Raw genomic sequence first — 54,357 nt, forward strand, 5'->3', positions numbered from 1 at the left:
GCTCGTCGGTGTAGCCGGGGCTGTCCGCCTTGGCGGGCCGGTAGCTGCTGTGGACCTGCTTCTCCGCCTCCCAGCCGGGCATCGGCTCCGCCGACCACGGCAGCGTGCGTGCGTAGGCCTCACACTCGGCGCGGGTCTGGTGGAGAGCGAGCTGGGCGTCGCGGAGGTCCTGGGGAAAGTCGTACTGAGACACACACTAATAATACGTGCGTTCGAATAGAGCGTTCAGCCACCGCGCCGAAACCGGGCCGCCGCATCACCCGACCGCCCTGCAACGAAGACGAAGCCGGGCACGACGCCCCGCTCAGGGCGTGTCGCCGGACCAGTCCCAGCGGATCCGCTCGCCAGGCCGCGGCTCATACAGAGCGCGGCCGTCGGCGCCGAACTGCCCGAGATCGGTCATCAGCGCGACGCCGGTCTGGATCTCGTCCGCTGTCCAGCCGGTGATGTCGAGCAGCAGCCCATCGAGCGGGCCGCCGACCAGTTCGGCGTAGTCGCGGTGCGGCAGCGGCCCCGGGTGGTCGTGGTCGGCGCCGTAGACCCGGCCGCGCAGCAACTCCTCATCCCTGTCCATGCGCACCAGCCTCCCAGCCACCACTGACAGCCGGGGCCTGGTACTTATGCCCGTTGTCCCGCCGCCGCCGAGGGCGAGGCTTGCCCAGGGTGACCTTGGGGCCGAGCATCGTCGGTGCGCGCCACGGCATCGGACGCGCGCCATCGGGTGCACTCAGTGGCCGGCCTCCCGGCCGCGGTGCGGTCCGGGCTCCGGCGGGCGGTGCGCCTGCTGGTCGTCCGGGCGCACCGGGCGCACCGCGTCGGCGTCGTCCTGTTCGTTGTAGCGGGTCGCGCGGGTGCGGGAGTCGTCGGCCGCCTTGGTGAACGCATCCTTGAGGTGGCGCAGCCGTTCGGCAGTGAGGCCGAGAGCTTCCATGTCAGTGCGGGACTCCCGTAGGGCCCGCAGCGCCGTCATGTCGATCGCCTCCCGGCGTCCGGTGCCCGGCTCCTGGTCGTCGTTCTCGGGATCGGCAGTCGCGGGCGCGAGCAGCTGCTCGGGCATCGCCGCCTGCTGGTGCCGGACGATGTCGTACGCCCGGCCCCGCACAGCGGCGGCGGTGATGGTGATGCGCAGCTCCTCCCGCACCACCGCACCAGCAAGGACGGCCCGGTCGTAGCGCAACGGGATGCGGGGGATCTCCCACTCCCCCGCGTCCTGCCCCAAGTGCTGGGGTGCGGCCGGCTCGCCGGGATCGGCCGGGGGTCGCCGGTCCAGGTCGGGCCCGGGAGTGGGTGGGCGGCGGCGGGCGGGGAGGTCGGACAGGGACCACCGGGCGGTGTAGAGGCGGTAGCCGGCCTCCAGGCCCCGTACGGTCTTCGGCTCGCTGATGTCCAGGCAGTGGGTGGAGATGGCGGCGGCCACGACCTGGTCGTCGAGGCCGGGGTCGCGGCGGCGGCCGCGCAGGACGAGGGCGAGGTGGCGTCGGGCTTCGGCGAGCAGGTGGCGGCGGTGGAAGCGGCCGCCGTCGTTCATCACGAACACCGTCGCGGCGACGTCGACGGCCGCCAGCGCTATGTCGACCACGGCGGCGACCCGGGACCGGATCGCCACAGCCGCGGCACGGGCGTACTCGAGAAGGGAGTTGATGACGTCGACGGCCACGTTGGAGGTGCGGATCGCGCTTTCCTTCCACTCCTTGCACAGCTGCGCGAGGGGCCGGGCCTTCGGTTTCGGCGGGCGCGTCATCTTCGCGGCGATCCCGTTCAGCTTGGCGCGGGTCCGCTCGGAGACCACGGGCAGGAACTTCGGCTCGCCGTCGTCGTCGACGGCGGTGACGTACTCGTGCTCCAGCTCTGCCAGGCATGCGGCGATCTGGTCGCTGCGCCGGGCGGTCCAGCGGATCAGCTCGTGCGGCACCCCGGCAATCTCCATGACCGGCCGGCGCCCCGGGGTGACGGTGCGCGGCTCGGTGGCCAGTCCCAGCTCTTCGCAGACCTCTGCGGCCACGAGCTCGTTGTAGAGCGCGGAGGCGGCGACGGTGTTCTCGTGCAGGGCCAGAGTGTGGATCGAACCCCACTTCCCGTCCAGGCGCTGCCCCTTCACGGACAGCAGCAGATGGTCATGGAGCAACGGCATACCCGATCTCGCCTCGTAGTGGCGGAAGCGGGCGGCGACCAGACCGCCGGGCGGCCGCACCCGGTAGATGCCGTCCTTGCCGTACCGGATCACCGCGACCTCGTCCTCGATCCACTCCAGCACCCGTACGATCGCGCGCTCGTGCGCGGCCTCGATCACCCGCCGGGTCTCCTCATCCCCCAGCGCCCACAACAGGTAGATCGTCGGCTGCGGCCGAAAGGCGAAGTCGACACCGGTGACCATCACCCGGCGTCCCAGGGCGCCGGCCTTGAACGCCTTCTTCGGGGATTCGCCCTTGGCGAGCCGGTCGGCCTCGATCCGGTCCGCGTCGGGATGGCGGCCCCGCTCGCCGAACAAGTTCCTCAGCTGCGCCTCGGTCACCTCCTCCCCCGGCGTCAGCCCTAGCGCGGCCAGGCCGCGGCCCATCCAACGCCCGACCGGGACACCGGCCTGCTCCTGGGCGGCGCGCAGCGGCGTGCGGGCCGGGCGGCGGCCGTCGCCGACGACTGTCTGGCGCAGGTAATAGCGATACATCTGACTGGCCCGGATGACCCTGATATCCACTGTCATGGAGACCACGTCACACGGCTCTGGCCTGCAAGGAAAGGCAGATCGGCGGGACGGCCCGCCAGGCGGGAGCAGCGGCCGAACTTTCTTCACCGGCGCCCGTCAGGCGGGAAGCAGCCCCGGGCCGGACAGCGAATGTCATCGCTCTCCGGCAGTCCCTACGTGCTCTCCGGCAGTCCCTACGTGCTCTCCGGCAGTCCCTACGTGCTCTCCGGCAGTCCCCACGTGCTCCGCCGTATCGCAGCGCGTCGACGGGTTCAACGGAAGACTGATGACTGAACTTCAGGAAGGCGTGCCATCAAGCTGCGGCCAGCGGCGAACTGCGTGGTGGTCCGTGCGCCGAGGACACCGGGCAGGGCGGGCCCGCTCGCAGCGGGGCTTCAACTGGACAGGGCAGAGGACGCACCGCCGAAACTCATTGTCGAATAGATGCAAGGCGTTGAGGTCGGCGGTGACGACGCACTCACCTGGGCGCCAGACGGCCAGGAGTTGGTCGCGGGCCCTGTCACGACGGCGCTCGGGCCCACAGCATCCTGGACCGGCCCAAGGCCGAAGGCCACCTTGCAGACTCGGGGCACCCGGGCTGCAAGGGCCACTCTCGTCACTCTGCCGGTTTACCGCGGTAAACCGGCACCTGAGTCAACGGGCTGCACGAGTGGTCGAATCATGAGCGTCCGGGTCAAACCCACCCACGTCTATCTGCAATGATGCCCACTGCCCGAAGTACCGGAACCTACGGGAAGCAAACGGAGCATCACATGCCAGCAAGCGTCTACGTCGTATCCATTGACCCCCAGGCATCCACTGTCTGGTGGGCGAACAGGATCACGGATCTGCCGTTCGACTTCTCCCAGGAGCACGACACTCCGGAGAACTTGGCGATCCTCAAGAACACGGGAGCGAAGGTCCATGTCATCGCCAACCAGAAGGGTGGCGTCGGTAAGACCACGACCACTCTGAACCTCGGAGCTGTCGTCGCTGATGTCCTCAGGGCCAGCAAGAGCGGCCTTCAGCACGTCTTCATCGACACTCCAGGCAGCCTTCAGGACGAGAACCTCCTGCTTGAGGCACTGAAGTACGCCCACGACGTAATAGTGCCCATGCCTCCTGAAGGCCTCGCCTTCGACCCCACCGCGCGGACCATCCAGAACGTAATCGTGCCCAGCGGGCTCCCTTTCAAGGTTGTGATCAACAATTGGGACCCGAGGGACGGGGTGGCCGACCTTGAAGACACCAAGGCATACATTGACGCCGAAGAGTGGCCCCGCACGGAGACAGTGATCCGTCGCTACAAGGTCCACACGCGAGCATCCGTCGAAGGCCGCGTGGTCACCCAGTACCCCAAGAATCGCGTGGCCATGGAAGCACGCGAGGACTTCTTCCGTCTGGCTCTGGAGCTCGGCTATGGCGGTGGGGCGTGATGGCTGCAGGACGACGCACGAGCCTCGCCTCGCTCGCTGGCCAGAAGGTCGACGAAGTACCCGGCAAGAGTGACCCGCTCCTCCTTACCCTCCCCTTGGAGAAGCTCGTACCGACGCGCTTCAACCCGCGTCGGAACTTCGGCACGGACAAGGAGCTCAAGGAGTTCGGGCTGAAGCTGAAGAAGCGCCAGCTCCAGCCCGCCGTGGTCGTTTCCCGCGCCGGGTACCTCAAGCTCTGGCCAGTGGAGGAAGAGCACGTCGGTGCCGCACCGTATGTGATCGCCAATGGCGAGCGTCGATACCGCGGTTCGCGCCTGGCCGGGCTGTCGACGCTCAACGTCGTACACAACGAAGACGTAGCCAAGACCCGGGCCGACTTCCTGGACGCAGTCCTCTCGGAGAACAACGACCGCGAGGATCTCGACCCGATCGAGCGAGCCATCGGCATCGAGATCATGGTGGCAGAGCTCGGGGGAGCCGACAGGGTCGCCGATCACTACGCCAAGACGAAGGGCTGGGTCAGCCAGCAGCGCAAGCTGCTCAAGCTGACGCCAGAGCTACAGATTCTGGTGAGCAGTGGCGAGATGCCTGTACGCGTCGCAAGAGACATCGCCGGGCTGCCGGCTGCGGAACAGGCACAAGCATGGTCCGACGAAGAGAATCGCCGCTTGGCAGCGCAGAGCATGCCCCGTGCACCAAGAGGGCGTCGGGCATCTCAACCGGTCAGCTCGAAGCCTGTTCCATCGACTCCAGTCACAGCGCCAGAGCTCGTTGAGCCCAAGAAGCGGTTTACCGCGGTAAACCAACACCCTGATGCTGACACTGAGGAATCGCACGATCGCACCCCAAGGCTCGCCGCTGGGCAAGATCGGTCTGTGCCTGAGCCTCGGTCGACGTTCTCGGATGATGGCCCGAGCGGGCCGCTCCTGCCGACGCTGGAGCCTGCCGCGCTGGCTGAGTTGGTCATTGATCAGCTGGCTCCGGCTGACCGGAAGAAGCTGACGACTCTACTGATCACATACAACAGCTCCCAGATCGCCAGGAGTCCGGAGAACCAAGCCCCGAAGGCCGAGAGCGGCTCCACTGCGCGAGAAACGACGGTCTGACTTCCGCACAACGCAAAAAGCGGCCCTCCGCCCAGGTGTACCTGGGCTTCAGTTCTAGCGGCAACGCCGTTCAGTTAGGCGCGGTGGCTGTTCGTCAAGGTTGGTGAACGAGGCAGCGGAGCTGCTGTAGAAGAGGTCTGTCCTCCAAGACATCCTCACCACAGGAGCTCCGCTGTTGGAACAGGCTGCCATAACCAGGACGGCGCGGGTAGCGGCCGGGGTGTTCGCGCCGGGGCATATCGGTGAGCTGACCCGGATCGTCCCGTTCGAGATGGTCGACGAGGTGCTGGCGGAGACCCGTGCGGTGCAGCGCAGGGTCCGGCTGGTGCCGGCGCGGGTCACGGTGTACCTCCTACTGGCCGCGGCCCTCTTCAGCGGGCTGGGCTACCAGCAGGTCTTCGACCGATTGTGTGCCGGGCTTTCGGGCCTGCCGCTGCTCCGGCCCAGCGGCAGCGCTCTTCGCCAGGCCCGCCAGCGGCTGGGGCCGGCACCGATGAAAGCGCTGTTCCATCTGGTGAGCGGCCCTGCGGCCACGACCGCTGCCGCCGGGCGCTGGCGGGGCCTGAGAATCGTCGCGGTCGACGGCACCCTGCTGCCGGTCCCGGACTGCCCGTCCAACCTCACGGTTTTCACCCGGCAGCGGCTCGGCAACGGGACCTCGGGCTACCCGCAACTGCGCCTGACCGCGCTGGTGGCCTGCGGAACCAGGTCGGTGATCGGGGCCGTGTTCGGTCCGGCCACGACCGGTGAGCTGGAGTACGCCCGCCGCCTGACGGTGGACCTTCGGGCCGGGATGCTGCTGCTGGGCGACCGGAACTTCTCCGCCGCCGCGCTGCTGAACCAGCTCGCCGCCACCGGCGCCGATCTACTGGTCCGCTGCAAGGCCAACCGGAAACTGCCAACAGTGGCCCGCTGCCGCGACGGCTCAGTACTGACCCGCATCGGAGCGCTGACCGTGCGGGTCATCGACGCCGAGATCACCATCCGCACCGCCCAGGGCACCCGCACCGGCCACTACCGGCTGCTGACCACCCTCACCGACCCTGCCACCCACCCGGCCGGTGAACTCGTCCGGCTCTACCACGAGCGCTGGGAGATCGAGACCGCCTACGCGGAACTGAAGTCCACGATCCTGGGCGGACGCGTCCTGCGGGCCCGCACCCCGGACGGCATCGAGCAGGAAGTCTGGGCCCTGCTGACCGCCTACCAGGCACTACGCACTGCGATGACCGACGCCACCGACAGCATCCCGGGCACCGACCCGGACCGGGCCGGCTTCACGACCGCGCTCGTCGCCGCCCGAGACCAGCTCGTCCTGGCCGCCGGCGTCATCACCGGCACCGACATCGACCTCGTCGGCACGATCGGCCGCCACATTCTGGCCCACCTCTTGCCCACCCGGCGGGTCCGCACCAAAGACCGCATCGTCAAACGCGCGATCTCCAAATACAACGCACGCGGACCCGCCATCGACCGCACCACCTACAAAGCCACCATCAGCATCACCATGCCCACGAGCCGCCCTTGACACCCCCAGCCCCGCCCTAACTGAACGGCGTTGGTTCTAGCGGTCGTTGCAACACTGCTCGCCTCAGGTGGTGAGTAGATCACGTAGACGCTCGGCTGGTGTATCCCAGCCGAGCGTCTTGCGTGGGCGGCCGTTGAGCTCCTGGGCGACGTGTTCGAGGTCCTCGGGACTGTGCAGGCTCAGGTCGGTGCCCTTGGGGACGTACTGGCGCAACAAGCCGTTGGTGTTCTCGTTCGAGCTGCGCTGCCAGGGCGAGGCGGGATCGCAGAAGTAGACCGGCATCCCGGTGGCCATGGTGAACTGCTTGTGCCGCGCCATCTCGGTCCCCTGGTCCCAGGTGAGAGAGCCCCGCAGGTGCGGGGGCAGGGTCTGGACGGTGCGGACCAGGCCGTCGCGGACGGCTGCGGCGTCGTGGGAGCTGGCGGGCAGGTGGACCAGCATGGTGTAGCGGGTGGTCCGCTCGACCAGGGTTGCGATGGCGGACCGGCCGTGCGCGCCGACGGCCTGGCGGCGGTCGTGGTCGTCCTTGATCCGGGCGGCCCCCTGGCCGTACGGATCGGCGGCGAGGCGCTGGACACCGATGTCGAACTGCGCCCGCTGCGCCGGTGTCATGTCCCGCCCGGGTGCAGCGCGGCGGCGGAGGAGGTTACTACCCCTCGAAGGGGCGATGAGGACCGGCAGGACCGGCCGCAGTAGATGCGCGGCTTCGTGCGTTGCTACCCCTCGAAGGGGCGATGAGGACTAGTGACCGGCCCTTCCAGGACGTACTGGGTGCCGTGTTGCTACCCGTCGAAGGGCCGATGAGGACCCGACCTCGCCCGGCAGTGGGCCGAAGAGTGGGCCGCGTTGCTACCCCTCGAAGGGGCGATGAGGACCTGGATGCGGTGGACCGGGAAGGTCTGGGCTACCACGTTGCTACCCCTCGAAGGGGCGATGAGGACCGGGTCGCTCTACAAGCTCACCACCAACGCGAAGAAGTTGCTACCCCTCGAAGGGGCGATGAGGACCTGCGCCGGACCCGCATGGGTCCCCACACACACCGCGTTGCTACCCCTCGAAGGGCGATGAGGACACCTCCGCAAGTGCGAGCCCGCCCCGAAATGGTTCGAGTTGCTACCCCTCGAAGGGGCGATGAGGACCGCTGCCGGACAGCGCGGATGCCTACTGGGGTGTGCTGTTGCTACCCCTCGAAGGGGCGATGAGGACCCGGCGCTCACGGGCACCGGGGCGGCCTTGCGCACATGTTGCTACCCCTCGAAGGGGCGATGAGGACCCGTCACCGCGTGTACCGATGCCGTGGCGATCGATATGTTGCTACCCCTCGAAGGGGCGATGAGGACCGGCTCCGATCGTGATCAGGTCCGGCTTCTCCGCCTGTTGCTACCCCTCGAAGGGGCGATGAGGACATACCTCTACCAGTGCAGCAAGTGCGGCGGCTGGACGTTGCTACCCCTCGAAGGGGCGATGAGGACCGCCTTGAGCAACGCGAGGGCGCGGCCCTTGTGGCGGGGTTGCTACCCCTCGAAGGGGCGATGAGGACCGCTCAGGCCCGGTTCGACGGCCGGGCCAGGTCTGAGTTGCTACCCCTCGAAGGGGCGATGAGGACGCCACCGCCCGATCATCCTCGGCCGGGACGTCGTGGAGTTGCTACCCCTCGAAGGGGCGATGAGGACGCCGCAGACGTCCTGCTGCTGCCGTGCGAGGCGGAGTAGTTGCTACCCATCGAAGGGGCGATGAGGACTCGCGGAGCTGGACGACCTGGACGGCGGCGCGTCGGTGTTGCTACCCCTCGAAGGGGCGATGAGGACTAGCCGCGGAGCCGGAGGTTCTGGGTGATCCCCTGCTTGTTGCTACCCCTCGAAGGGGCGATGAGGACACCGCGCCCTGCGCACCGGAAAGATCTACCCGGAGGGGTTGCTACCCCTCGAAGGGGCGATGAGGACGGGCGCCATCCCGGCGGCCGGTCCCTCTACGAGCCGTTGCTACCCCTCGAAGGGGCGATGAGGACGACATGCGGGACGGCGAGATCGTCTCCTCCATGCTGTTGCTACCCCTCGAAGGGGCGATGAGGACGCGCGCGGCGCGCGCGTTGTAGGCGAGGACGGCATAGTGTTGCTACCCCTCGAAGGGGCGATGAGGACGACCCCGATCATGGCACTCCGCAAGAGCATCAGCATGTTGCTACCCCTCGAAGGGGCGATGAGGACATCAAGGTCCCCCGAGCAGCAACGGTGAGTGCTACCCGTTGCTACCCCTCGAAGGGGCGATGAGGACCGTCGACCCCGGCCGCCATCGCCGCGTACGTCATGTTGCTACCCCTCGAAGGGGCGATGAGGACGCGCTCACGGGCACCGGGGCGACCTTGCGTACATGTTGCTACCCCTCGAAGGGGCGATGAGGACCACTCGGTTAAAGCGCTCGTCAAGACCTTCTGGAAGTTGCTACCCCTCGAAGGGGCGATGAGGACCTGTGGTGACGTCAGCGGTGGGCTTGTGGAGGACGAGTTGCTACCCCTCGAAGGGGCGATGAGGACTCCCCGAGACCTGGTACACGCCCGCATCCGTCGCGTTGCTACCCCTCGAAGGGGCGATGAGGACCCGGTCGGCGGCGTCGGCAGGAGCGCGGCGCGGGCGGGTTGCTACCCCTCGAAGGGGCGATGAGGACGTCCCCCGCCGCGTAGCAGCCCCCGACATGCACTTCGTTGCTACCCCTCGAAGGGGCGATGAGGACGCCGGGACACGATCGCGTCCACCCGGATCGAGATGAGTTGCTACCCCTCGAAGGGGCGATGAGGACCCACCTGAAGTGGACGAGCGCGGGGTGGCGAATGACGTTGCTACCCCTCGAAGGGGCGATGAGGACGTTTGGCGGCAGTGACGGGCGGACCGCGGCGCCGGCGTTGCTACCCCTCGAAGGGGCGATGAGGACCGGTGGCCAGAGGCGTGTCAGCCACAGCCACGTAGGTTGCTACCCCTCGAAGGGGCGATGAGGACCCCAGCCGAAGGTGTCCTCGAACGCCCTCTCGTAGCGTTGCTACCCCTCGAAGGGGCGATGAGGACTGCGACGGCTCGCCCACCGCCAGGAGCAGTGCGGGAGTTGCTACCCCTCGAAGGGGCGATGAGGACTGCAGCGCGCGGCCGGATACCGCCGCACCCTGGCCACGTTGCTACCCCTCGAAGGGGCGATGAGGACCCGCTTCCGCCGCCGTGCCCGTGCGCTGCTGAACCACGTTGCTACCCCTCGAAGGGGCGATGAGGACCAGTGCGCGGCATGAGAAGCGCATCGGCTTCTTCAGGGTTGCTACCCCTCGAAGGGGCGATGAGGACTGGGCGATCGTGCGGAGCGCCCGGCTGGAGTCCGGCACGTTGCTACCCCTCGAAGGGGCGATGAGGACCGTCGAGCAAGCCCAACAGGCCCGCAGCCGGGCGGTTGCTACCCCTCGAAGGGGCGATGAGGACCCGCCTGGAGGAAGAGCACGGCCTGGTCCGCGCCGCGTTGCTACCCCTCGAAGGGGCGATGAGGACGGCTCGAAGGTGTGGTTGCCGTCCTCGTCCTCATAGAGTTGCTACCCCTCGAAGGGGCGATGAGGACCGGATACTTCCCCATCGGCCGCTACGTCACCATGACGTTGCTACCCCTCGAAGGGGCGATGAGGACCGGCGAGCGGTCCGGCCAGTGCGGCACCGGTCACCCAGTTGCTACCCCTCGAAGGGGCGATGAGGACCCCACGGTAAAGATGCAGGTGACAGGGGGTAAAGGACGGCCTGGTCCTCCGGGTGTTGCAGCGGACCTCCGGTAGTGTCGCGTGCCCCGGTGTGGCGCTGCAATTTCAGGTTGGTTCGAGGCGTCACTGGGGCCCTCTTCGTTACAGCACGTCGCTCGGGGCCGGTTCGACCGCGCCCCATTCGAGACGCTGAGGGAGGGTACCGGGCGGGAAGGTGTAGACGAGGACGTTGTCGTAGGTCAGGTCGAGGACGGATTCGACGGCTGCCTGGAAGCGGCGGAGTTGGGCTGCGCTGAGTTGGCCTTCGAAGACGCTGCGCTGGACGTGGTGGAGGTACTGGCGGCAGGTTCGGAGAATGCGCGAGTTGCGTTCGGCAAGGGTGTCGTAGACGACAACTACGTACATGGAGTGGCTACCACCAGATCCTGAAGGGTTTGTAGGGGGTGCCCTCCAGGCAGTGGCGGGTCAGGGCGAGGGCATCGAGGTAGAGGAGTTCGTCGTAGGCGACGTTCCGGCCGAGGCTGCGGTGCGCGATGGTGACAGCGAACTCGTCGCGGACGGTCTGGACGACGTACTTGCGTCCAGCCTCGCTGAGCATTGCCTGGTTGCTCTGGCGGTCGAAGTGGTGCTCCTTGAGCTGGTTGCGGCCTGCGAGCCGTAGGAGGAGCCGCTCGGCGAACAGCGGTTTGAACATTTCGGCGAGGTCCAGGACAAGGGAGTGCCGTTGGCGTTCCAGGCTGCTGTGGAGGAAGGCGATGCCGCTGTGGAGCGGGGTGAGGCGTACTGCGGTGAGGACTCGCGCGTATGTGATGCCGTTGACATAGCTGATGAAGGCGTTTCCGGCGTTCTTGGGCGGTCGGCGGCTGCGCCCGCCGAGTTGCAGCCAGTCGGGGAGTTTCGTGTCGATGACTTCCCAGGCGGAGCGTCGGAACGTTCCTTCGGCCCCCATGAGGTGTGAGGGAGTTTCGGCTGTGGCGATCGATTCCTGAAGGACGTGGTACGGGCGGGTGAGCAGTCTGCGGTCGACGACGCGTCTGACGTTGAAGGCGGTGGCGTCCACGATGTCGCGGGCGATCTTCAGGCTGGTTCCGGGATCCTGCGCGGTTCGCGCCTGGGTGAGGACGGTCTGGCCCGAGGTGCTGGTCTCGGAGGTGAGGAGGGAGCCGGCGTAGTCCCCGTAGTAGCTGAGGAGGTGGACGTTGATGCGGTGTCGATTGAGCAGGGAGACGACTGCGGTGTTGATGTCGGTTTCGGCGCAGGCGACGATGTCGCGGACGTCGGTGATGGGGATGTGGACGTTGGCGGCGTTCTCGCGCTCGATGATGAGGGATTCGTCTTTGCGGCGGATCCGGCAGGGGTTGGTCAGCCAGTAGGTGCGGGCGGTGGCAGGCATGTCAGTCCGTCCAGCAGTAGTCGGTGAAGCTGCAGCCGCGGCAGGCGGAGAGGGCGAGTCGGCTCGGTGAGTTGGGGAGGGCAGCCACGGTGAGGACCTGGGTGATGTCCGCTTCGGCCTGGGTTGCGGCTTGCGGGGTGTAGGGGAAGCGTTGGGTCCGGCGGGTTTTGGGGTAGTGCAGTACGGCCCCTTGGGCTTCGATGCCGACGCGGTGGAGCCGGTGGCAGTAGTGGCGGCCCTGCGCTTGGTCGGCGGGGCTGGGGCGGGACGAGGATTTGACCTCGTGTACCCAGTGCTGGCCATCAATGAAGTCGAGCTGGGCTGCCCCGAGGTCGACGGGCGTGTTGCGGGTGTATGAGGTGTCGTGTGTGGCCTCGCCGAGCTGGACGGTGGCACTCAGCTGTTCGGGGCGGATGCCGCGCAGGTAGAGCCAGAGCTGGCGGGGGCAGTGGTAGAGGTACTTAATGTGAACGCCGCCGATGTCTTCCGCTTCGATCACAGGACTTCTCCTGGGCGGTAGGTCTCCTGGAGCAGGCCTTTTACGGCGAGCAGGCCAAGGACGGGGTCGTAGTCTCCGTCGATGACGCGTGTTTTGAGGTTCTTCTCGTACCGGGTGAGTCCGCCCGCCCAGTGCGGCATGGGGATCAGGTACTCGTCTGCGAGGAGTCGGCTGGTCTTCGGGTTTCCGGTGGTCTTGTCGAGGGCGGCGGCGTAGGCGTCGCGGTCGGTGCTGAGGATCGCTTCGGTGCCGTCGAATTGGGCATCGAAGTTCTCGGCGAGGGCGGAGCGGTCGTCGAAGGGCTGCCCGAACGTCAGGAACGCGTCTTCGAAGTCTCGCTGGTGGTTTTTGACGTTGATCCGCCATTGCCGGCCCCAGTCGCTGGAATACACCTGGTCGAGCCAGGTGGTGGTCAGCCTTTCGTCGACGATCTCTCCGTCGTGCCGGGTGAGGATGTCCCAGGCCAGGCGTGTGGGCGCTTCGTCATAGACTCCGTCGGCCCACAGAGCGCCGCCTCCGCCACGCCGGGGACCGTAGGTGGGTTGGTGGATGACGACGGGTGCGGGTGGCAGTGTGCCGATGCGGTTGGTGCGGCCGAAGCGCTGCAGCAGGGCCTCGAGGTCTGCGGCGGAGGTGTGGCACAGGTCCAGGTCGATGTTCAGGGAGACCTCGAGTGCCTGGGTTCCGACCAGGAGGCCGGGGCGTCTGGGGCTGCCGGCTTCGAAGCGTTTCAGGATGCCGGTTTCGATGGCGGTGCGGTCCATCCGTCTGTAGCGGGAATGCAGCAGGTAGGCGGAGTCCTTGCCGTGCAGTTGTGTGCACAGGGGTGCCAGTTCCTTGTAGAGGAGGATGGCGTCCTTGACGTTGTTGGCGACGACCAGCACGGAGCGGCCGTCGGTGAGCTGGTCGCGGATTTCGGTGATGGAGGTTTCGTCGGTGAGGTGGCTGAGGCGGGTGTGTATGCGGTGGCGGGCGGGGGTTGCGACGCTGGTGGGGGCTTCGACCAAGCTGGCCGGCTGCTGGAGGGTTTCGGTGACGAGTTCTGCGAGGGCGGTGGGCAGGGTGGCGGAGAGGACAGCGACGCGGCCTCCGGTGCGTGTCCACAGGCGCATCATGGCGAGGATCATGCCGAGGCGGCGGGTGTCGAAGGCGTGCAGTTCGTCCAGGATGAACACGGAGTTGGTGCTGTCCATCAGGATGCTGGAGTGGACGGGGCCGGCCAGTGCTCCGCGCATGAGTTGGTAGGGGGTGCCGACGCGCACGAGTTCGAGGAAGTTCTTCGTCGCTTCGGCTCGTGAGTGGGCTTTGGCTGCTGTGTCGGTGCGGTCCTCGTCCTCGCCGCAGCCGTCGGCGAGGGAGCGGGCGAGATGGTAGGAGGCGGCCTTGGAGTGGGCGACTCCGATGCCGTCCGGTGTGTCGAGTTCTTTGCGCAGACGGTCGGACATCGCGTTGATGCTGGCCAGGTAGGGGAGGACATAGAAGATCCGGGGGGTGCCGCCGGTGTGTGCGGTGAGGTCGTCGATCTGGGTTCTGGCCCAGAGCAGGGAGCCCTCGGTCTTGCCGCTGGCGGTCCATGACCTGAGCAAAAGGTGGCCGTGAGTGTCCCCGGCCATGTCCTGCTGAGGGCGGACGGTATGGCCTTTCGCGGCCAGCCGTTCGGTGAGGCGGGCACGGTAGTCCGCGGTCAGTGGGTGGCGTTGGTGGAGCGAGGCGTGGGCGGAGGAGAGGTGATCGGCCATGGTCACCGCTCCGAGGAGAAGGACGGCCAACAGGCCGTCGCTGTCTTCTTCTCCGAAGCCCAGGGGCTGTGACCAGCGGTGCAGGAGGTCTTCGAAGAGCTCGTGCGCTTTCGTCGTGAGCTCGCGGAGGTCTGCGGCAGGGACTTCTCTGTCGACGGGCAGGGCGCTGGCGCGTGCGGTGTGGTGCACCCAGTTCATCAGGTGGGTGAGTTGCTGCTCGTCGGCGGGGAGGAACCTGGCAGCGAATTCCTCGGCACTGTCGGTGCCGTACTGGGTGAAGACGGGGAGCTTACGCGCGTCGGCGCCTCCGGTGAATGCGCGGTGGTGGCCGGCTACGGCTGTGGCGATCCAGCGGCGTTCGTGAGCGGGGCGGTCGGCGAGGAGGAGGCCGATGAAGCCCAGGGAGAGAACCTCGTGGCGTTCCCCCCAGATGCGGGCGGGTTCGGGGGTGTTGCCGATCATCCGCTGGAAGCCTTGCGGGAGTTTCCCGGTGTCGTGGAGGAGGGCGGCGAGTGCTGCCCACGTCCAGAATTCTTCCGGGAGGCCGGGGATGCGGCCTACTCGTTTCTGGATGTGCAGCACGGCGTGCAGTGTGTTTTCCAGGTGGGTGGTCAGTAGCTCGCCGGGGGTCTTGAGCTTTCCCGGTCTTGTGAAGGCGGAGCTCTTGGCCCGCAGATCATTCATGTGTGTCCCAGGTGTGACGGACCTCGCCCTGTCGTGAGGGCCCGGTCCGAGGCAGGTTTCGGTGCGTCAGGGGGCTGTTGTCAGTTGGACGGGATGCACGGGTGGCAGCAGAGCGATTGCCTGGCCGTCGGCGGTCACCAGGCCTGTGTCGATCCGGGTGTCGGAGCCGGCAGCCGAGTATCGGTAGCCGTCCCACTTTGTGCGGGAACGGTCGTGCGCGATGGCGGTAGTCAGGCGCATCCGGGTGCCTGTGGCCCGTGGGAGATCGTCGGGAACGATGGCATGTCCTTGTGCTCCTGGTCCCGGAACGAGTCCGGTGCGGCGGGTCCGGGCTGCGGCCAGGTCCTGGCTTCGCCCCAGCCGCAGCGGCCAGACGGGGCGGCGCAAAGCCCGCTCCCAGAGGCTGAGGTCCTCGGTCAGCCAGACGGTGAGGGTGGTCAGGGCAAGGAAGTCGCGGTCCTTGATGGTGATGTTGGTGGACGCGCCCCGGCTGCCGAGCGGGTGATAGGTCTCCAGGTCGGTGCCGGATCCTGCGGCGCGGAAGCTCATGGCGAAGCGGGTGGGCTCCGGTACTCGGTCCCAGCTCCCGGCCGCGGCGGCCAGCAGGCCGCCGACCGTGGACGGCGGTGGGCAGGGAAGTCCGACCTGCAGCCCGGAGTAGAGAGGGTTGCGGAAGCTGACGACCGGGGTGGTGATGACAATTTCCAGGGCCTGGGTCATGGATCGCTTTCCTGTGCCGGGGGCGGAAGGGGTCCCCTCGTAGGGGCGATGGCTCGGTCCTACAGTGCTGGGCTGTCGTCGAACCAGCTGTCGTGGTCGCCGTCGACGAACTCTGCGGCGAGGGTCGCGAGGACTGTGCGCGGGTGTCCCAGGATGAGCTTGTCTTCCTTGATCAGGTCCGCCAGGTCGGTACGGGCCCGGTCGCGCTGGTCACCGAGGAAACCGGGTGCCCAGCCGATGCGGACCGGGCCGTCGAGCTCGTCCTCCCACGCCTTCAGCTCTTCACGCAGGATGTCGGCGTCGAAGTGTGTCCTGCGGTCCCGTTCGCGGATGACACGAGTGAATGGGTTCGTTCCGCCCTTGACCGGCGCGAGAATGATGAGCCCCGGGGTCCGGTCACCGTAGTGGGCGGACCGCTTGGCTCCGCCCTTCACCTCGGCCATGGTCCGCAGCAGCACCGCGACCCGGCGTCGTCGCTCACCGATCGGCAGCTGCACGCACTGGACTCCGCGCAGTGCAACTTCCTCGGCCTCACCGGCGAGCAGCTCGGCGGCGAGTGAGGGGGCGAGCGCAGCCTTGATGGTTTTCCCGCCGGTCTCGAAGGTGCCGACCCGCGGCAGGTCCAGCAGCAGATCACCGGCCAGGTCCGCGGTGTACATCTCGTGCTCGTGGATGACGGGATTGGTGCCCGGGCCGAAGTCCCTGCTCATCGTCCCGAAGTCCATCACCGGCCGGTTGGGGACAACGGCGACCAGCGTCCCGGTGGCCAGCACCGTGTCACGCATGAAGGTCTTCGACTCTCCCTTCTTCGCCCCCTTGTCATCCGCCTTGACCGCGATCATGTAGCCGAACAGGTCGTCATCGAGGAACTGATCGGGCCGGCCCTTGGTGTAGGCCTGCTGCTTCTTTCCCTCACCACTGCGGACCACCGGGGAGAGTGGCTCGCCGCTGGGCATGGAGTCGCGCAGCCAGCGCCGGGCGGCCTGGGCCGACACGTACGGAAAGACCTCACGGCCCGCGGTGAACTGCTTGACCATGCCGCGGTTGTCCTCACCACGCCCGTTGTTCGGAGCACCGGCCTTGATCTGCAGAACGCTCTGGCCCACCAGGTATGTCATCGTCCTACCTTTCTAGTTCTCTTGGTTGTCGGCGAGGTTCGCGGCCACATCCGCGATGTCCTTGAGTTCATCGGCTGATCCTTCGGGCTCCCAGCCGGCCTCGACCAGCGCCTCCATCACCGCGAAGACGAGCAACCGGCGGTGCGACCAGGCGTTGTCGTCGTCGAACAGCAGCCGGTAGTCCTGCACAGGAAGCAAGGTCTGCGGCATGCCGGCGGGGCGGGTCTTGAGAAGCCACTGAACGCTCTGAGAGCGGAACCAGCCGTACAGGTTCCCTCCCTTGGCGTTGGCTCGCATGAAGCCTCCGAAAGGGCCCGGCCTGGAGTCCTGGCCCAGTAGGGCAGCGAGCCGACGGGCCAGGTCCCTGATCCGGGCGACTTCCTTCTCGTCCATGTTCAGCACCTCGATGCAGTAGGAGTACACAATCGGGGTCATCCCGGTTACCTCTGCCGGGATGACCCGCCTGGCGGAGACCTGGTTCAGCAGGTGGGCAGTCGTACGGCGGAGAATCTCAGTGGTGTCGCCGAAGGCCCGCTTGGCCAGGAACGCCTCGCCCGGGACGCCTTTGGCTGCCTGCGCCGCCACCAATGTCGCGTAGCCGGCGCGGCGGTCCGTCCGGGTGTTGGTGGAACGCAGCCATTCCGCGATGGGCTGGCTCATCTCCTGTGTCTGCAGGAGTTGTTCCTTGTTGGAATTGGACAGCGCGATCAGCTCCACACCGGAGTGGATCCGCTGACCGTAGGTCCGCACGGCGCTGAGCACCGCCAGCTCATGGGCGTACGGGCCGGGCTTGGTCTTCACCGGTGGTGTCTGTGCTGCGGCCAGGGTCCGTTGGACAGCCATCTGGGTCGTGGGGGCCAGGAAGGTGTCGTCCCAGGAATGGATTGCCGTCGCCCGGCCGCCGGCCAGTGCGGCCCCGTAGGGGAAGGCCCAGAGACTGGCTACGCAGGGGTAGCACAACGGGGTTCCCTCGTGGCCGGGCGCGGTGGTGTTGCGGTGCTCGACGCTGGCGCCGAGCGGGATGTCGACCTTGCCGAACCACTTGCACGCCGGGCGGTCACAGTAGGCGCAGGGTGCTCCTGGCCATTCGGCCGGAGCAGGCCGGGCTCGCCACTGCTTGATCAGTTCGCGGCGTTCTGGTGGGCTTTGCTTGGCCCGTGCTGTCGGGTTGATCTTGGAGTTCGGCCAGAGCATGTAGCTGGTGCTGAGCCAGAAGCCGCCGGGGTCTGCAGCCTTGTGCACATCCGTGGTGGCCAGCAGGTGCCGGGTCATCGTGTCCAGCGCCGCTTCGAACTGTTTGGCGGACAGTTGCTCAGGGTGTGAGGCCTTTGCCAGGGTGGCGAGCGCGAAGGCTCCCACACGTTGCAAAGGGCTCGCGGTAAGCAGCACCTGATGCTGCAGGTGAGAAACGTCGGTCATCTCTCCTCCTCTCCAGGAGGTCTGGGTGCGGTAGGGGTGTTTGAACGGGGGCGTGCCGTCCGGTGGCCTTGTTACGACGCGCGTCAGTACCTGTTCGCTACTCCGGAGACCTTTGGGGTGCGGTGATGCCGATGTTCACGGCCCTGAGCAGCAGTGCGGGCCACGGACACGGCACTCGGCGCGGCGCGGCCACTACGGACAACCTGTCCTGTAGTAGGCGCGTGTGTCCCGCTCCGCGAGGCCGATCTCTTGTGTGGCCGGTGAGCGGTTGCTCAAGACGTGAGTATTCGGCGCGGTCCGGCTGCCGAAGCGTCTCCTGAACTGCCGTGAAACGTTGTTCGCCGTCGTGTCCAGAGCGAGCCTGGCCGCACGAGGGTGGCTCACGAGTTCGGCACCGGTCAGGTTCCTGCCGCTGGTCGCCTACGAGCTGATCCAGCCCATACCGGCGGAATTGGCCTGCCCCACGCCCCAGCTGTGCAGGGCCGAGAGTGTCTCCGGCGGCCCGGAGAGCGCAACCTCGACGCAGGCTCCGGGCTTCTTCCCACCCGGGCCGCTCGCGCTGCTCACGGCGAAGGATCGCTTCGGACCGGCCCATGTGACGTCTTCAAGGGTCAGGTCCGGGTCCAAGCCCAGCGTCTCCGCTTTACGACGGAGGTTCCCCTCGACATAGACATCCCACTCAGGCTCGCCCGGCAGGCACCATGCCTGACGGGTCGTGCGGGCACCGGAGGCGTCCATGCCGGATGCCTTCATCACGACTGGGGTAGTGGTGCGGAACACCGCACGTCCCGAGGGGAAGGCGGGAGCCTCCACAGGCTCGACATCGTCAACGATGAAGGCGGCCGGCCCCCAGGCGATGACCGACGTCGAGGACAGAGCCGCAGCCCATCCTTCGACAACTTCCGACAACGGGCTGCCGAGCTCCAGAACGCCGGGCCCACCCGTGGCGTAGAACCCATGACGTTTCCTCGCCGCAGGAAAACTCGGCGCTGAGTACCCGAAAGGCACCATTCCGTACGGGCCGCATCCCCCTGCGTGCAGAGACGCTCCCAGTTCCGGTGCCGCACGTTCCAGCAGGAAGTAGGCAAGGGCCCGGCCGGGACTCAGGACGTGATCCCAGCCGAGCTCACGAGCCGCCGTATGAAAGGTCAGACGTAACCGCAAAACACGCACCTCGAATGCTCAGGAACCTTCTCACCAGCGGCGGAACGGCGCGCTGGCCCTGTTGTCAGTGGCGGCTGCGATAGTGCCCCCATGAGGTTCGCGACCGCTTGCGCACTGGCTGCGGCAAGAGCCTAAGGCTGAATCTGAAGCCCAATCACCAATCGGCAGAAAATATCCTAAAAGGCAGATAGGTCACTGGGTGATGGTGCATCATGCCCCCTCGCCCGACCGAACTACGGCGGGAGAGTTCGACGTCGACGTCGTCCTCATCGACCCTCCGGCGACGTACGGTCGCCTGACGGTCACGGCCCCCGTGCTCCTGGACGAAGAGACCGAGGGCGCGGTCATCCCGCCGGTGCTGCGCACCTACAAGGAGGCCGACGTGCTGCTCCGCCTGGAGAAGAAGCTCAAGGAGATCAGCGAGCGCCCCATGTACCAGCGGCGCGGAATCCGGCCGCAGATGAAGTACGTGATGGCCTGCGCCGCTCCCACAGCCTCGTTCGGGACCGAGGAGCACTGGGAGACGTTCAACGAGCTCAAGGAGGAGTACGGCGACATACTGCTGCCGCCAGTGCACTGGTCCGGTGTCGCCACCAAGATCTATCGCAGCGAGTGCGCGGTGCCGATCCTCTCGCCGAATTCTCGTCCGTCTCAGGACTATGCGAAGGTCGCTACAGCGCTGGGCTTCCCGCACCGCTGAGGTCTACTTTCACGCGTGAAAGTAGGGGCCCGCTGGGCCCGAAACGCAAAAGGCCCGTACTCCCTGCGGCGTTCACAGAGGTACGGGCCTTCGTGTTGGTCGGGCTCAGACAGCAGTCGCCCGGGAGTCTGTTCTGTGTGGAGAGGGCGGCCGTGGAGTAGGCCGCAGCGTGCGGGGTGTCGGGGTGGACCAGCGCGACGGCGATCAGGTCGGGGCCGTGGTCGTCGCCGGGCCGGGTGTGGGCGCGTTCCACGAACGGCCCGACGCGCACGGCGATGTCCTGGGCGCCGCCGGGTGTCCAGGGCTTCGAGTTGCGCAGGGCAGCGAGCATTGCGCGGGCATGGTCGACGACGGCCTGGTCCTCGGGGGTGAGAGCAGTGCCGGGTGCGTGACCGCAGCGGCGGAAGAAGGGGCGCTTCATCGAGTTGGCTCCTCGGAGGTGGGGTGCGGGGTGGCCGTCGGCATGGCAGGGCTCAGGTAGCGGGCTGCGGTGTTCACGAAGTTGTCGTGGGCGACCTTCGCGGCCTCGCGGGCCTCGGTGAGCCGCTGTTTGGCCGCCTCACGGTCGGTGCCGACCGCAGCGGTGGGGACCGTCTGCCGGATCGCGTAGGTCAGCGTGATCATGCGGTCGGCGGCGGCGCGCACGGCCTGGTCCTCGATGAGGACGCGCAGGACGACCAGTGGGCGGGTGATGGCGCTGCGGGTCATGTGGCTCTCGCCGCGCAGGGTCTCGATCCGGTCGGCGCTGGCGCCCTTGAGGACGGCGTCACCGCGCCTCCACATCGTCGTGCGGTGGTCGCTGGCGGCGCAGGCGAGCGCGGTGACGGCCTCCAGGCGGTCACGGCGGATCGCCTCGCCGTGGCTGGCACGGACGCCTCGTTCGGCGGCGCGCTCCTGAAAACGGCCGGAGACGATCGCACCCAGCAGGGTGGCGACGATGGCGAGGGCGGCTGTGATGAGGGTGGGTAACACGCGGGTCCTCTCGATGCGCTGACGTGGCGGGAAATGAGGAGCGCCGCGCCCCGGCGTTCCGGTCGGGGCGCGGCGCTTGGTGCTTGTGGCGGTGTCTCAGGAGGCCGTGGCCGCGCGGAGGATTTCGGCGTGGTCGAACGCCAGGTGCTTCGGAAGCTGGTTCAGGGGCCACCAGCGGGCGTTGCGGGCGTCGTCCCCGGCAACGATCGGGGTGTCGGCGGGGACGATGGCGGCGTACGCGACGGTGACGTACCGGCCGCGCGGGTCGCGGCCGGGCTGGTCGAAGACGCCGATCTGACGCAGGTCGTCGGCGGCGACGTGGACACCGGTCTCTTCAGCCAGCTCCCGGGCCGCTGCTGTACGGCTCGTCTCTCCAACGTCGCAATGGCCGCCCGGCAGGGCCCAGGCGCCTTCGTGCGGCGCCCAGCCCCGCTCGATCAACAGGACGTCACCGCCGGGTGTCAGGGCCACCACGTCGGCGGTGTAGCGGATGGTCTCGAAGGTCTCGGTCTCGGTGTCGGTCATGTGCACCTCTCGGTGGGACGGGTTGGTGGATGGTGTCGGTGACCACGAGGAACTGGTCACGGCAGGAAGCCGGGCAGTTGCTGGAACACGCGGTCCAGCAGGTCCGGCGTCGGCTTCCAGGGCACGACCTGCCCGCGTGCGGGGACGGGCAGGGGCAGCTCCCGGACGTCCTGGAGCACGAGGTGCCAGGCGCCCGGGTGCGCCCACTGCGTGCAGGGCGGCGCTCCCTCGGGGTCCTGGTGGCAGTCGGTGATCCGGGCGATGCCGACGACCGCGCCGGTGACCATCTCGCGGTCGCGGATCGTGCGGCCGACCAGCGGGAGGCGCAGGGCGGGCCGGTCGATGGTCCTGCTCGTGTGCAGCAGGACCCAGCCGGTCCGCCACCGGCCGGGCCGGTTCTCCACCGTCTTGGCACCGGCGAGGATGCAGGCCGCGTACGGCTGCCGGATGCTGATGCCGCGGATCCAGTCGCCCTCGGGCAGGGTCACGGTGCTCATGCGGCCCGCCCCCACACGCTGGTGCCCGGCCGTCCGGCCCGGCGCCCGTTGATGGACGGCACCGTGACGTGCTGCGCCGTCGCGAGGGCCGCGCGGCCGGAGTGCTTGCCGTCGTAGAGGGCGGCATCTGCGGCCCTCTGCAACACGGTCAGGTCGCAGGAGCCGACCGAGGCCGGGGTCGCGGCGCCGACCGAGGCGGCGACGTCGACGGTGCGGCCGTCGTCCAGGGTGACCGGGGTGTGCAGCATCCGGACCAGCTGCTCCAGGCGGTGTGCAAGGCGGTCGGGGGTCAGCTCCAGGACCACTGCGAACTCATCGCCCCCGAGCCTGCCGATCGCTGCGCGCGGGCCCGCCCACGCGGTGAGCCGGGCTCCGATCGCAGCGAGGACCGTGTCCCCGGCCGCGTGGCCCATGCCGTCATTGATCTGCTTGAAGTGGTCGGCGTCGACCATCACCACGGTCACCTTGTCGCCGTGGCGGGCCAGGAGCCGGCGGGCGCGGGCGGTGTAGGCGTCGCGGCGCAGCAGGCCGGTCAGCGGGTCGCGGCGGCTCGCGGCGATCTTCTTGTGCAGGGCGATGGCGTGGACGGCCCAGCCGGTCAACGGCACGGCTGCGGTCGTCAGGAGGAGTGTGCGCTGCCCGAACCGGGCCTGTGTGCGCAGGACGGAGCCCATACTGGTGTCTCCCTCTCGTCTCGTACGGGATGGGGAACCCGGGGCGGTCGACTGGTTTTCCGGCCTTTGGCGGCCGTCCCGGGGCGAATTCACATCAGGCTGTTGGGGTTGACCCACGCCTTGGTGGTGGCCTTGTGCCAGTCCAGGACCCAGCCGGGGCGCAGGCCGCGCGCGACCCATCCGTCGCTGGAGTCATCGGGGGCCGGGCGGCCGGCGGACATCTGCTGCACGGCCCGGTCGTAGGCGTTGTGCGCAGCGGCCAGGGCATCGCCCGGTCCGGCGGCGCGGCCGGTGAAGACGTGAAGACCTCGCCGTTCCTGGTCCGTTGCGTGGTGTATCGGGATGTCGACCTCGTATCGGCGCATGACGTCCATCTCCTTCCGTACTGAGGGACCACCGCGACCGCCCCGGCCTCCGTCGTGCGGGAGGCCGGGGCGGCACGGAGCGTCCGTCAGGCGCGGTAGGTGGGCGGGCGGATTCCGGCGCGGAGTTCACGGATGATCGAGCAGGGGCCCTTGGTGGCGCAGTACGCGTCGTCGGTGTCCGGGAGGGCGTTGCCCGTGGTTCCCCACATGTCGCGGGCGGCCGCGTTCACGGCGCGCAGCATCTCGCCGTTGTTGGGGCGGCAGGAGCTGTTCGTGTCGCCGACGCCTTGCCGGGCGGCGCTGATGAGGTGCTGGCGGGCCTGTCGGGCGGCCCAGCGTCGGCTGCTGGGGCCGGTGTTCTCGTGCACGTGCCCGCAGTCGTGGAACGTGTCCAGGTGGCAGCCGGTGCAGTGGTAGGTGACCAGCTGCTGAGGCTCGCTGTCGGGAAGCCACTTGCCTTCGAACTCGTAGACGATGACCTCGGCACCTGGGATCTCGGTGTGCGCGAAGGCGGTGACGAGGCCGACGCCGTCCGCGATCCCACCGCGCGCCTTCACGTTCCAGAAGACGCGGGGGAGGAAGTCGTCCCAGCCCTTGCCGTGGGGCCACTGGGCGTACATGACGCCCTGCGAGGCGTCGAAGGTCGCCTTGCCGTTGGTGTTCTCGCGCTGGTACTGCTCGATCTGTGCGATCGATCCGAAGTACGTCGCGCTGAACTCCTCGGACTCCAGGAAGATCAGCCCGTAGCCCTCGGGGCGGGTGTCGTGGCCGTTGTCCTTCAGGGTCTCGACCATGTCCTCGTAGCCGGGGTTGCCCGGGGCGATGGTGCCGACGAGCGGTAACCGGTAGCGGTCGCAGCTGGTGACGTGGGCCGGGTTGGTCTCGCTGACGTTGTGCGCGGTGCCGTACGTGTTCGTGATCGTGATGCTCATGGGTGGGTGTCCTTCCCGGGGAAGCAGCGGGTGCCCGGCGTGGCCGGGGCGCGGCGGGTTCTGGCTGTTCGGCGAAGCGTCGGCGGCACGACTCACTCGCGGACCGCGGCCGCGTACTGCGCTTCCAGGTCGGCGCGGCCCTCGGGGTCGTGGTCCTGGTCCTCGTCGGTGTTCGGGCCGTGGACGGTGCAGACGATGTCCTGGTCGTAGTCCAGGTCGCCGTTCAGCGCCCGGAACAGGCAGGTGACGCTGTAGGCGGGTACCCAGGCGTAGCCGGTGCACTTGTAGTCGTGCGGGCACGGGACGGCGACGTCGAACCCGTAGTCGCCCTCGCCGTCGACGTTCGGGCGGAACGCGAGGGTGAGGTACATCTGCCCGAGGCGGATCTCCGCGACGCGGTCGCCGCCGACGATGTTCGAGCCGTCCTTCCACCGCCACAGAGGCAGGATCTCCGGGCCGAACACCCGGCGGGGGAGCAGCAGATCACCGAGGCAGTCGCCGTTGTCCAGTCCGAGGTCGGCCTGGCGCTTCTCGCTGAGCCGCTCCAGGAACGGCAGCAGCTGGTAGAGGCTCTCGGAGTAGGCGACCTCGGTGAAGCCTTCCGACTTGAGGCCACGCCGCTGGGAGTTGACCATGTCCTGCCGCTGCCGGATGACGGCCTCTTCCGGCACGCGGCGGTTGGCCGGCCGCGCGCCCTGCCGGTCCACGCACACCGTGCCGGGCGTGGAGACCATGAGCGCGATGGGGAGCATGTCGTGCCGCTTGGCGGCGGCGATCAGTGGCTCCCTGGAAGCGCTGGTGACGTTTGTGGCGTCGATGACCGTGAACAGCCGTCGGCGCATCCTCGCCTCCAGGAGCAGGTGCAGGGCGGCGACCGCGTCGCCGGTCGCGTCCTGGTCGCCCGCGTCGTCGCTGACGACCTCCCGCAGCGCGTCCAGGGACAGGACCTGCGAGGCGGGCCAGGTGTTCGCGATGGTGGTCTTCCCGGCTCCGGAGGGGCCGATGAGGACGACCAGGCTGTTCTCGGGCATCTGCGGGTAGTACGGCGCGGTCATACGGATCTCCTTGTGGATGAGGGGTGCCGGGCAGCCCGGATGAGGCGCTGCCCGGCGTTGTCGGTGAGCAGGACGGCGGCTTCGTGCGGCGCCGTCAGCGGACGATCATGTGGTTGGGGTGGCCGTTGTTCATGTGGTCCACGCACTGCGGGCAGTCCTCGCGTGGACCGAGCCCGGCGTGCGCCTGACGGCTGGCGTAGGCGTGGAACCAGCACTGGGTGCACTGCCCCTTGGGCGGGTTCTCCGCCTTGGTGTTCGCCATCTCAGCTGCCTCCCTGCGGGTGGAGGGCGCGGGCAGCCCGGATGAGGCGCTGCCCGGCGTTGTCGGTGATCAGGGCGGCGGCTTCGTGCAGCGGGCACGAGGCATCGCCGTCACGGTCGGGCTCGACCTGCTCGGCACGGCGCGCGGCGACGGTGAGCAGCTGCGCGACGGACGCCATGAACCCGCCGGGGCGGATCGGTATCCTCGATGAGCTCGCGCAGGATCGCGGCGAGCTCCTCCTGGTCGACGTCGTCGGCGCTGAGGTCGTCCTCGATCTGCTGGAAGGCCAGAGAGGCGATCCCGACCGAGGCGCGTACGCGTTCCAGTCGCATCCGGGGCCGACTGGTCACCGGGGGGTGGCCTTGGTCGTGGCGATGAGCGCGGCGACGGTCTCCCAGCCGTGGTGCCAGGAGTTGTCGAGCTGGAAAGCACCGTTCATGCCGTGCGAGGCCAGCTGGTAGAAGTTGGTTTTGCCGGTCTTGTCGGCGAGCTTCTCCAGAACCCCGTGGCCCGGGACACGGCGGTCCGCGATGTAGTGCGTGCCGAAGGACAGGGCGAGCGCGGCCGCGGCCGCGCCGGGGTGGACCCGGATGCCCAGGGCGCGGGCCCCGAGTCCGGCGACGATCGCCTGCGTGGCCGTGTAGGTGAGGCAATGAGTCAGGCATGCCTTGCGGCCGTCGGCGGTGCCGTGGGTGGTCTTGGCCTTGGTTGTCGGGTTCTCGTAGGTGACCGGGTGGTCGTCGGAGGCGCCCTTCACCTGGGCACAGAAATCCGACTGGATCCAGAAGTCGCCGGCGGCGCTGGCGGCGCGGGTCAGTCCGAGCAGGGCACCGAAGATGGCGGGACGGTGAGCATGCATGCTGGTGTTCTCCTGATCTCGAATTCGGGTGAAGGGAGCGGGGCGGCCGGCCTCTTTGCCGATGCTGCGGTCGACCCCGTGTGTGCGGCTGCGCCCCCGGCCTACGTGGCCGGGGGCGGAGTCCGTTTCAGAACGGCGGTTCGTAGGCGGTTGCGGGCAGCGGCAGGAGCCGGATACGGAGCTCGCGCCGGTTTGCCCAGCAGTCGCACGCCTGCATCTCCGGGAACAGGCCGCTGGTCCACCGGCCGCCCGCGCCCCGGCAGTCGGGGCAGGAGCGGCGGGCGGCGGGCGTGAGGTGGATGCGGTGGCGGTCGGCGTACAGCGTCCAGTGGCCGGCTTTGAGGACGGCGGCGGCCGCGGCGACCGTGACGGGCACGGCGGCCGCGACCAGGGCCGCGGTTCGGGCGCGCACCGTCAAGGCCGGTCGAAGGGCTGGACGGTGAAGCGGACGCCCTGCCCGGAGTCGGCGGGCGCCGCGGTGAGGAAGCCGGGGTCGGCCTGCGCGATGCCGCCCAGCAGCGCCTTGATCCGGTCGGTGGGGCGCTGAAGGTCGACGCGGAGCCCGTCGAAGTCCGAGAGGCGCACCGGGTGCGGGGACGTGCCGTAGCGGTGGGCCCACAGCCGGGTGCGGATCAGCTTCGCGGCCTCGGTGTCGTCGGGACGGGCGGGGATGCCGCGCGGCATCGCCCGGCAGGCGGCGGCGTGCGCGTTGGCGGCCGTGGCGGCCTCCGCCTCCGTCATCACGGTGCCCGCAGTGTTGCGGTCCGCGCGGTGGGTGCAGCCCAGGCACGCGGCGACGTAGCGCGGCGTGCCGTGGTCGGTGTCGGCGGTGTAGACGAGGACGGTCGCGCCCTCCAGCGCCCGGTAGCGCTGGGAGACGATCGTGCCCTCCGGCGTCCACGTCTCGGGGACGGCAGCGGGGGCGGTGCGGGTGAACAGCGACACGGTGATTCTCCTTCGAGGGTTCGTTGATCAGGCGGCGAGCCGGTGGGTTACCGGGCCGTAGTGGTGAAGTACGTGTCGGGGCTGGGTTCGTAGCCCCGTGCGCAGGGGTCGCAGCAGCCCTGGGTGCGCAGCGGTACTGGCGCAGAGCACTTGTTCCGTGGCTGTCGTATTCCTGCGGCCACGGTCACGGCCGGGGAGCGTTCGCTGAACTCTGCGGCCGTACGGACGAATTGGGGCCGGGGAACCTTGGGGCATAGGTTGACGGCATGGTGGAGGGGGCGAACTCCGCGGCGCAGACCATGCCGCAGGAGCAGCAAAAAAGGGGGCGGCATGCCGCCCGGCGGAAGAAGGACAAGGGCGGACTGGCTCGTTCGTCCTTGCTGATGGCTGTTGGCACGGTGGTGTCACGGGCGACGGGACTGATCCGCCAAGTGCTGCAGGCCGCAGCGCTGGGAACGGGCTTGCTGGCCAGTACGTACAACACGGCGAACACCGTGCCCACGAGCCTGTACACGCTGCTGATCGGTGGCGCGCTCAACGCCGTGTTGGTGCCGCAGCTGGTCCGGGCCAGGGCAACGCAGCCCGATGGCGGACGCGCTTACGAGCAGCGTCTGGTCACCCTTGTGGTCTGTGTACTGGGTGTGGGCACGGCGCTGGCGGTGTGGGCGGCGCCGCAGATCGTGGGCCTGTACATGCGGGACACCCCGGACAGTCACGAGGCGTTCGAGCTGACGGTGACGTTCGCGCGGTTCCTGTTGCCGCAGATCTTCTTCTATGGGTTGTTCAGCATCTACGGGCAGGTGTTGAACGCTCGCGAGAAGTTCGGCGCGATGATGTGGACCCCGGTACTGAACAACGTGGTGCTGGTCGGCATGTTCGCCGCCTATCTGGGGCTGCTGACGGTTCCCGACCGGGTGGAGGACATCACCTCCGACCAGGTGCAGTTGCTGGGGATCGGGACGACAGCAGGAATCGCCGTGCAGGCCTTGGCACTGATCCCGTTCGCGCGGGCGGCCGGTTTCCGTTTCCGCCCGCGGTTCGACTGGCGAGGCACCGGCTTGGGCAAGAGCGTCCATGCGGCGAAGTGGACGCTGCTGTTCGTCTTGGCCAACCAGGTGGCGCTGACGGTGGTCACGAATTACGCCAATGCCGCCGACCAGGAGCTGCCGCAGGCCGGCGCGGGCTACTCGGCCTACACCTACGCGCAGACCATCTGGATGCTTCCGCAGTCGATCGTGACGGTGTCCCTGGTCACGGCCCTACTGCCGCGCATGAGCCGGGCCGTCGCCGAGGGGCGCATCCCGGATCTACGCGCGGACCTGTCCCGGGTGCTGCGGATCAGCGGCGTGGTCATCGTGCCCGCCGCGTTCCTCTTCCTCGCCCTGGGCCCGCAGATCTCCTCGCTGCTATTTGCCCACGGGGCGGCAGACGCCGCCTCGGCCCGCCCGCTGGGGTACATGCTGCAGGCGTTCGGACTCGGGCTCATCCCGTTCTCCGCCCAGTACCTGCTGCTGCGCGGCTTCTACGCCTTCGAAGACACCCGCACGCCGTTCTTCATGGCCGCCTGGATCGCGGGCGTGAACATCGCCCTGGCCACCGCCTGTCACATGCTGCTGCCGGCCCGCTGGGCGGTCGTTGGCATGGCCGGCGCCTACACCCTCTCCTACGTGGCCGGTCTCGCACTCACCGCGCATCTGCTGCGCAAGAGGCTTGGGGGCCGCATCGACGACGGCGGCCTGCGCCGCACCTACGTAAAACTGTTCTGCGCCGCGGGCCCGGCTGCAGGGCTGGGCTGGGCTGCAGCGCGTGCATGTGCGGGTCTCGGAAGTGGAACGTGGCCTACGGCCGTCGCACTGGCTACCGGGGCGCTGGCGACAGCCGTGGGATACCTCCTTCTCGCCCGGCTGATGAAGGTCAACGAGTTGCGTCGCCTGCCCGGGATGCGCTGAGTCCAGGCAGACGAAGCGAGGAAGCGTGCTTCAGGGACGGTCCTGCGCGGCTGGCGATGTAGTCGAGCCAGTCCCGCTTGGCATATCCGGTCCAGCGAGTGGAATTGCTGATGCTGGTGCCGGTGAAGTCGGCGAGGACAGATGCTGGTAGATCGGTGGCCAGCGCGAGTCGAGCACTGTTCCGGCTGGCGAGGGGCGCAATGCCGTGTCGGCGGAGCTTCAAGTAGAGGTAGGTGGCTCCGAGAGCGCGGGCGGGCTCCTGCCCGGGGAACAGCCATGGTGTTGTGCTGGCCGTCTGGTCGAGGTGCCAGCGTTTCTGGCGCTGGTCGCGCAGTGCGCGGACCAGCTGGGCGACTTCGGGTGGCAGCGGAAGACGATGACCGTTGAGGTTGAGCGCCACCACCGTGCCGTTGTCGATGATGTCGTGCACGGTGAGTTCCAGCAGTCGGGTGTGCTGCAGCCCGAACAGGAGTGTCAGGGCGCCGGCCGTGCGGACATCGAGAGGCAGTGCATTGTCGTCGAGACACCGGTGCAGTTGTTCGGCCTGGTCCTCGTCCGTGCTGAAGACGCTGGGTGCGGCGACGGGGACCCGTGGGACTACGAGCTCGCCGACCAGGCCCCGGCCTCTCGCCCAGGTGACGAAGGCACGCACCTCACGACGTTTCTCAGACCCTTCCTCCAGCCACATCTCGAGTTCTGGCTGTGTGAGCTCCCCGAGAGGGATGCCGTGCTCGTCGAGCCAGCCCAGCAGTTCCACGGCTCGGCGCAGCCGCGATCGCATCTGGTGCTGCGTGCTGGCGCGTAGCGGGCGGTGCCGGTGGGCCCGGCGGATGCGGTGCAGCAGGTACCAGTGGGTGAAGGGGGTGAGGAACTTGCGCTGGGGGAGTGGTGCCTGGGTCAAGAGGGCGTCTGCCCAGCGGGGCAGGGCCTCCAGTCGGTCGTCCCGCGGCGGCAGCACCGCAGCGGCGATGAGGACGTCGCGGATGTATCGAGTGGTCGGCGTGTTGGGCAGGTCGTCGAGCTGCTGGTGGGTGAACTCCTCATCAGAAGCACCAAGTTGAGACAGGAGAGCTGGCACTCCGTCGCGGGTCAGCCAGTACGCCACTCGGCGGGGCGGCCGGTCGGCCTGTCCGGTCCTCGCCACCCCTGCCGGGGGGCGAGGACCAGGCGGAGCGACCGGAGGTCAGCCTCGGAAGGGGCAGCCGGTGTGCTGGTCGGCGGTTACGGCCGGGGCCGGGACGTGGATCTCGGGCCGGACGGCGACGGTCGCCGGGCGGGTTGCGGGGCGACGCAGGGTCAGGCCGTGCAGCGCGAACGCGGAGAGGACGGTCCAGGCGAGGAGGGTGAGTCCGGCTGCGACGGGGCGGCCGTTTTCCGGGGTGGCCGTCCAGACCATGAACACGGTGGCTGCGCCGTGCCCGGCCCACGTCGCGCGCAGGCTGTTGCTCTCGGAGAGGTAGCCGAGGACCAGGGCGACGATGCCGGTGAGCAGCCACAGCGTGTAGACGGTGGAGCCTTCGACGGGGAGGCCTGCGGAGTGCTGGGCAATGTATGTGCGTACCGGCTGGTCGACGACGGCGAACATCCCGTGGGAGGTGTCGGCGGTGAGCACCTGGTGCAGCGTCCGGAGAATGACTTCGCCGGCGGTCTTGGCCAGCACCACGACGAGGCTGGCCCCGGCGATCGTGAGAACGGTGCGGAGCCAGGAGGCCATGTGCCGGAAGCCGTGCTGGGGGGCGCTGAGGATGTCCTCCCACATCGTGTGCAGCAAGCCGCCCCTCTTCCAGGTGGTGGTCCACCAGGTGCGCAGGGCGGCGAACCGCGGCTTGCCGGGCCGGGCTTTCGGGACGGGTGCGGGGAGGTGGTTCTGGCGGGGGATGTTGTGGGACGGCACGGGGCAACTCCTTGTGGGATCGGTGTTCAGGGAGCGTGCGAATGGGGCCAGGCTGGGAGCGACTGGCCTGGGAAGGAAAGGGGTGACGGGATGGGGTTCTGGACCCGTGATGAGCCGGAGGCGGTCGTCTTCGACGAGGTCATCGACACGGACGGGCAGATCTGGCCCGCTTTCACCGACGATGCCGGGGTGCTGTGGATCGACGTGGAGGAGGACGTCGAGGTGACCATCGACCGGGCGATCGTGGACGGTCAGATCCGGGGTGCCGAGGTCGATGACCACGGCCGTATCTGGATCGACTACGCCGACTGACCGCAGGGCCGGACACTCTGTCCCGCACCCGAAGCCCCGTTGGGGTGTCGGATGCGAGGCAGGGTGTCCGGAGTTCAGCGGACGTCGTTGCGGGTGCGGGCGAACATCCCGCGCTGGCTGGTGTTGGTGATCTGTGTGTTCTGCACTACGGGCCCCTCGTACACGGTTGTCGTGCTGGCGGAGCGGGCCTTGCTGATCGCGCCGCCGATGGCAGTGGCGACCATGGCGACGCCCGCAAGGGGGAGGGTCACCATCAGCACGCCGTAGAGGGTGACCGAGGCGAGGCCCTGGAGGACGAGCCAGGCGCCGCAGCCCATGCCGGTGATGCCTGCGCCGACGCCGATGGAGGCGACGGCGATCCCGGCCGCCCAGGCCGGGACGATCCGCCTGTCGTCCTGCGGGACGGGCGGGGTGGTGCCGAACCGGGGCAACGGGGTGTCGTCCCGGTAGGACGTCTGGGCGGGCTGCTCGGCGTCGGGCCGGACGAAGGCGCTCTTGAGGATCCGCTGAGCCTCGGCGGCTGCTTCGTCGTCGGTCAGCGGGCGGGTGATGTGGCCGAAGTCCACGGGGTCTCCTCGGGCTGCGCCCGTGCCCTCCCCGCCGTGGTGGCGGGGAGGGCACGGGCGGGATGGGGGTGTGGGGCGGGGGTTACGGCCGGTCGGAGGCGGCGTCGGGTACTGCCAGCGCGGCAGCTGCAGGCGCCCGGACCCGACGCGGACAGGGAGGTCGTCGCGGTGTCCGGTGAGCAGCAGTGCGGTCAGCGACGCGCGGGTCTCCGAGCTGCGGGCGAGGAACGCGGCGGCCTCGTCGGCCATGAGCACCAGGGGGAGGTTCGTCATCGTGTTCTCCTTCGTCGGTTCGGTGGGGCAGGACTATTCGGACCAGCCGAGGGGGGCGTATTCACCGTGGTCGACCTGGAGGAGGAGCCCGGCCTCGACCAGTTCGCTGAGTGCGTTGCGGACGGTGCCTGCGGCGCCGTCGACCGCGGTCCGGATTTCCTTGGAGGTCATCCGCCGGGTCACCGCCGCGAGGACCTGGTCCTTGACCGTCACCCGTTTCTTGGCCGTGGTGAATACCGGCGGCATCGGGGCGAAGCCGTCGTGGTCGTGGTCGTCGTCGGTGGTGTCGGGGGGAGGTGCGTCCCAGTCGCCGTAGAGGTCGCCCAGGGCGTCGCTCTCGCGGTCGGTGAGGGTGCTGACGGCACCGTTCTCGGGGAAGATCTCGCCCAGGCCGTCGGGGCTGCCGTCGTCGGGGAGATGGACGTACAGGGTGCGCATGAGCAGGGTGTCGGACCCGGTGACGACGTGGCCCGCGCCTTGTGTGGACTGACCGGGGCGGTCGTCCTCGGTGCCTCGCATCCGGTCGAGGAGGGAGACAGCGGCGCCGAGCCGGTCGGGGATCGAGGCGAGGTCGGCGTCACCGGCCAGGCCGCCGGTGGCCTGGCGGGCGGCGACACCGCCCGAGATGCGGAGCACGATGCCGACGCCGCCCTGGACCTGCTCGCGCAGGGAGGCGGCGCCGCCGAGCTTGTCGAGGTTGAGGGTCTGTCCGGCGAACAGGACGCCGATGCCGAACTTGCGGCCCTCGCGGGCGAGGATGTCGGTCAGTTCGGCGATCTCGTCGCCGTATTCGGGGTCGGTGACCAGCGAGTTGAACTCGTCGAGGACCAGGACCAGGGCGGGGTAGGGGGAGTGCGGTGAGAAGTCGTGGCCGACTTCGGTGTTGATCTCGCCGCGGATCCCCATCAGGGCCACGGCCGCGCGGAGCTGACGGACGGTGCGCAGAGCGCCGGAGCCCTGCCGGTCGACGTAGCGGCCGACCGCGGCCATCTGCGCGTCCGGGCGGGCCGCGGTCACCCAGCAGACGACACCGGCGTTCGAATAGGCGGCGCACATGAGCGCCATCGCGACGGTCTTGCCGGAGCCGGTGACGCCGACGAGGAACCCGTGCAGGGTGCCGGAGGCGGACCGCATGTGGACCTTGGCGTCGCGTCCGTCGTGACCGGTGCCCAGAGTGAACCGGCCGTACTGGTCCAGGGCGAGGAGCTCGCGGGTTGCCGGGCGAGCCCGCTTGAACGGAGCCTCGTCGTACAGCGAGATCAGCACTTCGCGGCCCTGCGGTTCGGCGACCAGCCGCATCTCAGACGGGGCGACACCGAACGCGCTGCAGAGCTGTTCGTGGTTGACCCGGGCGACCTGGCTGGCGGGAACCGCGGCGAGGATCATGGTCCTGCCGGGCACCTCGTCGTCGATCGCAACGACCTGCGCGCCGGGGATCGCCCCGCCGGGTGCGGCGATGTAGTCGCGCCACATCGTGTCGAAGCGGCTTTTCCCCTCGCGGGAGGGCTGCACGCTCAGACGTATCCGGCCGGGCCCGGTGTCCGCGATCTCCTCCAGCGACACCGTCGTCACGGGAAAGCCGTAGACGGCGGCGATATCGGTGGGATCCATGCGGGGCACGGCCGTGCCGGCCGGGGCGACGATGTCGGCGGTGAAGTCCGGCCGGTCCTGCGCCAGTTGCCGGATGTTCTCCAGCCGGGTCTCCTGCGCCACCTTGGAGTCGGCCCACATCCTGGCGACGATGCCGTCGAAGTCCTTCGGATACGCAGCCGTTGTGTCGCCGGGCTCTCCGGGGGTCCATCCGGCGCGGGAGGCCGGGAGCCAGGCCCCCATCAGCGCGCCCCACACGACCGGGGCGGCGATCTGCCACCAGGACGTGCCAGGCACGATCGCGTTCGCGGCGTACACGCCAGTGCCGGTGACGACCGGCAGCACCCGCTGAGCGGTCTTTAGCGCCTTGGAGAAGTCACCGGACTTCACCCGCCGGTACAGCCACCACAGGCAGCTACTGCCAGCCAGCGCGACAGGCACATGGGCGGCTGCGCCGCCCAGCTCGGGGAGTGCGGCCAGCGCGACGGCGGACACCCCGTACGCGGCCAGCTCCGCCTTCGCCTTCCTGGGCATCCGCTTCATCACGGCAGGGCCTCCTTCTTCTGTTGTTGTCCGGGACGGGAGAGGGCCGCACCCCGCTTTCGGCGGGTGCGGCCCTCGATGAAAGCGGAGGAGCGGGCGGGTCAGCGCTTGCGGTAGAACCCGGGCTTGGCCTGACGGGCCTTCGTCGCCTGTACCGCGGCGTGGATGCCGCCGTACTGGGCCTGATGCACGGTCTTCGCCCGGCCGGCCGCCTGACTGATCCGGTCCGCCGCGCCCGCCACACGCAGTCCGTGTGCGGTACAGCGCCCGAAGGCGCGGGACACCCCGCCGATGGCGGTGAGATGCCGGGCGTCGACCTCCGCGGCCGCGCACATGTCGGCCACGACGGCCGCGAACTTGGCGTTGCGCTTCATACGCAGCGCCACCCCCTCTGCCTCCTCCCGCAGCCGGTCGGCGGCGTTCTGGAGGCGGGTGAGCTTGGCGCGCAGCGCCTTGTATCCGTTGTTTTCGCCATCGGATCCGACGGCGGGAAAGTTGCTCATCGCGGATCCCCGATCAGTTCTCGTTGTGTACGCGTGCGCTGGGCGTGAGCAGGCCCGCGTCGACGGTCGCGTCGGCGACGGGACGATGGTCACGGTTCATGGCCGTCTCCTCCGCCTCGGACAGCTCGGCCGCCTCCAGGCAGGCCTTGGCCATCCGTGCGACGTGGCGGATGAGACCGGAGATCTCATTCGCCACTTCGGCCAGGGCCGACATCAGCTCCTTGCTGCCCACGTTGTGGTCCTCGGCAAGGTCATCGGCCATGGCCTGCACCACGCTGAGCAGCCGCCGGCCGGACTTGACCAGGGACTCGCAGTCGTCGTGCGTGTCCATGCCCTGCGTCGTCAGCTTGTCCAGCGACCTGCAGACATCGTCGAGCGTGATGTCGGTCATGTGCCGGCCGCTCGCGACCTTCGTCACGGTGAACTTCGGGATCACTGGTTCCATGGGAATTGCCTTCCTCTTACGGGTCGTACCGGGCCTCTTGCCTGCCGGGCGCTGCGGCGCACGGGGCAGGGCCGACGGTCCGGACTGCGGGATGCCGCGCCGGGCGGGCGCGATCGGGGCGGGCTCCCACGGCTTGCTGTTGCGGCGTGCCGGACCGGCCTGGGTCCAGATGACCGTCGCGGGCTCCTGCGCACCGACGTCCCACGGCGAGGTACGGGACCAGCCGAAGCCCGGACCCGAACCAGGAGTACTGCCGGCCGGGCCTGGCCCGGCCTTACCGGGCGGGGTCTTCTTCCATGGCCCCTTGCCCGCCGCTGCACCGGGACCGCTCCCCGTCCCGCCACCGGTGGGGGTGTTCGTCGGGCCGCCGGGGGCGGAGGTGTTCTTCGGTCCGCCGGGCGTTTTCTTCTTCCACGGTCCCTTGCCCGCCGCTGTACCCGGGCCGGTTGCCGTCCCGCCACCGGTGGGGGTGTTCGTCGGGCCGCCGGGGGCGGAGGTGTTCTTCGGTCCGCCGGGCGTTTTCTTCTTCCACGGTCCCTTGCCCGCCGCTGTACCCGGGCCGGTTGCCGTCCCGCCACCGGTGGGAGTGTTCGTCGGACTGCCGGGCGGGCCGCTCGTACTGCTGCGGCGCTTCTTCCAGCGAGCTGCCATCGTCTCGCCGACCGCTTGCCAGAACGTCGTGCGCCCCGTGCCCGGTGCGGCGCCGCTGGAGGAGCCGTTGACGCCGCCGGGCGGTGTGGTAATGCCGCTGTTGGGCTTGTTCGGCTTACTCAGGACCGGCGTCGGCGGCTGACGCCGGTTCCACCGGTCCTGCACCGTGTTGCCGACGGCCTGGGGGAGCGTCGTCCGCTGGTGCTTCGACCCGCCTTTCGACGTGCCGCCGGACGCTCCCGAGGACCCTGACGTCCCAGGCCCGTTCGACCTGCCCCGGCCCTCTGAGCTCCGCCCGGGACCGGTCCCTCCGCGGCCGGCGCCGGCGCCGGCGCCCTGCTGGCCGGAGCCCGATGAGCCCGACCGGCCAGAACCCTTCGGGCCGGATCCCGACCGGCCGGAGTTGTTCTGGCCGCCCGGACTGTTGGACTTCCCGCCACCGGAACTACCGGAAGGTCCGGGCTTGTTGGGAGCGGTCCGCGACGAGCCCGACGAGCCCGCCCCTGAACCTCCAGACGGCCCCCTGGAGCCCTTCCGTGACCCGCCCGGCCCCATCGGGCCACCGGACCGTCCCGGGCCGCCAGAACCCTGCCCACGGGCCGTCCTGCCGTACTCGTGGGACGACTGCACACCACGCTGCGCCTTGGCGCGCTCGGCGACAGCCTGTGCGGCGAACCGTGTCCCGTCCGCGTCGGCCTTGGCCGACAGCATTTCCATTGCGCGTTTGTGTTTCCCGGCCTCCGCCCTGCGCGGACCGGATTCCTGCACCCAGGTACGGATTCCCTCGAAAGCGGCGAGAGCGATTGCCAGAATCGCGGCCATCGAAAGCGCCCCCGTGCGGGGCGCCCCGGCGTCGGCCGGAGCGTCTCCCGGGCCTTCGCTGCGGAAAGTCGGGGGGACAACTCCCGCCGGGGGCGTGGCAATAGACGGTGCGGGTGCGTCGAACGGGGAAACCCGGACCGGTTCCGTTCTGTCACTGTTTCCCGCTCCCGTTCCCGTCCCACTGTCCGATGTCAGTACCGGAGCAGGCGGGACTGCGGGAGGCGGGGGCAGAGAGCCGATCCGGGGGATCGGGACCACGTTGTCCGGGCCTTGATCGTCGGACACGTGCCCTCCCTTCATGGTGACGGCCGGTCACCGGGGGCGGGTGCCTCGCACGCGTACATAGCACGCGTGGTTGGGACCCGCCAACCCGGCTTCCCGGCCGTGATGATGATGACGATGACAGTCACACCAGGTGAGTTCGGTAGATCCGCTCCAGCTCACCGGAGACCGTGTTGAAGAGGCGCCCGTCGCCCGATCTCCGGGCCTTCTGCAGCGCCGACACCTTCACGAAGTCGAGCCAGACCCGCATGAATTCCTCGGGCCCTTTCTCTCCTTTCGTGTGCGCCTCCTCGAACCTCCTGTTCCAGTACTCCGCTTTCTTCGGAGACATGGCCGAGATCTTCACCTACGCGCTCTCCTTCGACTTGAAGAAGTCACTGAGCACCTGTGGTGCACCGGCCTCTTCTCCATCATTCTTCGCGGGTGCCAGACGCTCCAGGGTGCGAGCAGCAGAATTCTGCGCGATGGCCCTGGCCTGGCCTTTCCTCTGAGCCTTTTTCAGAGCCTTCCTTTCCCGGGTCTCTCCGACCTGCTGCGGGTCGGTCCTCTCATAGGCGGCGACCGTCCCGTTGATGGCCTTCGCGGCCTTGCGCATAGCCCTGGCCGCCTCCCGCAGGGGCTTGGCGCGCTGCTTCGCCCGCAGCGCTTTCGACCAGGGCAGATCCCCGTCGACCGCACGCTGTTTCAGGTCCGATTCCAGGGCGTCGGCCAGCGCGTCGTAGCTCTGCGCGTCGGTCAGCAGACCCGCACTGTGCTGCGCCTGCCAGGAGTCGCGCGATCCATCCAGACGCAGGGCCTGGACACCGGACGTCACCCGGGTCGCAATGTCAGTACTGCTCATGGGATTTCTCTCCTCATCGGGGGGGAATCGGTGGAGACCGGGACCGGCGCTTCGACGCCTTCACCGCGCTCCCGAGGCGCTGACTTCACCTCGGAGCGCGGTGGAACCGTCGAACAGCCCATCCGTTCAGGTCAGAGGGCCGGGTGGTAGCCGTGAGGACCAGGTCGACAGCCTCCTAGCGGTACTTCGAGGCGCTGTCGGTTGAGGACACCCCCGTCTCGCGCTGTCCGTCGGCGGGCAGCGCCTGGTCGGCGTCGCCGCCGGAGACGAGAATCCGGACGGCCGTGCGGACGGCACGCTCGGGACGGCGCCCGAGCTCGGTGCGGAGGAGACGAATGCGGCCGTGGCGCGGGGCGGGTGGTTCTCGGTTGTGCCTGGCCCGCTGTGTCCGTGCTCGGGGCGCGGTGCGGGCCAGCGGCCTGCCGGCCGTGGCCGTCACCGGTCCGCGCTCGGGTGTGAGCGGGGCCGGTGGCGACCATGGCCAGCAGGTCAGCGCCGCTTTCGCGGCAGCAGGCGGGGGTGGCACCACCAGCAGGTGGGGCCGTGGTCGTACAGGCTGCGGGAGTGGACCAGCAGGAACGGCGTGGCCAGGATCATGACGAGGGTGATCAGGACGAGGATCACGCCGATCGCGTACTGAAGATTGCTCATGTCGAGTTCCTCTCAACTCAGTCGAAGCTCGGGGAGGGTTGGGTGGGCGACCTGACGCTCGCGCTCACACACCGGCCCGCGCTCGGGGTGCGAGCGCGGGCCGGTGGCGAGCGTGAGCGTCAGGCGGTGAGCGCCTCGCGCTCACCGGGCGCTCACCTACGCGCCCGGGGTGGCCTCCTCGACCTGAGCGCGCAGACGCTGGGCGGTCGGGCGGGAGACCGGACTGTCGGACAGCTTCGCGTCGGTGAGCGCGTCGCGGATCTCCTTCCACTCGGGGCGGCGCCCGAGCTCGGTGTAGAGGAGACGGATGCGAGCGTGGCGGCGCTCGGTGAGCGCGTCGCTCTCGCTGCGCGTGAGCGCGCCGTCCGCTCGGTGAGCGTCGTCATCGTCCGTGTCACGCTCACCTTCGTGAGCGCCGGAGGTGAGCGCCGGGCGCTCGCGCTCACCGCGCGTCTCCTCATCGGTGAGCGCGCTCATGTCCGGGCGAGCGTGCTCGCTCTCCTCCACCCGTTCGACGGTGAGCGCGTCCTCGGGGGTGAGCGTGTCGGCGAGCGCGGCGGGCGCGGAGCCGAGCTTGAGCGCCATCCGCTTGTCCAACGGGGCCTTCCAGCGCCACAGCAGACCGAAGTCTTCCTTGAGCTGCGCTCGCATGTAGGTCTCCTCCTGGAGGCGGGTGAGCGCCTGCTGGTAGGAGGTGATCTCCCACAGGATCATCCGGCGGCGGAGCCGGGCGGTGGGGATCGGAGCGAGGATCCAGCGGCTACGGCGCACCGTCTCCATCCGCTTCTTGCCGGTAACCGCGCCGATCCGGGTGCCGTACACGTGCGAGGCGATCTCGGAGAAGATGACCCAGAGCAGCGTGAGGGCGGCGTGCCCGATACGGCCTCCGGGGGTGGAGGACGCCTGCCAGTTGAGGTAGACCGTCACCGCTGTCAGCGCGCGGGGCACCCAGCGGATCCAGCGGAGCTCCATGCCCATCCGGATGAGGATGAGGTTGGCGCCGGTGAACGCGGGGATCGCGACGTCGATGCCGACGGGGAGCAGCCACGGCCAGTCCCAGCCCCACTTGGCGGCCTTGGTCTCCAGCGCGGTGTAGGAGGAGAGCAGCCCGAGGGTGGAGACGACCGCGGCCGCCAGGACGATCCCGACGACCAGCACCAGCTCCTGGCCGGACAGCGGCGGCACCCCGTCGGCGGGCCGGGCGTCGTCGCGGGCTTTGCGCCGCTTGGCGCGCGACTCGGTCCGAATCTCCCGGCGCCGCGCCCGCTGGACGGTGCGCTGCGTCGCCGCCTCGAGGATCCGGTCAGCTTCGGCGCGGGCCTGGGCGGCGGCGGTCTGGTCGGCCGTGGCCTGCGCCGCTGCCTCCCGGGCCGTCGTCGCGTCGGCGTCGGCCTGCTCGCGCAGCCGGGCGGCGTTCTTGTCTGCCGCGGTCCGCAGTTCCTCGGCGGAGGTGCGGGCGTCGGCCAGGGCGCGGTCGGCGTCGGCGCGGAGGCCGGCGGCCACCTTCTCGGCTCCGGCCCGTACCTGCGCGGCCTGGCCGTCCGCGCTCTCGCGCATCCGGCCGGCCTCGCTCCGTGCCCGCTCCAGCACCTGTTCGGCGTCGGTGGTGGCCCGGGTGCGGGTCTGGGCCGCGGTGCGCTCCGCACCGGCCAGCAGCTCGGCGCGCTGCGTCTCCGTGTCGGAGATGATCTTCGTGGCGGCCTGCGCGGCCTCGGTGCGGACCTTGTCGGCGTGCGTGGCCGCCGTGGTGGTGACCTCCTGCGCCTGGCGGTGGGCGTCGGCGAGCAGCTGCTCGACTGTCGCCTTGGCGTCGGCGAGGACCTTCTCCGCCTCACTGGCCGCCGTCGCCGCGACGGTGTCGGCCTGGCGGCGCGCGTCGGCGAGCAGCTGCTCCGCCGCCGTCTCGGCGGCTGCGCGGACCTGGTCGGCGTCGGCGACCGCGGTGGTGGCGGCCTCCGTGCGGACCCGGTCGGCGTCCGTCGCGGCGGCGGCCAGGAGTCGGGTCTGCTCCGCCTTGGCGGCCTCGGTGATCGAGGTCGCCTCGGTGCGGGCGCCGTCCAGCAGCTCGGTGGCGAGCACCTGGCCGTCGGCGAGGATCCGCGCGACGTCGTCGGCGGCCTGGTCCCGGAGGTCGGCGGCGCGGTCGGCGGCGTCGGCCAGGACCGGGTCGGCCTCCGGGTGCACCAGCGGGACGGTGGTCTCGGGGGCGGCGGCCTGGGCAGGGATGGAGGCCGGCGTCGCCGGGGTCTTGGCGTGCCCGTTGCGGGGCTTCGGGTTCGCCGCGGGGCGCCGGCGGCGGGTGGCGGGCTTGGTGGCCACGGGGGGGGTCCTCTCTCTTCCGGGCGCCTCGTGCAAGAGGTCACGGTGGATCTACGGCGGTGGGTAAGGTTGTGACCAGGCCCTCCGGAACCCCGGCAGCTCTGATGCCGAGGTCCCGGAGGGCCGTTGTGCTGGAGTGATTCAGCGCCGGACGGGCAACGCGCTGTTGTGCTGCGCGAGGTGCTGGCGCAGCCAGGCGACGGCGGCCGGGGTCATCGCCCCGGTGTCCGGCTCGCTCAGCGGCGCGGTGTCGATGTCGCGCATCGCGTCCGTCGCCGGGAGCGGCCTCATGTAGTCGGGGTCGATCCCGCCGCGGGCGCGGTTGCCGCTCGCGTTGAGTTCTATGAGGTCGTAGAGGAGCCGGTGGTTGTGGACGTTCGTCCAGGACCGCTCCACCCGGCCGATGAACGTGTGGCCGGGCAGCCCGAGCCAGAACCGCTCGACGTCGCGGAACAGGACCAGGTCCCCCTTGAGGTAGCGGGTCTGCGGTCGTACGGCGGGCTGCGTCTGCTGTGCCATGGGCTCTCCTCGTATCGCGTGTACCGGCGCAGGGCCGGCGGTCCGGTCTGTCCGGCTCCCCGTCACCGCCCGACCCGGCCGCCGTAGTCGGCGGTCGGTGCGGGCGGATCAGGCAACTGGCAGTCGGGTCACTGCGCGGCGGTGGTCACCTCGTCGCGGGTGGGGAAGTTGCGGCGGCCGTCGTCCATGCGGACCGTCAGGTGGCCGCCGGTGTGGACCTCTTCGACGGTTCCCTGGGCCCCTGCCTGGTGGCGGGTGCCGAGCGCCTCGATGTCCGTGGTGAGCTTGATGCGGTCTCCGCGCATGGCCATCCCTTCGTGGTCCGGACTGTCCGGCTCCCTGTCACCGCCCGCACCGACCGCCGACTACGGCGGCCGGGTCGGGCGGATCGGGCAGCCGTCAGGCCGCGACCGCGGCGAGGGGCCGGTGCGGGGCGATGATCTGGCCGTCGGGCAGCAGTTCCCCGGTGTCCTCAAACAGCACCAGGGCGTTGCACAGCAGGCTCCAGCCCTGCTCCGGGTGAGCGGCCACGACCTGCGCGGCCTCGCGGTCCGGGCTGGCGGCCGTCGGGCACTTCGGGGTGTGCTTGCACAGCGAGTCCGGCATCCGGGAGGCGCCGGTGGGGGTCGTCGCGGTGTCGAGCTGGTGGCTGCTTTCCATGGAGCTCTCCTGCGGGGAGGAACGCGGTCCCGGGATTGTTCCGGGCTGGAGACGTGCGAGATGGCCGGTTGCCCGCCGTGCGGACAGCCGTTGTGCTGGGGTGCTGCGAGGCGGGCCGGAAGTTGCCCGGCGCTCCCGTCAGGCGGTGCGCTTGCGGGCGGCGCGGCGCCTGATCCGGCGGCGGTCGTCCGCGTCGGTGCCGCCCCACACGCCATGCTCCTGGCCGCTCTCCAGCGCCCACTGCAGGCAGCGCTCCATGACGGGGCAGCTACGGCAGACGGCCTTGGCTTCCTCGATCTGGAGCAGCGCCGGGCCGGTGTTGCCGATCGGGAAGAACAGCTCGGGGTCTTCGTCCGTGCAGGCGGAGGCGGCCCGCCAGTTGGTGTTGACCGGCAGGTCGGCGGAGGGCGCGTAGACCGCGTTCACGATGGAGTGGTTCATCAGGGCCTCTCAGAAGGTCCGGGCAAGAGACAGCCCCGGGGGTGCATCCCCGGGGGCGGGCACGGGTACGGCCGGTGGCCCGTCGTGCGGGCCACCGGCCGTGAACCGTGCAGGCAGGCGGGCAGGGAACTGGGTCCCGGTACCGCCCTGCGGGAGCAGCGGCAACCGCGGGCAGCGGGTGTCAGGCTGCGGCGGGTTCGGCGAGGTCGTCGGCTGCCGGGCCGTGGGTGCGGGCGAACCGGGCCCCGGCCCGGAGCAGGGCGACGATGTCCTGGTAGGTGCGGACCTGGCGCTCCGACCACGGCATGGCGCGGGCGGTGGCGGATCCGGTGTGGGCCTGGATCACTACGTCCAGTACCGAGCCCGCGAGCGACATGGTGTCCGTGTCGCCCTGGTCGCCCTCGCTGACCCGGGTCAGCGCGATGCCCAGCGAGAGACGGCCGGCCGGGGAGTATTCGATCTCGTCCCGGATCAGCCGCAGCACGGCGCGGACCATGTCCTTGACCGTCATCCCGCTGTCGTCGGCCGGGAGGTCCGTGGTGCGGGCGGTGGTGTAGATCATGGTCCGGGACCAGCCGCTCTTCTCAAGGAGAGCGGCGGTGGCGTCGAGGTGGCGGGCCACCGCCTCGCCGGTGTTCTGCTCGCCGGACTGGCCGGTCCAGAACGGGCGGTAGGAGTCGTCCGCGAGAACCTTGGCCGCAGTCAGCGTCTCATCGCTGAACACGGCGGCGGAAAGGGTGGGGGCGGTCTGCTGGGTCATGTGATCCTCGCTGTCTGCGAACGGGGCGGCCGGTCGTCCGGCCGGAGCGGAGGGTGATCTCCCGGCGCTCTCCACCGCCCCCGCCCCTCCCCTGGTAAAGAGGGGAGGGGCGGGGACGGTGGGCTACGCCGGGCGGTCAGCCCTCCAGTCGGGCCTGCACACGCATCAGGTCCTCGGTCGACATGGTCGCCGCGAGCTCCTCGACAGCGGCCGGGCCGCCGGACACGGCGGCGGAGACGACCGCGCCGGCCTGCGCCTTGGTGAGGTCGGCCTGAATCGCCTCCGCGACCACACCGCTCAGGGCGGCCGACATCTCGTCCAGGTTCTGCCACATGGTGATGTCCCTCTCGATCAGGTGCGGATCCGGGCTGTCCGGCTCCCAGTCACCGCGCAGCGCCCACCGGCATCGGCCGGTGGGCGCTGCGCGGATCAGGCAACCTGAAGACCGGCCGTCACCAGCCGTTGAGGACCGCCTCGTAGTACGGCCAGCCGTGGCGGGCGGCGGCGGCGAGCTCCCGGGATCCCTGGGCGCCGTAGGCCCAGATCTCGGCTGCGATGTCGTGTCCGTCGGCGGTCAGCCGGTCGGCCTCGGCCTGCTGGCACCGGGCCGATTTCAGGTAGTCGGCGGCGAGGGCCTGCATCTCCGCGTAGCTGTAGAGCGTCGGCGGGGGCGGGGTGATCTCGCCGAGCACGAAGTAGTCGTCGATGGTGGCGGCCGTCCAGGTGGCCGGGTCGCCGTGGATGTCGCGGAATCGGTCGAGGGTGAGCATCATCGGTCTCCTCGCGTGTGGTCAGCGGGTGTTCAGGTGGTTGAGGTACTCGTCCTGGGCGGTGGCGAGCGCCTGGTAGTGCGGGGCGCCGCCGGTGCAGGCGGTCCCGGTCCGGGCGCGGATCCATGTCCGGCAGACCGGGCACGCCATGACGTGTGCGGTCCAGAGGTCACCGGCGCGGAGGTAGCGCTGGAGGAGCGTCGGGGCGGCCATCAGGCGGCCCGAAGTGCCGGTGCGGGGGCGGGGGCGACCCCACCGCAGTTCCCGGAGCACAGCCACCGGTCGCAGTTCGGGCATCGCTCGTCCGACGACCGGAAGGTCAGCGGGCGACCGAGCAGCAGTACCGGCTGTCGCTCGTAGCCGGGTGCCATCTCACCGAGCTTGCGGCGTGCGTGGCGGCCAGCGGTCGCGGCGCGGTGGTCGCCGTCGGCGACCAGCTGGTCGACGAGGCGGTGGTACTGCTGGGTGTCGGTCTCGTCGGGCATCGGGCCGAGGTCGGTGTCGCGCTGCTCCTCGTCCTCCAGCCATCCGGCACGCGGAGCCAGGGACGGGACGATGCTGCCATCGCAGGGGCCCGTCTGAGCCGGGCCGGTACGGGTGGTGCGGGCGGGGCGTGTCAAGATTCCGTTCACAGGGACTCCCGGTTCCTGTACTGACGGCCCGGAGGAGGCAACCTCCGGGCCGTCGCCGTGGCTGGTCGGACGAGCAGCCACGGCCCGGGCCGTCCCGCGTGGGGCGGGACGGCCGGGGCCGTGGTCGATCGTCCGGGTCAGAAACGGTCCGGGTGGGTGTGGTCAGCCCACCCGCCGGCAGGCCAGCCGCGAGCACCGGAGCGGGCGGTGGCCTCCGCCGTGGCGATCGCGGCGAACGCCTGCGCCACCGCGGCGTGGGTCCGGGCGGAGGCAGGCGAGCCGCCCTCCGCGTAAGCGGCTGCGCGGAGGGCGTGCTCAACCGCGCGGGAGTACGCCTCAGGGCCGGTCATGGTGGGCAGGTCAGTCATGCGTGTTCCTCCTGGGTGACGAGCTGGTGATGGGCAGTCGGACGGGTCAGCGAGCAGGTCAAGCGGCCCTGGCGGCCAGCACCCACACCACCGGAGACGGGAGCGGCTCCAGCGGGGCCGGCGGGAGAGCCCGGACCGCGGGCGGCTCCATCCCGGACGGGAACTCCCGGCTCCGGGAGGTCTCCAGGTGTCCGAGCGCCTGATCGAGCAGCCCGGTCAGGACCGGCCATCAGAGTGGTACGCATCAGGGGGTCCTCCGGGGTCGGGGCGGCAGCGACTGCTGTACGAGCAGCCGAGGCCCCGGCCGACCCGAGTGATCGGGTCGGCCGGGGCCTCGGTCGTTCGTCATCGGGAACTCGCGGTCAGAACGAGGTACGCGTCCAGGCCGGGAAGCGACCGGCGCAGCGTCCGCAGTGAGACCGGTGAGTGATCCGGCACCATCCGGCAGCGACCGCGCTGGTCAGGCTGGACTCGGTGGCACCGCAGCGCTCGCACGTGAGCGGGCCCTGTTCCGGCTGCTCGGCAGCCTGGCGGGGGACCAGGTGGTCCAGGGGAACATCGGGGCCTTCGGCAGGCTGCGCGCCCCGGGGAACGGCGCCACGCCGCTGGTCGGCCTGCCGCACACGGTAGAGAACGCCGGCCCACTCAACGCGGCGCGTAACCGGCCCGCGCTCGTCACGCCCGCGCAGAACCCGCTCGGTCTGCGGGCTGGCCGGCTTCGGCAGCACCTTCTTGGCCCGGCGGGTGGCGACCGACGCGGACACCTCGGTCCGCTCGGTCAGCTGCTCCTGCCACGCCTTGACCTCGGTGTCGAGGACGATGCGGCGGTTGGTGTTGGAGCAGCGGCGGCGGGGTGTCGTGGTGGGGTCGTGGTACGGGGTGGTGTGGTGCGGAACCAGCACCGGCGTGCCGAGGACTCCGGTGATCTGCGTCCAGGTCTTGCAGGCCGGGCACAGGACGTGCTCCTTGCCCGGCGTCAGGTCGATCCGACCGGCCGTGAACTCGGAGGCGATAAGCGGCTGGAGGTAGCTGACGGTCTTCGTGCGGGTCTTCCGGCGGCGCTTGCGGGCCGTGGGCTCCGCAGTGGTTGCGGCCATGAGGGGCTCCTCCGGTAGAGGGGAGAGGGGAGAGGGGAGAGGGGTTGCGTCGCGGGTGAGCTCTCCGACCGCCAGGCGCTCGACCGAGGTTGGCGTCCTGGCTGATCGGACAGCGCATCAGCGCTGCGACGTGCAACAGGAGTTGACCGGCCAGGTGACCGGCCCAGGGGATTTGGTGGAGCTATCAACCCTGGTCCTCCCCTTCGGGGAAGCACTCCTGCGGTGGTGCAATGTGAGGCGTTGCCTACTGGCTGTCACCTCGCATTCCTAAGGTTCCCTATGGTCCCCTAAGCTGTCAAGCGGTACGGTAAGAAACCTAAGATTTGAAGCGACGAGTCACCGAGGAGGCAGACGTGAGCCGGGCCGACAACAGACCTCCGTACGCACGGATCGCAGGTCACTATCGAGATCTGATTGAGTCCGGCGCGCTGGTCGCCGGCACACTCTTGCCGAGCATCAAGAACCTGTCGGAGGAGTGGTCCGTCAGCACAGCCACGGTCGAGAAGGCCCTGCGCGTCCTCAAGGAAGAACGCCTGGTTGCCGGGATTCACGGCATTGGCACGGAAGTGATCGGCACGCAGGTATCCCTCTCCTCTGGAGCTGAACGACACGACCGCAGCAGTAGGACCCAGTCGTCCTGGGGGGTCGGGGAGAAGTCGTCCGGTCATACGGCTGGTGTGGTGCCGGCCCCGGTCGATGTCGCCGAGGTCATGGGGATCACACCTGGTGCCGAGGTGATTCGCCGAAGTCGCGTTTACCGTGATGCGCACGGAATCGTCTCCCACTCGACCTCGTGGATCCCGATCAGGTTCGCCGTGGAGATCCCGGACCTGGCACGCAGCGAGCGCCTCAAAGGAGGCATCTCGCTGGACTTGATCGCCCGGGTGACAGGGCGGCACGCTGTACGCCGCGTGGACGAGGAGACCGCTCGCATCGCCACAACGCACGACCTCGAGCTCCTGGAGCTGGAGGCTGGCACCGTGGCGGCAATCCTGGTGCTGACCGCACGGTTCCTTGACTCGAATGGTGAGCTGCTGGAGTACGGCGTGGACCTGGGCGCCCCTGGCCGCACCCGGCGAACCACGTCCGAGGTTCTGCGATGACCGGGCGCAACACCGGCCGCCCGGTTCCTACGCCTCGCGCGATCCTCATGTCAGGCCTCCAGGGCGCGGGCAAAACGACCCTCGCTCGCGCCCTGGAGGAGGCCGGCTTCCGGCGCCTCTGCCCCGACGAGGAGATGTTCCGCCGCTACGGCCACTACGGCCGGGACTTCCCTCGCGGGCAGTTCAGGGTTAGGGAGGCACCCGTGCTCAAGGACATCGCCCTTGAGCTCGAAGAGCTCCTGGCGGCCGGACACGACGCCGTGGTCGACCACGGCTTCTGGACTCCGGAGGAGCGGGCCCAGTGGGCAGCGACTGTGGTGAAGGCGGGCGGTGAGCCCATTCTGATCTACCTGCCGCTCCCGCACGAGGCGCGCTGGGACCGGATCCGGAAGCGCAACGAGCAATCGCTGATCGACGCGAACGCCATCGAGTTCAGCGAGGAGGATCTTCTTCGTCATGCGGGACGCTTCTCGCCGCCGACCGATGACGAGCCGCACTTCCTGTACGACGGTCATCCGGACAGCGTCCTCGCCCTGCTCCGCCGCGCGCAGCAGCCGGATGCAGATGGAACCGTAGAACACTAAGAGCCTCCCGAGTCGGCGGACCGTCCGTTTCGGTTCTAGGTCCGCCACACTCGGGAGTTCCAGATCTGACATGTGGCCGGATCATCTGGCCACATAGGCCACGAGGTTGGGGGCGGGATGGCGCAGAAGCCGAGGGAGCTGACGCCCTGGGTGTCGCCCTTGCACAACTGGGGGTACCAGCTGCGGGAGCTGCGGAGCTCCCGGGGGCTGAGCCTTCGCGAGCTCGGTCGGCTTACTCGTATCGACCACAGCCACCTGGGACGATTCGAGCGCGCGGAGCGAACGCCCGACCGATCACAGGCCGTGGTCCTGGACGACAAGCTAGGTGCCAGCGGGATGCTGTTCCGTCTCTGGGAGCGGATCGGTGACGAGCATGGCCATGTGGCCAATCCACCAGCCCATGTGGCCAGATCATCGGTGGATCTGGCTTTTGCCGTGTCTGACCAGGCAGCGTCGGACGGTGAGGGGATCTCGGTCCCGTGTCGTCTACGTGATGGGTCGGTGGTCTGGGTGGCTCTGGATCGACGCGCGCTGCTGCGCGGTGGGGTGGGACTGGGGGCTGCGGCCGCCATCGGTATGGGGTCGCTGGCTGCAGCGGACTCGTCGAGTGCCGTGCCGGGCCTGGTCCGCAAGGCGCGGGCGGCCTCCGCGTACGGGTCAACACCGTTGGAGCACCTGCGTCGTACGCGTCGTCTGCTGATCGACAGCGACAACCTGCTCGGCCCCCGCCAGGCTCTCCGGGCGGTCCGGGACCACATCGAGGTCATCAAGGAGCTGCGGATCGACTCGTCGGGAGCCGACCGGCGCGACATGCTGGAACTCCAGACGCAGTACGGCGAGCTGTTGGCCTGGCTCTACCAGGACCTCGGCGATAAGAGCGCGGCCTCGTACTGGCTGGACCGGGCAATGCAGTGGTCGCACACGGTCGGCGACGCCGACCTGACCACGTACGTGATGGCCCGCAAGGCCCAGCTCGCTGGCGACGAGCGGGACCTGACGGATGTCGTCGACCTGGCGGAGGCTGCGCAGCGTGTGGCCCGGCCGCGTAGTCGGCTCGCGGCGGTCGCACGGACGTACGAGGCGTACGGGCACGCGCTGCGCGGCGACGCCGTCGAGAGCGAGCGCGCCATCGACGACGTCCGCAATGCTCTCGACGGGCTCGGGTCCGATCCGACGCCTTGGGGCGTGTGGCTGACCGCCTCCTACGTGGAGGTTCACCGCGCCCAGGGTCTGGAGGCCCTCGGTGACCATGCCCGTGCCGCCGACACATTCGCCGACGCGATCCGGATGATGCCGGACGGCTTTCACCGTGACCGCGGCGTCTACATGGCGCGGCAGGCCGTGGCACTGGCCGGTGCTCGCGCCCCCGAGCAGGCCGCCGCGATCGGCATGCACGCCCTGACCGTCGCCGCGGACACCGGCTCCGGCCGGATCACAGCAGAACTCGCCCGCCTCGACTCGGCCCTCATCCCCTGGCAGCGCGAGCCAGAGGTCGCCGAGTTCCGCGCGGCCTTCGACACCACCATCGCCCACGAGACCCGAGCGGACGTCTAACCCATGACAACCCGCCCCTACGTCCTTCTCTCCGCCGCCATGTCGGTCGATGGCTACCTGGACGACGCCAGCCCCGAACGGCTGCTGCTCTCCAACACCGACGACTTCGACCGCGTCGACGAGGTCCGGGCCTCCTGCGACGCGATCCTGATCGGCGCAACAACCATGCGGACGGACAACCCCCGCCTGTTGGTCAACTCGGAGGAACGCCGCGCGACGCGGATCGCGGAGGGCCGGTCGGAGTACCCGCTCAAGGTCACGGTGACCAGGACAGGGAACCTCTCCTCCGACCTGAAGTTCTGGCACCACGGCGGAGACAAGCTGGTGTTCACCGTCGACGAGGCGGTGGAGAAGGTCCGCGCGGCGCTCGGCGGGCTCGCGGACGTCGTCAGTGTTGGTACGGAACTCGACTGGGGCCTGGTCCTCGATGACCTCGGCCGTCGCGGCGTCGGCCGGCTGATGGTGGAGGGGGGCGGCACGATCCACACCCAACTCATGGCCCAGGACCTGGCCGACGAGCTCCACCTCGCCGTCGCCCCGCTCCTGGTGGGGCAGTCGGCTGCCCCACGCTTCCTCGGTGCCGCCGATTACCCAGGCGGCACAACCGCCCGGATGCGGCTGCTGGAGACTCGGGCGATCGGCGATGTTGTCCTGCTGCGCTACGCGCCGGGGGAGCGCTCCTGATGCGTTCGGTTAACCGGGATGAGGATGTGCGCTGGATGCGGCGCGCGATCGGCCTCGCCGCGCTGTGCCCCCCGGCCGCCGGGGCGTACTCGGTGGGCGCGGTCATCGTCGCCGAGGACGGCACCGAGCTCGCGTCCGGATTCTCGCGCGAGGCCGATCCGCGTGAACACGCGGAGGAGGCCGCCCTCGCGAAAGTCCCGACGGGCGACCCGCGGCTGACCACGGCGACGATCTACTCGTCCCTGGAGCCGTGTTCCCAGCGAAGCGCTGACCGTACTCCGTGCACGCAGCGGATCCTTGAGGCCGGGATCCCGCGCGTCGTCATCGCTTGGCGCGAACCGCCGTTGTTCGTTGCCAACTGTGTGGGGGCCGAGCAGCTCGCCGAGGCGGGCGTGGACGTCGTGGAGCTGCCGGAACTCGCAAAGGCCGCACGAGCCGCGAACTCGCACCTGGGGCTCTCGTGATCACGCCTGTCCGTAATCTCGGCATCGCCGTTTCGTTGACAGCAGGCCAGGCGCTTCCCTCACAAAGATCCAGTGATGTATGGTTTCGGAGAACATCAGATGGGATGGAGACTGCTATGTCGGATCCGCTGCGTCGAGACGATGCCCTAGTGGATGCTGACACGCTGCCTCCGCCGCACATTCGTCGGCGGCTGCGCATCGCCGCGAACCTTACCCAGGAGGAAGTCGCCGAGGTCATCGGCGTCAGGCGCCTCGCTATCGTCGGGTGGGAAGCCGGCCACACGCAGCCCCACCGCAGCAACCGCCTGAAGTATGCGGAGTTCCTCCGCGGCCTGGCCAAGGAGCACCCGGCCGTCGCCCAGGGAGGTTCGCGTGAGGACTGACCTCGTTCCCGGTTTCGGGCACGCCGACTCCACCTTCGGTTTCGAGGGGGTCGGGGTGACGTAGCCGCCACCGGCCGCACGCGCCAAACGAGTGGACTGCAATCCACTTCGGCCTCGCGCGGCCCTTCACGCCGACCATCGGGTCGGCCGCCCAGTCCCCGGTTGGCCCCGGTTCTGGGCTCCAGCTCACTGAGCTGGGTCTTACATCTCTCAAATCCCCGCCTTGGCAGGCGGGCACCCGGTCCGCTTTGGCAAGCGGGCCACCCTGACCGTCAGTCCGGGAGTCCCCTTGGCAGGGGGCTCCTGAAGGTCGGTCCAGCTTCACTCCGGGTTCCGGCGGCTTTGGCAGGCCGTCGGTGCTCGGGGCTCCGTCCGTACGAGCACTCGGTCGCGGTCGGGTCCCTTGACAGGGGCCTGGTCACGGTTGGGCGTCCATATGAAGGTTGGTGTCCCCGTCATAGTGCCTGATCTCCCTGTTTATGGAAAGCGGGCCCCTGTCCGTTTCGAGCTGATTCGGTCGTCCGGATCGTCCCGCGTGACGGGATCGGCGGTCATTTTGACCGCTTATGCGGCCTCTGTGTGGGACATCGCAGGTCTCGTAGGAACACACACATACCGGTCAGTCACCCGGCATAGCGGCGGTTTCGGAGCTGTCTCGCCGGGCTCGGGCGCGGTCGCGGCGTCGGCCGCCCGGCTCGTGCACCCGCTCGCGGAGGTCGTACACACCTGCGCCGACGGAAGCGTCCGCGAGGGCGGCTTCCCGCCTGGCGGGACGGGTTCCAAGATTTCTGCCCGCCGTGCGGGAGCGCGGGGGGTAATCCGCGCTGAGCACGCCCTGTCCACAGGCCGCGTGTTGCAGGGTCGGCGGATGGATCACGAAGCGCGCGTTTTGCCTGCTGAGGGCCGATGAGCAGCGTGGCGGCACTGGCCGCCGCGCTGCCCGCTCCGCGTCAGCCGGCCGACGGTGACGCGGTCGGTGTGCTGCCGGGTGTGCGGTTCAGCCTGGTGGAGGGGGAGGAGCAGGACGTCCTGTACACGGCGTCGCGGCGGTCCGAGCCGCGGGCGTGGCTGCGGTCGGTGGTGTGGCTGGTCGCTGCGGGGCTGCACCCGGACACCGGGCCGTCGACGATCGTGGTGGCCGAGGACCTGAAGGGCCGGATGGATTACCGGCGCGGGATCGTGGTCTACGACCTGAAGGGCACGGCCCGGCGGACCGGCCTGTCAGTGGCGTCGGTGAAGCGGCACGTGGCCATCCTTCGGGAGCTGGGTGCGCTGGTGTGGCTGGTGTACGGCTCAAAGCGCAGTCTGGCGCTGCCCGGTGAGCCGTACATGGCGACGGCGACGATCTACGGGGCGGTGATCCCCCCGGTCTATGACGAGGCGATGGGGCACCGGCTGTCCGGGTCCGGGTACGAGGGCCGGGTGTGCGGGGTGACCGAGGCCGGCCGCGAGCGCGCGATCGCCGAATCTGCTGTACGGAGCGAGGCCCGCTGTGCCGGTCGTCGCCGGACGGAGCGGTCGCAGCGGTCGCAGCGGTCCGGTTCGGGTGTCCGCCGCGGTGCCGGTGCCGGGCGGGGCCGGGGGATGCTGCCTGTGGATAACCGGGGTGTGGATAACTCCTGCTCAGGAAGCCGTGAGCCCCATTCTCCTGGTAGTTACCACCGATCACCTGATGCTGATGTTGAGAGTGGTAGTAAAGACACCTCGCAGGCGAGCCGTCGAACCGCAGCCTCCCCCTCGAACCAGAAAAAGCGCAGCAGCGGCCGTCCGGCGTGGCAGGTTCAGCGTGACGTCACGATCGCCCGGCAGGTGCGGCCGCTGGTGGGCTGGACGCAGCGGTCCGGTCTGCGGCAGTTGGCGTTCGCGCTGCGCCCGCTCATCAATGAGGGCCTGGACGTGCACACGATCGCCGCTGAGCTGCATGCCTGGCACCTGAGCTGGCATCCGGCCCGCCCGGCCGCGTACATCATCGCCCAGCTGCGTCGCCGGGCACTGCGGCAGGCAGCGCTCGATCACGCCACCGCCCCGCAGGCCAACACCGCGTGGGTGGCCTGGCGGGAGCAGCAGCACAAGGCGGCCGCAGTGCTCGACGAGCTGCTCGGAGCTGCTGCCGCCCCGCGTACGGATGCGGACCGGCGCCTGGCCCGGCAGCACGGCATCTACGACCCGCAGCTGGTCATCGACGCCTACGAGGACGACTCTGACGACGCCTTCGACCTCTACGGCATCACCCTCGTCTCCCGGATCTGCGGGGGACTCGCGAACCGACGCCATGTCCGGTTGGGGCATGACCATGACGAGCACCAGTAATCCCGTCGACCCGCCGGTCGCGGCCGGGGTCGACCTGGCCAGGGTTGCGCTGCGCGCCGCTCAGGCCCAGGCCCGGCAGCAGCCCACCACCAAGAAGCCGGTACACCGCCGGGCGTCCTCACCCCGGGGTGACGGCCGTGATCCGCTCGGACTCGGTGCGCTCCTGGGGCGCTTGGTGGTGGAACGGGCCTGGGACGTGCCGGTGGCCGGAGGCCGGCTCTCCGACCGGTGGGCCACGATCGCCCCGCACCTGGCCGGGCATGTCCAGCCCGCGGGTTTCGACACGGACACCGGTGAGCTCCTCCTGCACGCCGACTCCGACGCCTGGGCCACGAAGGCACGCCTGGACACTGCGGACATCGTGGCCGCGGCGAACCGGGCCGCTGGCCGGACCGCGGTGCGCAGCGTCAAAACGCTCTGCCGCCCGTACCCAGCAGCACCGAGCACGACACGACCGGCAACAACCCCAATCTCGGCACCGGACAGCACGCCGCCACGTGCAGTACCGGCGGCCGCCCCGGAGCCTGCGGTGAAGTCGGCCGGCTTCCTCGAGGTCCTTGCCGCCCACCGGCAGGCATGGCCAGGCCCCCAGACCGACCCCACCGTCCAGGCCAAGAAGGAGCGGCAGGTCCGGGAGCGGCTGCGCGAGCCCGAAGAGCTCTTCGCCGACGGCCGCCAGGCCCTCTCCGACCTGAAAGCCTGCACAGGCGCCACCACGGACAGTTCCCGGTCCAGTGATGCCGCCCGGACACGGGCCCTGCAACGCCTGGCAGCCGAGCGGGCCGGGCTGTCGACGATCACACCTGCGGCCGCGCCCCGCCTTCAGCATGTCGTCCAGGTCATAACCGATGCGGAAGCATCCTGATGAGCGACGACGAGATCCCGGAACCGAAGCTGACACGGCCCCAGTGGTTCGGCGACAGATCGGCCTGGTGGATTCCAGCGCTTCGGTCGAAGGACTTCGCAGCACGCGTGGAGCCGCTCGGCATCGACGGGTAGCGGCGGCTGCGGACCTCAGTTGCACTCCGTGAAGGCAGGTGTGAGCGAAGGGGGTGGCTGGCGGTGTAGGGCCGATAGGGTGAGCTGGTGACGCAGAGTTCTGAACCTTCACCTTTGGTTGCCGGTCTGACCCGGCTGATCCCCTCCGTCGTGCCAGTAGCTGGTGCCGATCCTGAGCTCGTGGCCTTGGGGGAGCGGTACTGGGCGCTGGCGGGCTTCGTTCCCGAATTGGGAACGCCGGTCTGGTGCGAAAAGGCCAACGACATCAGCGTCGCGGGCTGGGGAAAGAAGCTCTACGCGGTGGCCGCCGCTGGCGTGCGTGCTGTGGTTCCGGAGCGGGAGTGCTCCCAGTGCGGTGGCGCGCTGAGTCTCACCTCCCGGACGGCTTT

At 69.5% G+C, this 54,357-nt stretch carries 61 protein-coding genes, 4 pseudogenes and 1 CRISPR repeat array (1 of these 66 only partly in view); of the genes and pseudogenes, 18 read left to right on the top strand and 47 right to left on the bottom strand.

Annotated elements, in window-relative coordinates; all coding sequences use genetic code 11:
- The 3 genes and pseudogenes from OHA98_RS40895 to mobF all read right to left on the bottom strand — a co-directional run.
- Positions 1-193, bottom strand: a pseudogene (locus tag OHA98_RS40895) (hypothetical protein); the annotation flags it as partial.
- 111 nt (positions 194-304) lie between these two features.
- Positions 305-574 (bottom strand): hypothetical protein, encoded by a 270-nt coding sequence (locus tag OHA98_RS40900; protein ID WP_266933385.1) that lies wholly within the window; start codon positions 572-574, stop codon positions 305-307.
- A 153-nt stretch (positions 575-727) separates the two neighbouring features.
- A complete protein-coding gene (gene mobF, locus OHA98_RS40905; RefSeq protein WP_266933386.1) occupies positions 728-2,701 on the bottom strand; it encodes a MobF family relaxase in 1,974 nt (657 codons plus the stop codon).
- Between the two features lie 755 nt (positions 2,702-3,456).
- Here mobF and OHA98_RS42840 point away from each other — a divergent pair.
- The 3 genes from OHA98_RS42840 to OHA98_RS40920 all read left to right on the top strand — a co-directional run bounded on the left by OHA98_RS42840 (position 3,457) and on the right by OHA98_RS40920 (position 6,753).
- Positions 3,457-4,119 carry a ParA family protein gene (locus tag OHA98_RS42840; protein WP_323179726.1) on the top strand — a complete coding sequence of 221 codons (663 nt, stop codon included), beginning with the start codon at positions 3,457-3,459 and terminating at the stop codon, positions 4,117-4,119.
- A gap of 95 nt (positions 4,120-4,214) precedes the next feature.
- The gene (locus OHA98_RS40915; protein ID WP_266933388.1) at positions 4,215-5,225 is read left to right on the top strand and encodes a ParB N-terminal domain-containing protein; all 1,011 of its coding nucleotides are present in this window, start codon (positions 4,215-4,217) and stop codon (positions 5,223-5,225) included.
- A 175-nt stretch (positions 5,226-5,400) separates the two neighbouring features.
- Positions 5,401-6,753: an IS4 family transposase gene (locus tag OHA98_RS40920; protein WP_266933390.1), complete on the top strand. Its 1,353-nt coding sequence runs from the start codon at positions 5,401-5,403 to the stop codon at positions 6,751-6,753.
- A gap of 63 nt (positions 6,754-6,816) precedes the next feature.
- Here OHA98_RS40920 and OHA98_RS40925 read toward each other — a convergent pair.
- The 9 genes and pseudogenes from OHA98_RS40925 to OHA98_RS40965 all read right to left on the bottom strand — a co-directional run.
- Positions 6,817-7,239: pseudogene (locus OHA98_RS40925) on the bottom strand (IS30 family transposase); the annotation flags it as partial.
- Positions 7,240-7,398: 159 nt separating this feature from the next.
- Positions 7,399-10,477: direct repeats of the CRISPR family, unit length 30 nt; unit sequence GTTGCTACCCCTCGAAGGGGCGATGAGGAC.
- 141 nt (positions 10,478-10,618) lie between these two features.
- Complete coding sequence (gene cas2, locus OHA98_RS40930) at positions 10,619-10,882, bottom strand: CRISPR-associated endonuclease Cas2 (RefSeq protein WP_266933392.1); 264 nt, start codon at positions 10,880-10,882, stop codon at positions 10,619-10,621.
- Between the two features lie 7 nt (positions 10,883-10,889).
- On the bottom strand, positions 10,890-11,870 hold the full coding sequence (gene cas1b / locus OHA98_RS40935) for a type I-B CRISPR-associated endonuclease Cas1b (protein ID WP_266933394.1): 981 nt from the start codon (positions 11,868-11,870) through the stop codon (positions 10,890-10,892).
- A 1-nt stretch (position 11,871) separates the two neighbouring features.
- Entirely contained in the window at positions 11,872-12,369 is a 498-nt protein-coding gene (locus OHA98_RS40940; RefSeq protein WP_266933396.1) for a CRISPR-associated protein Cas4, read from the bottom strand.
- Positions 12,366-14,792 carry a CRISPR-associated helicase Cas3' gene (gene cas3 / locus OHA98_RS40945; RefSeq protein WP_266933398.1) on the bottom strand — a complete coding sequence of 809 codons (2,427 nt, stop codon included), beginning with the start codon at positions 14,790-14,792 and terminating at the stop codon, positions 12,366-12,368. The genes OHA98_RS40940 and cas3 overlap by 4 nt, the downstream gene beginning before the upstream one ends.
- Before the next feature lie 66 nt (positions 14,793-14,858).
- On the bottom strand, positions 14,859-15,512 hold the full coding sequence (cas5, locus tag OHA98_RS40950; protein WP_266933400.1) for a CRISPR-associated protein Cas5: 654 nt from the start codon (positions 15,510-15,512) through the stop codon (positions 14,859-14,861).
- A gap of 59 nt (positions 15,513-15,571) precedes the next feature.
- The gene (gene cas7i / locus OHA98_RS40955) at positions 15,572-16,630 is read right to left on the bottom strand and encodes a type I-B CRISPR-associated protein Cas7/Cst2/DevR (RefSeq protein ID WP_266933402.1); all 1,059 of its coding nucleotides are present in this window, start codon (positions 16,628-16,630) and stop codon (positions 15,572-15,574) included.
- A 12-nt stretch (positions 16,631-16,642) separates the two neighbouring features.
- A complete protein-coding gene (locus OHA98_RS40960) occupies positions 16,643-18,049 on the bottom strand; it encodes a hypothetical protein (protein WP_266933404.1) in 1,407 nt (468 codons plus the stop codon).
- Between the two features lie 420 nt (positions 18,050-18,469).
- Positions 18,470-18,958 (bottom strand): CRISPR-associated endoribonuclease Cas6, encoded by a 489-nt coding sequence (locus OHA98_RS40965; RefSeq protein ID WP_266933406.1) that lies wholly within the window; start codon positions 18,956-18,958, stop codon positions 18,470-18,472.
- A gap of 457 nt (positions 18,959-19,415) precedes the next feature.
- On the opposite strand from OHA98_RS40965, the gene OHA98_RS40970 reads away from it, so the two are divergent.
- The gene (locus tag OHA98_RS40970) at positions 19,416-19,913 is read left to right on the top strand and encodes a ParA family protein (protein ID WP_266933408.1); all 498 of its coding nucleotides are present in this window, start codon (positions 19,416-19,418) and stop codon (positions 19,911-19,913) included.
- On the opposite strand, the gene OHA98_RS40975 is transcribed toward OHA98_RS40970, so the two are convergent.
- From OHA98_RS40975 to OHA98_RS41035, 13 genes and pseudogenes are all read right to left on the bottom strand, one after another.
- Positions 19,885-20,334, bottom strand: coding sequence for a hypothetical protein (locus OHA98_RS40975; RefSeq protein ID WP_266933410.1), 450 nt, complete (start codon positions 20,332-20,334; stop codon positions 19,885-19,887). The two genes, OHA98_RS40970 and OHA98_RS40975, sit on opposite strands and share 29 nt — an antisense overlap.
- Positions 20,331-20,885 carry a hypothetical protein gene (locus OHA98_RS40980; protein ID WP_266933412.1) on the bottom strand — a complete coding sequence of 185 codons (555 nt, stop codon included), beginning with the start codon at positions 20,883-20,885 and terminating at the stop codon, positions 20,331-20,333. The genes OHA98_RS40975 and OHA98_RS40980 overlap by 4 nt, the downstream gene beginning before the upstream one ends.
- 96 nt (positions 20,886-20,981) lie before the next feature.
- Positions 20,982-21,410, bottom strand: coding sequence for an NUDIX hydrolase (locus OHA98_RS40985; protein WP_266933414.1), 429 nt, complete (start codon positions 21,408-21,410; stop codon positions 20,982-20,984).
- A gap of 56 nt (positions 21,411-21,466) precedes the next feature.
- Positions 21,467-21,907 (bottom strand): hypothetical protein, encoded by a 441-nt coding sequence (locus OHA98_RS40990; protein WP_266933416.1) that lies wholly within the window; start codon positions 21,905-21,907, stop codon positions 21,467-21,469.
- Positions 21,904-22,581 carry a GGDEF domain-containing protein gene (locus OHA98_RS40995; RefSeq protein ID WP_266933418.1) on the bottom strand — a complete coding sequence of 226 codons (678 nt, stop codon included), beginning with the start codon at positions 22,579-22,581 and terminating at the stop codon, positions 21,904-21,906. The genes OHA98_RS40990 and OHA98_RS40995 overlap by 4 nt, the downstream gene beginning before the upstream one ends.
- Before the next feature lie 89 nt (positions 22,582-22,670).
- Positions 22,671-22,946, bottom strand: coding sequence for a hypothetical protein (locus tag OHA98_RS41000; protein WP_266933420.1), 276 nt, complete (start codon positions 22,944-22,946; stop codon positions 22,671-22,673).
- An 86-nt stretch (positions 22,947-23,032) separates the two neighbouring features.
- Complete coding sequence (locus OHA98_RS41005; protein ID WP_266933422.1) at positions 23,033-23,878, bottom strand: hypothetical protein; 846 nt, start codon at positions 23,876-23,878, stop codon at positions 23,033-23,035.
- Between the two features lie 92 nt (positions 23,879-23,970).
- Positions 23,971-24,933: an ATP-binding protein gene (locus OHA98_RS41010; RefSeq protein ID WP_266933424.1), complete on the bottom strand. Its 963-nt coding sequence runs from the start codon at positions 24,931-24,933 to the stop codon at positions 23,971-23,973.
- 94 nt (positions 24,934-25,027) lie between these two features.
- Positions 25,028-25,195 (bottom strand): pRL2-8, encoded by a 168-nt coding sequence (locus tag OHA98_RS41015; RefSeq protein ID WP_266933426.1) that lies wholly within the window; start codon positions 25,193-25,195, stop codon positions 25,028-25,030.
- A 1-nt stretch (position 25,196) separates the two neighbouring features.
- Positions 25,197-25,545 (bottom strand): annotated as a pseudogene (locus OHA98_RS41020) (hypothetical protein).
- Positions 25,542-26,054: a hypothetical protein gene (locus OHA98_RS41025; RefSeq protein WP_266933428.1), complete on the bottom strand. Its 513-nt coding sequence runs from the start codon at positions 26,052-26,054 to the stop codon at positions 25,542-25,544. Before OHA98_RS41025 ends, OHA98_RS41020 begins: the two are co-directional and overlap by 4 nt.
- A 127-nt stretch (positions 26,055-26,181) precedes the next feature.
- Positions 26,182-26,466: a hypothetical protein gene (locus OHA98_RS41030; protein ID WP_266933430.1), complete on the bottom strand. Its 285-nt coding sequence runs from the start codon at positions 26,464-26,466 to the stop codon at positions 26,182-26,184.
- 2 nt (positions 26,467-26,468) lie between these two features.
- On the bottom strand, positions 26,469-26,999 hold the full coding sequence (locus OHA98_RS41035) for a hypothetical protein (RefSeq protein WP_266933432.1): 531 nt from the start codon (positions 26,997-26,999) through the stop codon (positions 26,469-26,471).
- A gap of 266 nt (positions 27,000-27,265) precedes the next feature.
- On the opposite strand from OHA98_RS41035, the gene murJ reads away from it, so the two are divergent.
- Complete coding sequence (gene murJ, locus OHA98_RS41040; RefSeq protein ID WP_266933434.1) at positions 27,266-28,948, top strand: murein biosynthesis integral membrane protein MurJ; 1,683 nt, start codon at positions 27,266-27,268, stop codon at positions 28,946-28,948.
- Here the strand turns inward: murJ and OHA98_RS41045 are convergent.
- Both OHA98_RS41045 and OHA98_RS41050 read right to left on the bottom strand, forming a co-directional pair.
- Positions 28,914-30,053, bottom strand: coding sequence for a hypothetical protein (locus tag OHA98_RS41045; protein WP_266933436.1), 1,140 nt, complete (start codon positions 30,051-30,053; stop codon positions 28,914-28,916). The two genes, murJ and OHA98_RS41045, sit on opposite strands and share 35 nt — an antisense overlap.
- Positions 30,054-30,131: 78 nt before the next feature.
- Positions 30,132-30,842 (bottom strand): hypothetical protein, encoded by a 711-nt coding sequence (locus OHA98_RS41050; protein WP_266933438.1) that lies wholly within the window; start codon positions 30,840-30,842, stop codon positions 30,132-30,134.
- A gap of 90 nt (positions 30,843-30,932) precedes the next feature.
- Here OHA98_RS41050 and OHA98_RS41055 point away from each other — a divergent pair, with 90 nt between their 5' ends.
- On the top strand, positions 30,933-31,154 hold the full coding sequence (locus OHA98_RS41055; protein ID WP_266933440.1) for a hypothetical protein: 222 nt from the start codon (positions 30,933-30,935) through the stop codon (positions 31,152-31,154).
- 74 nt (positions 31,155-31,228) lie between these two features.
- On the opposite strand, the gene OHA98_RS41060 is transcribed toward OHA98_RS41055, so the two are convergent.
- From OHA98_RS41060 to OHA98_RS41075, 4 genes are all read right to left on the bottom strand, one after another.
- Entirely contained in the window at positions 31,229-31,993 is a 765-nt protein-coding gene (locus OHA98_RS41060; RefSeq protein ID WP_266933442.1) for a hypothetical protein, read from the bottom strand.
- Positions 31,994-32,026: 33 nt separating this feature from the next.
- Positions 32,027-34,126, bottom strand: coding sequence for a type IV secretory system conjugative DNA transfer family protein (locus OHA98_RS41065; protein WP_266933444.1), 2,100 nt, complete (start codon positions 34,124-34,126; stop codon positions 32,027-32,029).
- 101 nt (positions 34,127-34,227) lie between these two features.
- Positions 34,228-34,629 carry a hypothetical protein gene (locus tag OHA98_RS41070; RefSeq protein WP_266933446.1) on the bottom strand — a complete coding sequence of 134 codons (402 nt, stop codon included), beginning with the start codon at positions 34,627-34,629 and terminating at the stop codon, positions 34,228-34,230.
- A 13-nt stretch (positions 34,630-34,642) separates the two neighbouring features.
- Complete coding sequence (locus tag OHA98_RS41075; RefSeq protein WP_266933448.1) at positions 34,643-35,074, bottom strand: hypothetical protein; 432 nt, start codon at positions 35,072-35,074, stop codon at positions 34,643-34,645.
- A 346-nt stretch (positions 35,075-35,420) separates the two neighbouring features.
- Between OHA98_RS41075 and OHA98_RS41080 the strand changes: the two genes are divergently transcribed.
- Positions 35,421-35,867 (top strand): hypothetical protein, encoded by a 447-nt coding sequence (locus OHA98_RS41080; protein ID WP_266933450.1) that lies wholly within the window; start codon positions 35,421-35,423, stop codon positions 35,865-35,867.
- Between the two features lie 1,086 nt (positions 35,868-36,953).
- Here OHA98_RS41080 and OHA98_RS41085 read toward each other — a convergent pair.
- From OHA98_RS41085 to OHA98_RS41160, 16 genes are all read right to left on the bottom strand, one after another.
- Positions 36,954-37,160 carry a hypothetical protein gene (locus tag OHA98_RS41085; protein ID WP_266933452.1) on the bottom strand — a complete coding sequence of 69 codons (207 nt, stop codon included), beginning with the start codon at positions 37,158-37,160 and terminating at the stop codon, positions 36,954-36,956.
- 15 nt (positions 37,161-37,175) lie between these two features.
- A complete protein-coding gene (locus OHA98_RS41090; RefSeq protein WP_266933454.1) occupies positions 37,176-37,670 on the bottom strand; it encodes a hypothetical protein in 495 nt (164 codons plus the stop codon).
- 175 nt (positions 37,671-37,845) lie between these two features.
- A complete protein-coding gene (locus OHA98_RS41095) occupies positions 37,846-38,109 on the bottom strand; it encodes a hypothetical protein (RefSeq protein ID WP_266933456.1) in 264 nt (87 codons plus the stop codon).
- 50 nt (positions 38,110-38,159) lie between these two features.
- Positions 38,160-38,321 (bottom strand): hypothetical protein, encoded by a 162-nt coding sequence (locus tag OHA98_RS41100; RefSeq protein ID WP_266933458.1) that lies wholly within the window; start codon positions 38,319-38,321, stop codon positions 38,160-38,162.
- A 156-nt stretch (positions 38,322-38,477) separates the two neighbouring features.
- Positions 38,478-40,640, bottom strand: coding sequence for a DUF2637 domain-containing protein (locus OHA98_RS41105; protein ID WP_266933460.1), 2,163 nt, complete (start codon positions 40,638-40,640; stop codon positions 38,478-38,480).
- Between the two features lie 141 nt (positions 40,641-40,781).
- Positions 40,782-41,159 carry a hypothetical protein gene (locus OHA98_RS41110; protein ID WP_266933462.1) on the bottom strand — a complete coding sequence of 126 codons (378 nt, stop codon included), beginning with the start codon at positions 41,157-41,159 and terminating at the stop codon, positions 40,782-40,784.
- 128 nt (positions 41,160-41,287) lie between these two features.
- Positions 41,288-41,464: a hypothetical protein gene (locus tag OHA98_RS41115; RefSeq protein ID WP_266933464.1), complete on the bottom strand. Its 177-nt coding sequence runs from the start codon at positions 41,462-41,464 to the stop codon at positions 41,288-41,290.
- Positions 41,465-41,558: 94 nt separating this feature from the next.
- Complete coding sequence (locus OHA98_RS41120) at positions 41,559-41,753, bottom strand: DUF5999 family protein (RefSeq protein WP_323179729.1); 195 nt, start codon at positions 41,751-41,753, stop codon at positions 41,559-41,561.
- Positions 41,754-41,957: 204 nt separating this feature from the next.
- On the bottom strand, positions 41,958-42,260 hold the full coding sequence (locus OHA98_RS41125; protein WP_266933468.1) for a WhiB family transcriptional regulator: 303 nt from the start codon (positions 42,258-42,260) through the stop codon (positions 41,958-41,960).
- Positions 42,261-42,441: 181 nt separating this feature from the next.
- The gene (locus OHA98_RS41130; protein ID WP_266933469.1) at positions 42,442-43,020 is read right to left on the bottom strand and encodes a hypothetical protein; all 579 of its coding nucleotides are present in this window, start codon (positions 43,018-43,020) and stop codon (positions 42,442-42,444) included.
- 136 nt (positions 43,021-43,156) lie between these two features.
- Positions 43,157-43,354, bottom strand: coding sequence for a hypothetical protein (locus OHA98_RS41135; RefSeq protein ID WP_266933471.1), 198 nt, complete (start codon positions 43,352-43,354; stop codon positions 43,157-43,159).
- Positions 43,355-43,472: 118 nt separating this feature from the next.
- Positions 43,473-43,790: a hypothetical protein gene (locus tag OHA98_RS41140; protein WP_266933472.1), complete on the bottom strand. Its 318-nt coding sequence runs from the start codon at positions 43,788-43,790 to the stop codon at positions 43,473-43,475.
- Positions 43,791-43,811: 21 nt separating this feature from the next.
- Positions 43,812-44,003: a hypothetical protein gene (locus tag OHA98_RS41145; RefSeq protein ID WP_266933473.1), complete on the bottom strand. Its 192-nt coding sequence runs from the start codon at positions 44,001-44,003 to the stop codon at positions 43,812-43,814.
- Positions 44,003-44,422, bottom strand: coding sequence for a hypothetical protein (locus OHA98_RS41150; protein WP_266933475.1), 420 nt, complete (start codon positions 44,420-44,422; stop codon positions 44,003-44,005). Before OHA98_RS41150 ends, OHA98_RS41145 begins: the two co-directional genes overlap by 1 nt.
- Before the next feature lie 137 nt (positions 44,423-44,559).
- Entirely contained in the window at positions 44,560-44,790 is a 231-nt protein-coding gene (locus OHA98_RS41155) for a hypothetical protein (RefSeq protein ID WP_266933477.1), read from the bottom strand.
- Between the two features lie 362 nt (positions 44,791-45,152).
- Complete coding sequence (locus OHA98_RS41160) at positions 45,153-45,887, bottom strand: hypothetical protein (protein ID WP_266933479.1); 735 nt, start codon at positions 45,885-45,887, stop codon at positions 45,153-45,155.
- Between the two features lie 353 nt (positions 45,888-46,240).
- Here OHA98_RS41160 and OHA98_RS41165 point away from each other — a divergent pair, with 353 nt between their 5' ends.
- The 11 genes and pseudogenes from OHA98_RS41165 to OHA98_RS41215 all read left to right on the top strand — a co-directional run.
- Positions 46,241-46,990, top strand: coding sequence for a GntR family transcriptional regulator (locus OHA98_RS41165; RefSeq protein WP_266933481.1), 750 nt, complete (start codon positions 46,241-46,243; stop codon positions 46,988-46,990).
- Positions 46,987-47,574, top strand: coding sequence for an ATP-binding protein (locus OHA98_RS41170; RefSeq protein ID WP_266933483.1), 588 nt, complete (start codon positions 46,987-46,989; stop codon positions 47,572-47,574). The genes OHA98_RS41165 and OHA98_RS41170 overlap by 4 nt, the downstream gene beginning before the upstream one ends.
- A 117-nt stretch (positions 47,575-47,691) precedes the next feature.
- Positions 47,692-47,904 (top strand): annotated as a pseudogene (locus OHA98_RS41175) (helix-turn-helix domain-containing protein); the annotation flags it as partial.
- Between the two features lie 180 nt (positions 47,905-48,084).
- Complete coding sequence (locus OHA98_RS41180; protein WP_266933545.1) at positions 48,085-49,128, top strand: DNA-binding protein; 1,044 nt, start codon at positions 48,085-48,087, stop codon at positions 49,126-49,128.
- A 3-nt stretch (positions 49,129-49,131) separates the two neighbouring features.
- Positions 49,132-49,812, top strand: a complete 681-nt coding sequence (locus OHA98_RS41185) for a dihydrofolate reductase family protein (RefSeq protein ID WP_266933485.1) — start codon at positions 49,132-49,134, stop codon at positions 49,810-49,812.
- Between the two features lie 35 nt (positions 49,813-49,847).
- The gene (locus OHA98_RS41190) at positions 49,848-50,276 is read left to right on the top strand and encodes a deaminase (protein ID WP_266933487.1); all 429 of its coding nucleotides are present in this window, start codon (positions 49,848-49,850) and stop codon (positions 50,274-50,276) included.
- Between the two features lie 116 nt (positions 50,277-50,392).
- Positions 50,393-50,659 carry a helix-turn-helix transcriptional regulator gene (locus tag OHA98_RS41195; RefSeq protein WP_266933489.1) on the top strand — a complete coding sequence of 89 codons (267 nt, stop codon included), beginning with the start codon at positions 50,393-50,395 and terminating at the stop codon, positions 50,657-50,659.
- Positions 50,660-51,565: 906 nt separating this feature from the next.
- Positions 51,566-52,969 (top strand): cell wall protein, encoded by a 1,404-nt coding sequence (locus OHA98_RS41200; RefSeq protein WP_266933491.1) that lies wholly within the window; start codon positions 51,566-51,568, stop codon positions 52,967-52,969.
- Positions 52,947-53,834, top strand: a complete 888-nt coding sequence (locus tag OHA98_RS41205) for a DUF721 domain-containing protein (RefSeq protein ID WP_266933493.1) — start codon at positions 52,947-52,949, stop codon at positions 53,832-53,834. Before OHA98_RS41200 ends, OHA98_RS41205 begins: the two co-directional genes overlap by 23 nt.
- Entirely contained in the window at positions 53,834-53,968 is a 135-nt protein-coding gene (locus OHA98_RS41210; RefSeq protein ID WP_266933495.1) for a hypothetical protein, read from the top strand. The genes OHA98_RS41205 and OHA98_RS41210 overlap by 1 nt, the downstream gene beginning before the upstream one ends.
- Before the next feature lie 87 nt (positions 53,969-54,055).
- Positions 54,056-54,357, top strand: the beginning of a protein-coding gene (locus OHA98_RS41215) for a hypothetical protein (RefSeq protein ID WP_266933497.1). 1,462 nt of this gene lie beyond the right edge of the window; only the first 302 of its 1,764 coding nucleotides appear in the window; it begins with the start codon at positions 54,056-54,058; its stop codon lies off the right edge, out of view.

Source organism: Streptomyces sp. NBC_00654 (genome assembly GCF_026341775.1).
Taxonomy (GTDB): Bacteria; Actinomycetota; Actinomycetes; order Streptomycetales; family Streptomycetaceae; genus Streptomyces.

Excerpts from the sequence above, each read along its gene's own strand:
- OHA98_RS40995 (WP_266933418.1), bottom strand. The coding sequence starts at position 22,581 with ATGGGCTCCGTCCTGCGCACACAGGCCCGGTTCGGGCAGCGCACACTC.
- OHA98_RS41085 (WP_266933452.1), bottom strand. The coding sequence starts at position 37,160 with ATGTCTCCGAAGAAAGCGGAGTACTGGAACAGGAGGTTCGAGGAGGCG.
- OHA98_RS41145 (WP_266933473.1), bottom strand. The coding sequence starts at position 44,003 with ATGGCCGCCCCGACGCTCCTCCAGCGCTACCTCCGCGCCGGTGACCTC.
- OHA98_RS41195 (WP_266933489.1), top strand. The coding sequence starts at position 50,393 with ATGTCGGATCCGCTGCGTCGAGACGATGCCCTAGTGGATGCTGACACG.
- OHA98_RS40970 (WP_266933408.1), top strand. The coding sequence starts at position 19,416 with ATGGTGCATCATGCCCCCTCGCCCGACCGAACTACGGCGGGAGAGTTC.
- OHA98_RS41205 (WP_266933493.1), top strand. The coding sequence starts at position 52,947 with ATGACCATGACGAGCACCAGTAATCCCGTCGACCCGCCGGTCGCGGCC.
- OHA98_RS40900 (WP_266933385.1), bottom strand. The coding sequence starts at position 574 with ATGGACAGGGATGAGGAGTTGCTGCGCGGCCGGGTCTACGGCGCCGAC.
- OHA98_RS41160 (WP_266933479.1), bottom strand. The coding sequence starts at position 45,887 with ATGGCCGCAACCACTGCGGAGCCCACGGCCCGCAAGCGCCGCCGGAAG.
- OHA98_RS41210 (WP_266933495.1), top strand. The coding sequence starts at position 53,834 with ATGAGCGACGACGAGATCCCGGAACCGAAGCTGACACGGCCCCAGTGG.
- OHA98_RS41055 (WP_266933440.1), top strand. The coding sequence starts at position 30,933 with ATGGGGTTCTGGACCCGTGATGAGCCGGAGGCGGTCGTCTTCGACGAG.
- OHA98_RS41185 (WP_266933485.1), top strand. The coding sequence starts at position 49,132 with ATGACAACCCGCCCCTACGTCCTTCTCTCCGCCGCCATGTCGGTCGAT.
- OHA98_RS41130 (WP_266933469.1), bottom strand. The coding sequence starts at position 43,020 with ATGACCCAGCAGACCGCCCCCACCCTTTCCGCCGCCGTGTTCAGCGAT.
- murJ (WP_266933434.1), top strand. The coding sequence starts at position 27,266 with ATGGTGGAGGGGGCGAACTCCGCGGCGCAGACCATGCCGCAGGAGCAG.
- OHA98_RS41170 (WP_266933483.1), top strand. The coding sequence starts at position 46,987 with ATGACCGGGCGCAACACCGGCCGCCCGGTTCCTACGCCTCGCGCGATC.
- OHA98_RS41065 (WP_266933444.1), bottom strand. The coding sequence starts at position 34,126 with ATGAAGCGGATGCCCAGGAAGGCGAAGGCGGAGCTGGCCGCGTACGGG.
- cas3 (WP_266933398.1), bottom strand. The coding sequence starts at position 14,792 with ATGAATGATCTGCGGGCCAAGAGCTCCGCCTTCACAAGACCGGGAAAG.
- OHA98_RS40990 (WP_266933416.1), bottom strand. The coding sequence starts at position 21,907 with ATGAGCACCGTGACCCTGCCCGAGGGCGACTGGATCCGCGGCATCAGC.
- OHA98_RS40975 (WP_266933410.1), bottom strand. The coding sequence starts at position 20,334 with ATGAAGCGCCCCTTCTTCCGCCGCTGCGGTCACGCACCCGGCACTGCT.
- OHA98_RS41135 (WP_266933471.1), bottom strand. The coding sequence starts at position 43,354 with ATGTGGCAGAACCTGGACGAGATGTCGGCCGCCCTGAGCGGTGTGGTC.
- OHA98_RS42840 (WP_323179726.1), top strand. The coding sequence starts at position 3,457 with ATGCCAGCAAGCGTCTACGTCGTATCCATTGACCCCCAGGCATCCACT.
- OHA98_RS41060 (WP_266933442.1), bottom strand. The coding sequence starts at position 31,993 with ATGACGAACCTCCCCCTGGTGCTCATGGCCGACGAGGCCGCCGCGTTC.
- OHA98_RS41025 (WP_266933428.1), bottom strand. The coding sequence starts at position 26,054 with ATGCATGCTCACCGTCCCGCCATCTTCGGTGCCCTGCTCGGACTGACC.
- OHA98_RS41125 (WP_266933468.1), bottom strand. The coding sequence starts at position 42,260 with ATGAACCACTCCATCGTGAACGCGGTCTACGCGCCCTCCGCCGACCTG.
- cas7i (WP_266933402.1), bottom strand. The coding sequence starts at position 16,630 with ATGACATACCTGGTGGGCCAGAGCGTTCTGCAGATCAAGGCCGGTGCT.
- OHA98_RS41090 (WP_266933454.1), bottom strand. The coding sequence starts at position 37,670 with ATGAGCAGTACTGACATTGCGACCCGGGTGACGTCCGGTGTCCAGGCC.
- cas2 (WP_266933392.1), bottom strand. The coding sequence starts at position 10,882 with ATGTACGTAGTTGTCGTCTACGACACCCTTGCCGAACGCAACTCGCGC.
- cas1b (WP_266933394.1), bottom strand. The coding sequence starts at position 11,870 with ATGCCTGCCACCGCCCGCACCTACTGGCTGACCAACCCCTGCCGGATC.
- OHA98_RS41155 (WP_266933477.1), bottom strand. The coding sequence starts at position 44,790 with ATGACTGACCTGCCCACCATGACCGGCCCTGAGGCGTACTCCCGCGCG.
- cas5 (WP_266933400.1), bottom strand. The coding sequence starts at position 15,512 with ATGACCCAGGCCCTGGAAATTGTCATCACCACCCCGGTCGTCAGCTTC.
- OHA98_RS41140 (WP_266933472.1), bottom strand. The coding sequence starts at position 43,790 with ATGCTCACCCTCGACCGATTCCGCGACATCCACGGCGACCCGGCCACC.
- OHA98_RS41115 (WP_266933464.1), bottom strand. The coding sequence starts at position 41,464 with ATGCGCGGAGACCGCATCAAGCTCACCACGGACATCGAGGCGCTCGGC.
- OHA98_RS41075 (WP_266933448.1), bottom strand. The coding sequence starts at position 35,074 with ATGGAACCAGTGATCCCGAAGTTCACCGTGACGAAGGTCGCGAGCGGC.
- OHA98_RS41005 (WP_266933422.1), bottom strand. The coding sequence starts at position 23,878 with ATGAGCATCACGATCACGAACACGTACGGCACCGCGCACAACGTCAGC.
- OHA98_RS41110 (WP_266933462.1), bottom strand. The coding sequence starts at position 41,159 with ATGGCACAGCAGACGCAGCCCGCCGTACGACCGCAGACCCGCTACCTC.
- mobF (WP_266933386.1), bottom strand. The coding sequence starts at position 2,701 with ATGACAGTGGATATCAGGGTCATCCGGGCCAGTCAGATGTATCGCTAT.
- OHA98_RS41010 (WP_266933424.1), bottom strand. The coding sequence starts at position 24,933 with ATGACCGCGCCGTACTACCCGCAGATGCCCGAGAACAGCCTGGTCGTC.
- OHA98_RS41070 (WP_266933446.1), bottom strand. The coding sequence starts at position 34,629 with ATGAGCAACTTTCCCGCCGTCGGATCCGATGGCGAAAACAACGGATAC.
- OHA98_RS41190 (WP_266933487.1), top strand. The coding sequence starts at position 49,848 with ATGCGGCGCGCGATCGGCCTCGCCGCGCTGTGCCCCCCGGCCGCCGGG.
- OHA98_RS41200 (WP_266933491.1), top strand. The coding sequence starts at position 51,566 with ATGAGCAGCGTGGCGGCACTGGCCGCCGCGCTGCCCGCTCCGCGTCAG.
- OHA98_RS41000 (WP_266933420.1), bottom strand. The coding sequence starts at position 22,946 with ATGCGCCGATACGAGGTCGACATCCCGATACACCACGCAACGGACCAG.
- OHA98_RS40960 (WP_266933404.1), bottom strand. The coding sequence starts at position 18,049 with ATGACCGACGTTTCTCACCTGCAGCATCAGGTGCTGCTTACCGCGAGC.
- OHA98_RS40985 (WP_266933414.1), bottom strand. The coding sequence starts at position 21,410 with ATGACCGACACCGAGACCGAGACCTTCGAGACCATCCGCTACACCGCC.
- OHA98_RS41100 (WP_266933458.1), bottom strand. The coding sequence starts at position 38,321 with ATGAGCAATCTTCAGTACGCGATCGGCGTGATCCTCGTCCTGATCACC.
- OHA98_RS41015 (WP_266933426.1), bottom strand. The coding sequence starts at position 25,195 with ATGGCGAACACCAAGGCGGAGAACCCGCCCAAGGGGCAGTGCACCCAG.